This is a genomic window from Synechococcus sp. CS-1329, assembly GCF_025128055.1.
Lineage (GTDB): Bacteria > Cyanobacteriota > Cyanobacteriia > PCC-6307 > Cyanobiaceae > Regnicoccus_A.
Map to the genome: position 1 here is coordinate 1 of NZ_JAHLYS010000021.1, position 53,157 is coordinate 53,157.

Consider the following 53,157-nt stretch of genomic DNA (forward strand, 5'->3'; position numbering starts at 1 on the left):
GCCTTGCATTCCCAGCCGCGGCGTGCAGCGGCGGCAGAAACAGCCCTGGTTCACGCGGGTGGAACTGCCGCCACTGCCAAACCCAACAGCGCAGCTGGCGGTCGCATGACTGTCTCAATTGAGAAGTGTCGGGCAGTCAGCTGGTTCACACCCTCAAGAATCTGCTCCGCGATCCGGTGCTCCTCCAGCAGATGGCGAAAGTTGAGAATCGTCGTCTCATCAGGGATCCGGCCGTCCATCGTCTCGATCCCTGCGAAGCGGCGGAAGCAGGGCGTATCGATCAGCATCTCCTCCATCAGTGGATCTGAAAGCGTGAACCACTGCTGCAGCAGGTGGATCCGGAGCATCACCTCCAAAGGAATCGGCGGACGACCTCCTTTGCTGGAGGGCTTGTGATACACGGGCTTGATCAGGGCCAGAAACGCTTCCCAGGGAACCGTGATCTCCATCTCATCCAGGAAGCGCTGGCGACGCGTCCTCTTTCTGGCGTAGATCTGCTCGTAGTCCGTGAAGCCCAGCTGGAGAGGGTCGGCCATCCGTTCCAGTCTCAGTCTTGGATCTGGATTGATTTTAGCGGGTTTTTCAGGGGTTCCCCAGGAGCGGGATGGCATCACCATCACCATCACCAGGGCAACAGCTCACCGTTGGCATGCCAGAAGCTGCCTGAGGTTTCCAGGCTGAGGGCGTCGATGCGCTCCAGCAGGCCCCGCACCGACTGCTCCGGCGTGATGCCGTTGGCGGTGAAGCCCGTCATGCGGGTGCTCACCAGGCCGGGATGAAGGATGGCCACGGCGATGCCCCGCGGCTTGAGGTCCAGGGCCAGCGACTTGCCCGCCATGCACAGCGCCACCTTCGACATCCGGTAGCCATAGGAGCCGCCGGAGCTGTTATCGGCAATCGAGCCCATGCGGCTGCTCATCAGGCTCACCTTGGAGCCGGGATGCAGATGATTCAGCAGGGCGCGGGTGAGCTGCAGCGGGGCCACGGCATTGACCTCGAACTGGCGCAGCAGGCTCTGGCCGTCGAGCGTCTCGAGGCTCGTGGATTCATAGACACCGGCGTTATGGATCAGGCCGTCGATCGCCAGATCCCCCAGCCGCTCCACCAGGGAGGCGATCGCAGCGGCGGAGGTGATGTCCACCCCGGCTTCGATGCGCACCCCCAGCGCCTCCAGCTCCGCTGAGGCTGTGCGGCAGACCGCGACCACCTCATCGCCGCGGCCCTTCAGCTGCCGGCAATACTCGCCGCCGATGCCACGGTTGGCTCCGGTGATCAGGTGGGTGGCCATGGTGCAAACGCGCAGTGGGGTCTGGTGGCTGGATCGTATGGGGTGGGCCCGCCATGGCGATGGCCTCAGGCCATCAGCAACTGGTAGGCGGCATGGATGCGGCGGAAGTCGTCCACGGCTCCGCCCTGATCGGGATGGTGGGTTTTCACCAGGCGGCGGTGCGCCCGCTTGATCGCCTCGCGGGAGGCCCCCCACTCCAGCCCCAGCAGCGCCAGGGCGGCGGCCCGTTCGGGGTCGGGGCTGTCCTCGGCCGGCGGCGGCGGAGCAGTGGCCTGCTCAAGGGTGGCGATGCGCTCCAGCAGATCGTCGACCACCCGCAGGGGCGACGCTGAGAGCCATTCGGGCGCGCGCACGCCGTGGATGGCGAAGGCCAGCCGCACCGCCAGGCGGGGTTTGGTCTGGGGGCCGCGCAGGGCCTGGCGCAGGGAACGGCCCAGGCCGGGCTGGCGGCGATCCAGCTCCTCCTCCAGCTGGGCACGCGGATCGCTCCACTGGCTGCGCAGGTGCTCCTGCAGGCCGCGCAGGCCGTTGAACACCAGCCTGTCCCCCAGCCGCGCCGAGGCCCCCACCCGCAGCTCCCGCCAGCGGGGATGACGGGCGAGCGCCTCGCCCCAGAGCCGCACCTGCTCGGCGCTGAGCGTGCCCCTGACAGCAGGCTCGGGGGTCTGCCGGCGGAAGAGCTGCTGACGCAACAGGATCACCTCCCGCCGCAGGGCTTCGTTCTCGGCGAGCAGGGCATCGATGTTGGCGGTGACCTGGGTGCCCCGGGCGGGGCCGCGGGCCCAGCTGCGCGGATCAAACCCCATGCTCAGGACGACAGATCAGGCCCAGATCTAAAACACCTGATGGCGGCGCACCTGGACCCGAGGCTCCAGCTTGAGATCTTTGTTGTGCAGATCCATGCCCCGCACGGCCGCCACTTCACCCTGGATGCCCTGGGCCGCCAGCTGTTCCACCAACTGTTTGATCAATTCATCTTCCACCCTGTTCTGATCAAAACCGCTGGGGGTGAGATCCGCCAGGAAGCGACCGATGCGCGAGGCCACCACCGAAGAAGAGTTCGCGACCTTGATCACAATCATCACCGGAGCAGCATCGATCGAGCAGAATTGTATCGCAAATGGCGCGGAGCTGCGCTCAAAGAATGCCGTCAATCCTATTCAATCGCTGAAGATTGTTGATCTTCATTGAAACGAATTGGCATGGGCAGTATCAACCGTAGGTGGAGATGGTGGAGAGGCGCTGGAAGGAGGGGTCAGCCATGCCATCCACCCGAAATGACGACCAGGTGACGCTGGGGGCTGGATCTTCGGCCTGGCGAGGGAACTCGATGCGGCGACGCTGATAGGTCAGCCCGACGCAACTGAGATCGTCGTCATCGGCCATCAGCGACCAGAGCAGACGCAGATCACCCCGGTCATAGGACCAGGGCTGGTTCACCGACATTGGCTCCGCCAGGACACCGGCCCCGAAGCGAACCGCACAGGACCGCTCAGAAGCCAGGTAACGACCGTCTTCGGTGGGATAGAACCAGCAGGTTTCGTTGCTCAGCTGCTGGAGAGGCACCGCATCAAGCCAGCGGAAGCCAAGGGGTGTATCGCTGCTGGGATCAGCGTCGCTGAAATCGAGCAGGTGGACGTGCAACCACAGGCGAGCGGCATCAAACCGGGGAATCACGGCATCGCAGAGCAACCGTTCCCGAGTGGGACCGCTGTTGGGTTCATGGGTGAATGGATCAAGGCCATCGGCTGTGGCCTGTCCATGACGCACCAGATCGTCGAGGCTGCCAGCCCATTGCTGGGGGCAGCGCAGGATGCAGAGAGCGCGAGCATCACTCAGGCAGCTCTGATGATCGGCGATCACCTGATCCCAGCCTCTGGGCTCCTCCCCGTCGGGGGGAGGAGCGAGGCTGAAGGTGAACGCCAGCTTGGAGGTCATGGCCGGAGTTGAAGCCGTCATGACGGTGACATTGTCGCTGGTGGAAACGGGGATCAGCCCAGGCCCACCTGGCCGAGGATGCCCTGGCCGGTGAGGAGCTCGGTGGCGAGACCGATCACGAAACCGAGCATGGCCAGGCGGCCATTCCAGGTTTCAGCGAAGGCAACGAAACCGAAGCGGGTGGTGGTGGAGTCAGCCATGGGTGGAGAGCGAGGTGCTTTGCGAAGCGTAACACGAACCTTTGAGCATTGTTAAGAGGACGCGGGGGATTGGCCCTGCCGTGCTCAGGCCTCGGCACTGCTGCCCGTATCCCGGCTCACGTCCACGCCGAAGGGGGCAAACAGAAAGACCATCTCGCCCAGGCGCTCCTGGTGCCCGTCGAGGGCGAACACCCCACCGGAGACGAAATCCGCCGAGCGCTGGGCCTCCTCCGGTGGCATCGAGCCGAAGTTGAGCACCACGGTCTTGCGCTCGCGCACCGCCTGGACCGCCTGCAGCACGTCCTCGAAGCGGCGCGGTTCCATCAGAACGACTTCAGAAGGCAAGTCGGAAAACCGGTCCATGCCATCAAGGTGCCATGGGCGGCCCAGCGGCGCCAACCGCCTCAGCCTGGGCCAGCAGGTCATCGCAGCGCAGTTCCCCTCGCCGGCGCAGGGCAAAAAGGGTGCCGGCCTGTCCCCGGCAGACCCGCAGCTCCTGATCCAGAACGGTGATATCCAGCCAGGCCGGGTAGCTCTGGTTCACCTGCCGCATCAGGCGCGGCTGAACCGATCCCAGGGCAGGGCCGATCCAGCCACCACGCTCGAAGCTCACCGACACCCGCTGGGGACCTTCCACTGCGATCCGTGCCAGCACGGCGATGCCCCCCAGGCCCGAGAAGGCGCCGCTGGGTCGCAGCAGGTTCATGGCCCGGCCACGGGAAGGGGCCAGCACCTGAAGGTTCTCGAGCCACGGGGCCACCCGCAGGTAGGGAGCCCGGCTGCTGCTCCAGCGCAGTTCCCACACCCCCTCCAGGAGCTCCGGACGGGCCTGGAGATCAGCGGGAGCCTCCCGCTCGAGTGATTCGATCAGGGAGCGGATCCGCTGGTCGCCGAGCGCGGCGGGGTGGCGCAACCCTTCGAGCAGCTGGTCGCGAGCAGTCATGGCAGCAGCAAAGGAGTGAATTGAACTCTGGGGCCGGGGACGTGTGTAGAGTGAAGGTTGATTTTTCGATCACTGGTGAGAGCAACACTTCCAGCCGTCGACGGATCCGTTCAAGTTATTTAAAGTTACATGACAATCTACGTAGGCAACCTCTCGTTCGATGCCGAGCAAGAGGATCTCCGTGACCTTTTCAGTCAGTACGGAGAAGTACGCCAGTGCAGCCTGCCCCTTGATCGGGAAACTGGACGCAAGCGCGGTTTCGCTTTTGTGGAACTCGCCAATGATGCCGAGGAGCAGAAGGCCATCGACGATCTTCAGAACGTCGAATGGATGAACCGCATGATCCGTGTCAACAAAGCTGAGCCCCGTGGCGGCGGCGGTGGTGGCGGCGGCAACCGCGGCGGTGGCGGCGGTGGCGGCGGCTACGGCGGCGGTGGCGGTGGTGGTGGCGGCTACGGCGGCGGTGGCGGCGGTGGCCGCAGCCGTTACTGAGCTCCAAGCCAACTTCAGGCTTCAGATCAGGTTTGCCTGAGTGAAGCCCTGAGATCAACCCCGCTTCGGCGGGGTTTTTTGTTGCTGGGCGCCCGAGCCCTCAGGCCGGGCGCCCAGCGGCTTCAGCCGAGCGGAGAAAGAATCACTCCTCTCCTTCGTCCTCAGCACCCACAGGCACGAGGCGAATCTGCTTGCGGCCGATTTTCAGCTCGAACTCATCGCCGGGCTTGAGGTCAAGCAGAGCTGTGTAGGCCTTGCCCACCAGCAGATTGCCGTTGCCTTGAACCGTGGCGATGTAGCTGAGCTTGCGGCCACCTTTGCCGGCGGCCTGACCGCCACCTGTGGAGCCGAGGTTGACACCCTTGGCTTCCAGGAGAGCTTCATAGAACGCTGTGAAATTCAATCGCTCACTGCCGTCCTTCTTGGTGCTGACATAGCCAGCTGAGCGCACCAGCTCTGATTTGCTTACCTCGCCCAGCTCCTTGACCTTCGCGAGCAGATCCGCACCCGTCAACATGGAATTTTTTGAGAACATCAAGGCCAACATACTGAATGACGTGGGTTCGTCGAGGTTGACCGACAAACCAACCCAGCCTGGCCAGTTCAGATCCAGCGAAGATCTCCTCCGTCGCCCATTCCCTGTCAGGACATCCTGATGGCGGTCAGGTCAGTCGTAGCCCCGAAGTTTCAGGACCCTCTCTGCACTGACGAGACCCATGCGATCGCTTCAGTGAGAATGGCTGCGGCGCGGACGCTGGCAGCAGATGCCAACGGCTCCCCCCAGCAGAATCATCAGGATCAGGGGTGCTTCACGCCAGATTTGATAGGTCGTGGGGCGCTTCAGCCGCTCCAGTTCGAACACCCCAAGCTGCGGGCGCCCAGGAGGCAGGGCAGATCGAACCACACCCTGGCTGTCGATCACCAGGCTGGGTCCTGTATTGGCGCTGCTCACCAACCAGCGCCCCACTTCAATCGCCCGCAGCTGGGCCAGGGCCGTGAATTGATGCTGTAGCAGAGCTGGATAGGGATCGAGATTGGCGCTGGCCAACAACCAGCTCGCTCCCGCCGCACTGGCCTGGCGCAGGCCCTCACCACTGGCCAGTTCGTAGCAGATCGCCACCGCCGGATCCGGACCGTTGCGTCGCAGCAGCCGCGAAGGTGAACCCGGCTCCACGCCGCCCACGGCCGAGAGTCCGCCCCAGCGCCAGAGACGTGCCAGGGGCACCCATTCGCCCAGGGGCACCAACCGGGCTTTATCCACCCAACCGGTGGCCTCGTTCGCACCGGACTCGAAGCGCAGCACACTGCTGCGCAACTCCTCCCCCTCCAGGCGGAAGCCGCCACTGAGCACCTCCGCTTCGGCCTCGGGCATGGCCTGCCCCAGCACCAGCGTTCCCTCCGGCTGCAGCAGGGGCACCCCCAGGGCAGCCGCCTGCTGGCGGGCCCGGGCGATCTGTCGCAGCAGGTCCCGTTGACGCCCGGGCTCGAACTTCTCGCGGGTGGGCACTGCCGGTTGCAGCACCAGCACCCGCAGGGCCTCGCCGCGCTCGGCTCGCTCCGGCCGCAGCTGGCTCCAGCCCAGGCCATGGCTGAACAGCAGCAGCGCCACCAGGCCCAGTCCCCATCCACGCCGACTGGCCGCCGGGGCCACCAGGGTGCGCCAGAAGCCCCAGCCGATCAGCAGTTGAACGGCCGCCACCAGACCGGATCCACCCACCGCCGCCAGCCCGGCCAGGGGACGGTCGGCGGGCAGGGGGGACGTACCCAGGCCAATCCAGAACAGGGGACCGGCCGCCAACAGCCCCTCCGCCAGGCCCCAGAGCCCCGAAGCCAGCAGTGCCGTGGCCAGGCGGCGGGGGTCGAGGCGGCACACCAGCCAGCCCCAGCCGGCCACCAGCAGCCCCGCCACCACCCCACAGGCCAGCCAGATCGCCAGGCAGATCGGCAGGCTCAGGGGGCCCGGGACGCCGATCCAGTCGAGGGGGTGCAGCCAGAGCAGCCAGCGATGGCTCACCAGCACCGCAGCGCCTCCCCACAGGCCGGCGGCAAGAGGGGAGGCGCCCCAGAGGGGGATCAGGGCCAGCCAAAGCAGGGGAGGTAGTCCCAACGGCGCCAGGGAAAGACCCGCCAGGGCACCCGCCAGGGCGGTGATCACCCTGAAGCGCCGGTCATCTCCCATGGCCTGCGCCGGCATGCAACGACATCATCTGATGGTCAGCGCTTGCCGCCATGGACCGGGACAATCTGCTCCAGCAACTGATCCTGCGTGGGCTGGGCACCAGTTCCCTGGTGGCCGACCGCCTGCGCAACGTCACCCAGGCCTGGGTCAGGAGTGGCCGCCTGGATCCCGGCGAAGCTTCGGTGCTCGTCGACGACGTGATGCGCTCGCTGCGCGGGGAGAACCCCGAGCTGGAAAAGCAGGCCGAGCGCACCATGGAGCGCAACATCGACCATTTCCTCCAGGACTTCGGCCTGGCCCGCCAGCGCGAGGTGGATGAGCTGCGAGGCCGCATCGACCGGCTGGAGCAGCTCCTGCGCAGCCGGCGTGAGGCGGCTGAGGTGCCCGACTGAAACGGCCTCCGGCGCTGGCAGAATCTGCTCCAGCTCGTTCCGGCCCGGCCGCCCTCCTCCAACCCATGCGTGACATCCTGATCAGCACCGGCGTCTGCGTCGCCTGCCTGCTGCTGGCCCTGGCCAGTCAACTGATCTCCCCCAGCACGGTGGAGGCCAGCAGCGACGGAGCCCTCAGCACCGCAGCCCTGACCACGAGCGCAGCCAGTGCCGGCAGCCAGCAGGCCCCCGACGCCCCCAGCGGCCGCATTGAGCTGGACCCTGACGATCCCAACCCTTCGCTGTTCACCATGGCCTCCGAGAGTTCCAACGATTCCTCCGCTCTCAGCGACGCCGCTGTGGCCCAGGGCAGTGCCGCCGGGCTCGGCGGCGAACTGGTGGCCGCCAAGGAAGTGGTCACCCCCAGTGGCCTGCGCATCACTGATCTGGTGGTGGGCGAGGGCGTCGAAGCCATCAGCGGCCAGGCGGTCCAGGTCAACTACCGCGGCACCCTCGCCAACGGCAAGGAGTTCGACAGCAGCTACGGCCGTGGCCCCTTCTCCTTCCCCCTCGGCGGCGGTCGGGTGATCAAGGGCTGGGATGAGGGCGTGGCCGGCATGAAAGTGGGCGGCAAGCGCAAGCTGGTGATTCCCCCGGATCTGGCCTACGGCGAGCGGGGTGCCGGCGGCGTCATTCCCCCCAACGCCACCCTCACCTTCGAGGTGGAGCTGCTGGGCGTCGGCGGCTGAGCTCGGGCGCCGCTCGTTAGGATGCAACCACCGGTGGATCGCCGGTCAAGCTGTTCATGGTCACATCGGTCACAGACCCGGGTCACAGAGCCGTCGCACTTCTTGCGACGTGCCGCCGGGACTCAGCCTCAGGCCCGGGCCATGCCGCTTGAACCGGAGTCCCCCATGGGCTCCGCCCGTTGTCCCCTTCGTTGAACTTTCATGGCTCACACGCTGCCCGCTCTCCCTTACGACATCAAGGCGCTCGAGCCCCATATCTCCCAGAACACCCTCGAGTTTCACCACGGCAAGCACCACGCCGCCTACGTCGCCAACCTCAACAAGCTCCTGGACGGCACCGACCTTGACGGCAAGAGCCTCGAGGACGTGATCACCAGCGTGGCCGGTGATGCCTCCAAGGCCGGGGTGTTCAACAACGCCGCCCAGGTGTGGAACCACAGCTTCTACTGGCAGTGCATGAAGCCCGGTGGCGGTGGCCAGCCCAGCGGTGCCCTCGCCGACAAGATCAACGCCGATTTCGGCAGCTTCGAGGCCTTCACGGAGCAGTTCAAGGCGGCTGGCGCCACCCAGTTCGGCAGCGGCTGGGCCTGGTTGATCCTTGATGGCGGCACCCTCAAGATCACCAAGACCGCCAATGCGGATCTGCCCCTGGCCCACGGTCAGAAGGCTCTGCTCACCATGGATGTCTGGGAGCACGCCTACTACCTGGATTATCAGAACAAGCGCCCCGATTACATGACCACCTTCCTCGACAAGCTGGTCAACTGGGATTTTGTGGCCGCCAACCTGGCCGCCGCCTGATTCTTCAGGGACGCGCCGCGTCCAGCACCGCGTCGGGGGCGATCCACATCGCATCGCCGTAGGAGAAGAAGCGATAGCCCTGCTGCTTCGCTTCTTCGTAAACCTCCAGCAGCCGCGGACGACCAATCAGGGCACTCACCAGCAGCAGCAGCGAACTGCGCGGCAGGTGGAAATTGGTGAGCAGTCCCTGCACCAGCTGAAAGCGGAACCCCGGCTGGATCACCAGATTCACCGGCCCGCGGAAGGGCAGCAGGCGGCCGCCATTCAGCGCCGCCACCCCTTCAAGACTGCGCACACTCGTGGTGCCCACGGCGACCACCCGCCCGCCGCGCAGCTGACAGGCGGCCACCGCCTCCACCAGCTCCTGGCTGATCTCCACCCATTCGCTGTGCAGATCCAGGCTGGAGAGATCCTCCTCCTCCAGGGGCCGAAAGGTGCCGATGCCCACGTGCAACGTGGCGGTGGCGATGGCCACGCCGCGGGCGCGGATCGCCTCCAGCAGTTCATCACTCAGGTGCAGGCCCGCCGTGGGGGCGGCCACCGCTCCGGGCCGGGTGGCATAGAGGGTCTGGTAGCGGCTCTCCTGGTCAGGATCCGGGTGCTGGATGTAGGGCGGCAACGGCATCTCGCCGTAGCGCTGCAACAGGGCTTCGATCGAGGCGGCATCGACGCAGCCAGCGGGGAAGCGGATCACCCGCCCGCCGCTGGATTCATCGAGGGCCACCACCTCCAGGGGCAGGGACGGCTGACCGGCGGCTTCGAGCTGAAGCACCTCGCCGGGTCGCACCCGCTTGGCCGGCCGCACCAGGCAGATCCAGCAGCACTCGCTGGACGCCACGGCGGCTTCGCTGGGAACGGCGCTGTCATAGGGCTGCAGCACCAGCACTTCCACGGCACCGCCGCTGGCGCGGCGGGCCTGCAGCCGCGCCTTGAGCACCCGGGTGTCGTTGACCACCAGCAGATCACCCGGCTGCAGTTCCGCCGCCAGATCCCAGACAGTGAGGTGCCTGAGCTGCTCCTGACCGCTGCGGCCCAGGGCCAGCAGCCGAGCGCTGTGGCGCGGCTCGGCGGGGGTCTGGGCGATGAACGACGGCGGCAGGTCGTAGTCGTAGCTGGAGAGCCGCAGATCAGCAGAGGGGTCGCTCAGGGCTGCAGGGCCCGCTGGGGCCAGAGAAACAACAACAACACGCTCAGACGATCAGAGGGCGAGGCTTTCAGGCGCCGTTTCGATCAGCTGGGCCAGATCCTTGAGGAAGGCCGCGGCGTGGGTGCCGTAGATGACCCGATGGTCGGCCGTGAGGTTCACCTGCATCTGGCGTCTGACGGCAATCGAGCCGTCCTTGCCGGCCACCACGGCGGGGCGGGAGGCCGCCACCGCCAGAATCGCTCCGGTGCCTGGCGGCAGGATCGCATCGAAGCGATCGACGCCGAACATGCCCAGGTTGGAGAGGGTGAAGGTGCCGGTGTTGTACTCCTCAGGCTTGAGCTGCTTGGAGCGCGAACGGGCCACCAGATCAGCCCAGGAGCGCGAGAGGCTGTAGAGGTCGGTGCGGTCGGCCGAGGCCAGCACCGGGGTGATCAGCCCGCCGTCCTCCATGGCCACCGCCACCGCCACATTGATGGCGGGGGGATACACCATGCCGGCCTCGCTGTAGGCGGCATTGACCTGGGGATGGCGGGCAAGCACCACCCCCACCGCCTTGGCCAGCAGGACCGTCATGGTGACGCCCTTGCTCTTCACCGACTTGGCGAGGGCATCGAGCCGGTCGGTGGTGATCGTGTAGCCCACGTGGAAAGAGGGCACCGCCAGACTGGCGAGCATGTTGCGGTTCACCGCCGCCTGCAGGGTGTTGAAGGCCACGGTGTCGCCGGGCTGCCCGAAGGCCTGGCCCACCGGTGCCGGTGCCGCTGAACCGTTACTCGAGGCGGCTGCCGGGGCAGCCGCGACCGCCGCTGCTGTGCCCTCCGCCACGCGGGGCACAGCAGCGGCCTGGCCGGCGGCCCGCTCCACGTCTTCGGCCTGGATACGGCCATGGGGGCCACTGCCCCGCAGGCTCTCAAGGGCCACACCGAGCTGACCAGCCAGCTTGCGCGCCCGTGGTGTAGCCACCAGCCGCCCACCGGCGGCCACCGCCACAGGGGCCGCCACCGGAGCAGCGGGAGCAATTGGCGCCGCAGCTGCAGCGGGGGCCGGCGCTGGAGCCTCAGCGGCCACCGGCGCCGCCGGAGCCGGCGTGGCCGCGGCAGGAGCGGAGGGCGCAGAAGCCTGAACCGCCGCGATCTCCGCTTCGGTTTCAACGATCAGACCGATGGTTTCACCCACCGGGGCCGTGCCGCCGGAGGGCAGCAACACCGAAGCCAGGAAGCCCTCCTGGAAGGCCTCCACGTCCATGTCAGCCTTGTCCGACTCCACCACCAGCACCGATTCGCCCCTCTCGACGCGATCGCCGGGCTTCTTCAGCCACTCCACGATCTTGCCCTCCGTCATCGTGGAGCTCAGGGCGGGCATGAAGATTTCGTGGGTCGCCAAAGTCCTGATCCCAATGCAGGCTGCGTCGGGATTTTACGTGCGACCCCTCCCCGTGCGCTGCCGGAGGTTCAGCCCCCCTCGATCGCCTCCACCACGCCATCGCGCACCAGCACAGCCACCTGCAGTTTTTCCACCAGGTTGTCGCCCACCTTGATCTTGCAGGTGCCCTCGATCTGGCCCTGGTCAACGATCTGATCGAATTCCAGGTCGCGCACCTGGCGCTGCTGCTCGATCAAGGTGCGTTTCTGCTCCTCGAATTCGGCCCGCTTGGCCGCCACCTGCTGCTGCACCGAGGCCACCTGCTCCTGCACGCGGGGGTCGAGCGGGTTGAGGCTCTGGCGGCGGATCTCATCCACCAGCTGCTGACCCTCCTGCTCCAGCTGGGAGAGCTGCTGGTCGCTGTTGCTCACAGCGGCACTCAGCTCGCGCTCGGCGTCCTCCTTCCAGCGGGGAGTGACCACGGCCCGCACGGTGATGGTGCGCTTGATCGTGAGGGTGTGGCCGTCAGTCATGGGAGAGGGATCGCAACGACCAGGCTCTCAGCCCGGCGGCCTGTGGTCAACCGAGGGCGGCGGCGGCCCTCAGCCTCCATAGATCGCCTCGATCGCTGCCCCATCGCGCTCGGTGATGCGATCACGGCGTTGCTTGAGGGTCTGAGTGAGCAAGCCGTTGTCGATCGAGAAGGGCTCCACCAGGGCCACTCCAGCCAGGCGTTCGTCGGGCCGCGAGCCCTGGCGCGCCGCCAGCAGACGGTTGAATTCGCCACTCAGCGCCTTGAGCAGAGCGCGGTCGGCTGTGGCCTCAGCACCGGTCCCGGGGACGGGCAGTTGCCGCGACCTGGCGAAGGCGGCCAGGGGATCCACGCGGGGCACCACCAGGGCAGCGAGCTGGCGACGGTCCTGGCCCACCAGCATCACCTGCTCCACCAGCGGATGGGCCACCAGGGCCTCCTCCAGGGGACCCGGCTCGATGTTCTCGCCACTGCTGAGCACGATCGTGTCCTTGGCCCGGCCGGTGAGCACCAGGGTTCCATCATTCAGCAGCTGGCCCAGATCGCCGGTGTCGAACCAGCCGGCGCCATCCAGCACCGCGGCGGTGGCCTCGGGCTTGCCGAAATAGCCAGCCATCACCTGGGGGCCGCGGGCGAGCACCCGCCCCCGCTGCCGCCAGGCCAGCGGCGCTCCGCTCTCGGGATCGACAATGCGCAGCTCCGTTTCCGGCAGGGGCTGGCCCGCACTGCCCCGGCGGTTGCGCCAGGGGCGACGGCAGGCCAGCACAGGGCTGGTTTCGGTGAGGCCGTAGCCCACCAGCAGCTCGATGCCGATCGCCTCGAAGAAGCCATCCACATGCAGAGCCAGAGCGCCACCGCCGCTGATGGCCGTGCGCAGGGCACCGCCCGAGAGCTGCTGGCGCACCTTGGGCCAGAGCAGGGCAGAGGCCAGGCCATGGCCCGGCCAGCTCAGCAGCCAGCCCAGGCCCGCAGCCAGGCGCCCCAGCGGCGGTTCGGGCTCCAGGGTGAGGTCGAGGGCGCGCCGGCGCGACTGGCCGTGCCAGCGACTCAGCCGCAGGGCCTGACGGATCAGCCCCTGGCGGGAGGGGGGCATGGCCTCGAGGGCATCCTCGAACCCGGCCAGGAGGGCCTCCCACAGCCTCGGCACGCTGATCATGTACTGGGGTTTCACCCGCTGGAGATCGGGGCGCAGGTGTTTGAGGGTGGTGTAGCTCTGGCGGCAACCACAGGAGAGCAGAAAGTATTCGGCGGTGCGCTCGTAGGCATGCCAGATCGGCAGCACGCTGAGGACGCGATCGGCCGGCCGCGGCGCCACTGCCACCCCCAGGGTGCGCAGCTGGTGCAGCAGGTTCGCCTGGCTGAGCGGGACCCCCTTGGGGCGGCCGGTGGTGCCTGAGGTGTAGAGGAGGGTGGCCAGGCGCTCGGCCCCCTGAGTCGGCGCGGGGGGCGCCTCGGCATCCTGGCTCCGGCCCAGCGCCTCGAAGGCCTCCCAGCCCAGTTGCCGCGGTCCGGGCCGCGAGGGGGCGCTGGCGTTGGCGGCTGCGGCGTCCTCTTCCAGCAGCACCACGAAGCGCAGCCGCTCAAGGGCAGCGGGCTGCAGAGCCAGGCGCTCCAGCAGGGCCGCTGATTCCAGCACCAAGCCGACGGCACAGCAGTCGTCAAGGATGTAGCGCAGTTCCTCGAGGGGAGCGCTGCTGCCCCGGACCGCATCCGCTGCGCCGCAGCGCATGATTCCCTGATCGGCCACCAGCCAGCGGGGGCAGTTCTCCGAGAACAGGGCCACCACCTCCCCCTGCCTCAGGCCCAGCAGCGCGAAGGCCGCAGCGGCCCGCTGAATGCGGGCGTTGAGCTCGCGGTAGGAAATCTCCTCCGGCGGTTGGGCATGGGGCGCATCGAGGGCGATCGCCTCTCCATGGCGCTGGGCCAGGACCGGCCAGAGGCCGTCCAGCCCCTGCAGTTCACGCCAGTTGTCGTGCTGGGCGAGGGCCTGTTGATCGAGGCGGTCCCCCGACCAGAGGATCGAAGCGTTGCCATCCATGGTCGCGTCGCGAGCGGGGCTCAGGCTTATCACCGCCAGGGCCATTCCGTGGGTTTCGGTGGCCGAAGCTCCAGGCCGAACCGCCGCGCCAGGGCCTGACGCAGCAGGGGTTGAACCGTGGCGATCGTCAGCCCCGGGCACCAGTCGCTCAGGCGCGTCACCCCATGGCCCTTCAATCCACAGGGAACGATGGCGCCGAAGCCCCCCAGCGGGCAGCTCACATTGAGGGCCAGGCCGTGCTGGCTGATCCAGCGGCGCGCACCCACACCGATCGCCGCCACCTTGCGCCCCTCCAGCCAGACCCCGGTGAGGCCCTCCTGCAGCTCTCCCCTCAACCCGAGAGACGTGAGCACCTCGAGCACCGCCGCCTCCAGTGCACGCAGATAGAGGTGGAGATCGCCGCCGTGACGCTGCAGGGCCAGCACCGGGTAGGCCACCAGCTGGCCGGGCAGGTGGTGGGTCACTTCGCCGCCGCGGTCGATGCGGAACAGGGGGGCGGGGGGATCGGCTGGATCGAAGCGCAGGAAGCGCTCGCTGGCGCCGCGGCCCAGGGTGTAACAGGGGGGGTGCTGCAGCAGCAGCAGGGCCTCGGGGCCAGCGGGGTTGCTCAGGAGCCGCTCCTGCCACTGCCGCTGCCAGCGCCAGGCCTGCTCAAACGGCACCGGCAGAGCTGGTTCAACAAGGATTGCGTCGAGGGCCGGAGTCATGCGCGAATCGCTTCCTACAGTTGGTTCAGAACGACCAGCGAGGGGACTGCTCAATGAAGCTGTTGATTCACGGCCGCAATCTCGATGTCACGCCAGCCATCCGTGATTACACGGAAGCGAAGCTGGGTCGTGCCATCAATCATTACGAAGGCCTGGTCAAAGAAGCTGATGTTCATCTCTCTGTGGCGCGCAACCCCAGGGTGGCGCAACAGACTGCCGAGGTCACGGTTTACGCCAATGGGGTGGTGATCCGTGCCCAGGAACGCAGTGAGAACCTCTACGCCAGCATCGACATGGTGGCAGGCAAGCTGAGCCGTCAGCTGCGCCGTTACAAGGATCGCCTCAGTGATCACCACGCAGCCGGTTCCCCGGTCAACGGGGCTGACGATACCGAACAGCCCAGCCTGGAGGGAATGCTTCCCGATGATCTGATCGGCAACCGGGAGCCGGTCCTGCCGGCTCCAGCGGTGCGGCGCAAGTACTTCTCGATGCCGTCGATGAGCCTGGATCAGGCCCTGCACCAATTGGAGCTGATCGACCACGATTTCTATGTGTTCCGCGAGGAATCCAGCGGTGGGCTCCAGGTGGTCTATCGCCGCAACCATGGTGGTTTCGGTGTGATCCAGTCGAAGGAGTCGTGAGCCATCCTCAATCATCCCAACCCCCGTGACGCGTGACTCCAGGCTCAGGGGGCCCCTGCCCGATCTGGCCCCACTGATCGAGCATGCCCTTCTCGATCCCCACCGGGGTCTGGAGAGCGTGCAGCAGGCCTGCGATCAGGCTCGCCACTACGGCTTTGCGGCGGTGTGCGTCTCCTCGCGCTGGGTGGCCGTCGCCCGGGAGCGGCTGGGGGGAGCCGGCAGCGTCAAGTTGGTGGCGGTGGTGGCCTTCCCCTTTGGGGCGGTGCCGGCGTCGATCAAACGGGCGGAAGCGGAGGCGGCCGCCAGCGCCGGCGCCGACGAACTCGACGTGGTGCCCGACTTCGGTGCCCTCGCCGATGGTGACGGCGGCTCGATCTACCAGGAGCTGGGCTCGATCGTGGAGCTCGGCCTGCCGGTGAAGGTGATCCAGGAGGTGGGGCGGCTGGATCCAGCCGCCCTGGAGCTGCTGGTGGAGGCCTCGATCGATGCGGGGGCCGCCTTCCTCAAGACCGGCAGTGGCTTCGGCCCAGCCGTGACCCCGGAGCAGGTGAGCCACCTGCGCGAGCTGGCCCGCGGACGGGCGGGGATCAAGGCCTCCGGCGGCATCGCCGGGCTGGAGCAGGCCTTTGATCTGGTGGCCGCCGGTGCCACACGGCTGGGCACCAGCCGCGGCATCGCCCTGATCGAGGCCCTGCGCGCCCCGGCCTGATGCCTGAGGAATCACTGGAGGGTCTCTCGCTCAAATGCGGCCCCCTGGGGGAGCACGACCGGCTGCTCACCCTGCTCAGCAACGACGGCGGCCTCATCCGCCTGGCGGTGCCCGGCGCCCGGCGGCCCCGCAGCAGCCTGGCGGCGGCGGTGCCGCTGTCCCTGTTGCAGCTTCAGGTGGGCGGTGGCCGCGGCCTGCGGCGGGTGCGCCAGCTGCGGGTGATCCACAACTTCAGCCAGCTGGGTCAGCGCCTGGAGACCCTCGCCGCCGCCCAGTCGCTGGCGGAGCTCTGCCTGCAGCTGGTGGCCGACGGGGACGGGGTGGCCGGAGCCCTCGACGACCTCAGCCTGCAGCTGCGCCGCCTGGAGCTGGTGGTGTCCGAGCGCCAGGACTCCCTCGAGGCCCTGGCGCTCGCCGTGCAGGGGCACGTGCACCTGCTGGCGCTGGGGGGCTACGGGCTGCCGCTGCAGCACTGCGCCCGCAGCGGCGAGCCCCTGGCGCCCCCCCTGGGCAACCGCGACTGGCGCTGCAGCCTGCTGCCCAGTGAAGGGCTGGTGATCGGCGCGGTGGCCGGAGCCATGCTGGTGCTGAACGCATCGGAGCTGGCCCTGCTGCAACGGCTGCCGCGTCCCGCTCTGCCCCGCTGCCGCGACGGCACCTTGATGGGACCGTCCTGGGTCTGGCTGCGGCTGCTGCAGCTGGTGCAGGTGTGGTGCCAGGAGCACCTGGGCCGGCGGGGCAAGGCTCTGGGCCTGCTGCAGGGCTGCTTCAGTGCCGAGGCTCAGGGGCGCGGTGACGCTGCGCCATCATTGCCGCCGAACGACTGACACCTGGAGCGGATTGTCCCGGCCGACCGCCACCCCCCCTCAGGAGCCCTCCGAGGACATCAGCCCGCCCCCTGGAGAGGGCAGCAGCACCCGCACTGATGGGCTGCAGGCCGTGCTGGCCCTCCCGGATTTCCGCAAGCTCTGGCTGGGGCAGATCTTCTCCCAGCTGGCGGACAAGTTCTACATCGTGCTGATGGTGTTCCTGATCGCCCAGTACTGGGTGACGGACACCCCCCAGAACAACATGGTGCTGGCCGAGGCGGCGGCCAGCCTGCGGCTGGATTTCGAAACCCGCGCTCAGATGATCACCCTGCTGGCGACGGGGATCTATGTGGCCAACACCGTGCCGGCGATGCTGCTGGGCACGGTGGCCGGTGTCTGGGCTGACCGCTGGCCCAAGCGCCAGGTGATGGTGGCCTCGAACGCTCTGCGGGCCGGCCTTGCCCTGCTGGCCCCCCTGGCGCTGCTGCCTGGCCCCCAGTGGCTGGGGCTGACCTGGGGCTACTGGGGTCTGGTGGCCATGACCTTTCTGGAGTCGGTGCTCACCCAGTTCTTCGCGCCGGCGGAGCAGGCCGCCATCCCACTGCTGGTGCCGAGGCCGCGCATGCTGGCGGCCATGTCGCTGTATCAGGCCACCAGCATGGGGGCCACGATCGTGGGCTTCGCCCTCGGTGATCCGGCGCTGCGGCTGCTGCGCTCCAGCCTCAAGGCCATCGGCATCGGTGGCGGGGAATTCGTGCTGCTGCCGCTCTGCTACGGCCTGGCGGCCGTGTTCATCAGCACCATCCAGATGGAGGAGCCGCAGAAGGTGGAGCGGGGCACCAGCGTCTGGAGTGAGATCGCCGAGGGCATCGAGGTGCTGCGCGAGCGGGCCAGCGTCAGGCGGGCCCTGCTGCAACTGGTGCTGCTGTACAGCATCCTGGCGGCCCTCTATGTGCTGGCCATCAGCCTGGCCTCAGCCATCGAAGGGCTGGGCCCCACCCGCTTCGGCACCCTGCTGGCCATGAGCGGCGTGGGCATGGCCTGCGGTGCCCTCGGCGTCGCCCAGCTGGGCCAGGGCCTCAACCGCCGGCGGATGGCCTCCACCGGCCTGGCGATGATCGCCTTCAGCCTGGTGCTGCTGGGCCAGGGACGGGGCAGCCTGCTGCTCACCCTCGGCCTCTGCGGCCTGCTGGGCATCGGCGCGGCACTGGTGGCGATTCCGTCGCAGACCACCATCCAGGAGGACACTCCGGAGGAGATGCGCGGCAAGGTCTTCGGCCTGCAGAACAACCTGATCAACGTGGCCCTCAGCCTGCCCCTGGTGCTGGCCGGTGCGGTGGTGAGCCGCTACGGGCTGATGCCGGTGCTGTGGGGACTGGCGGCGGTCACACTGATCGCGGCGTTGATCGAGAAGCCCTGGCAGCGCTGCTAGCGTTCCCCCCAGGACGAGGCCTGAAGCGTTGGCCCACATCGCCTGGCTGGGCAAGAAGTCACCCTTCTGCGGCAACGTCACCTACAGCCTTTCCACCACCGAGCGACTCCGGCAACACGGCCATCAGGTCAGCTTCATCCATTTCGACACCCCGGCGGCCGGCCTGGGGCGCTCCTGGGATCCGAACCAACCGGTGGAGACCGATCAGCTCCACCGCCGGCTGGCCAACGATCCAACGGCGGGCGGGGTCGATGAGGTGGCCCTGTCGTACCTGGTGAAGTCGCAGGTGTACACGATCCCCTCACCGGGGGCCCAGCGGGAGCTGCGCGAATCCCTGGAGCGCCTGCGCCCCGACCTGGTGCACGCCAGCCTCACCCTCTCTCCCCTGGACTTCCGCCTGCCGGACCTCTGCCAGCACCTGGGAGTGCCGCTGGTGGCCACCTTCCATCCCGCCTTCGATGCCGGCCTGCGCAACATCACCGCCGGCACCCAGCAGCTCACCTACCAGCTCTACGCTCCGGCCCTGGCCCGTTTTGATCGGGTGATCGTCTTCTCCGAGCTGCAGGCCGAGGTGCTGGCACGGCTGGGAGTACGCGAGCAGCGGCTGGCGGTGATCCCCAACGGGGTGGATCCAGCGCTCTGGTGTCCGCCCGATCCGGCCTCACCTTCACCGGAACTGGCCAGCCTCCGCAGCCGCCTGGGCCCGCGCCGCCTCTTCCTCTACATGGGACGGCTGGCCACCGAGAAGAACGTGGAAGCGCTGCTGCGGGCCTGGCGGCTGGTGCGGCCGGCGGGCTGTCTGCTGGTGATCGTCGGCGACGGCCCCCTGCGCCAGGCCCTGCAGGGCAACAGCGACGAGCAGGACGTGCTCTGGTGGGGCTACGAAGCGAACCTGCAGCAGCGGGTGGCCCTGCTGCAGGCAGCCGATGTCTTCCTTCTGCCCTCCCTGGTGGAGGGTCTCTCCCTGGCGCTGCTGGAGGCGATGGCCAGCGGCACCGCCTGCGTGGCCACCGATGCCGGCGCCGACGGCGAAGTGCTCGACGGAGGGGCCGGCATCGTCATCAGCACCCAGGGGGTGACCACCCAGCTGCGCACGCTGCTGCCGGTGCTGCGCGACCAGCCGGTGCTCACCGCCGAGCTGGGTCGCCGGGCCCGGGAACGGGTTCTCGAGCGTTACACCCTGACTCGCAACATCAACCAGCTGGAGCGGCTCTATGCCGAACTGGTGCCCCAGGGCAGCCTGGCCGCCTGAGGTTCAGCCTCGTTGGCCTCAGCCTGAGCCGATCGCGGCCTCCAGGCGCTCGCGCAACTCAGCGGTGAGCCGATCCACGGCCCCACGGCGGTCGCGGCGGTAGGTGGCACTGCTGTCGCCCACGTCGATGGGCTCCGCCACCACCAGGCGCACCCTCCAGGGACCGAGGGCGGGCGGACGCTCCTGCTCGCGGCCGCGGATCCAGGCAATCGCCCGCCAGAGGATCATCAACACCTCGCCATAGCGGTCGATGCTGGGCTTCTCGGCCACGTAGGAGCCACTCACCGTGGCGAAGTGCTCCACCAGGCGCATGTGGCCCATGCGGATGTCCGCTTCCCGCGCCGACCAGTCGGCCAGGCTGCGCTCCACCTCGGAGAGTTCCTCCAGGTCGTCGCGGTAGATGCAGGCCCAGGCCGCCTGCTCGATGCGCCGGCAGCGCTCGGCGACGCTGCCCCGGGGGGAGAGATCGAAGTGGGCCTCGGCCACGGCCAGGCCCTGCTCCTGCAGCCGGCTCAGCCGCTCCAGGAAGTCGGAAGCCGGGGCGCGATCCCCGGATTGATAAAAGCTCTCCAGCAGGGAGAGCAGCTGCTCCGAGAGGGCGATCAACCGCTGATAGCGGTGCTCCAGGACCTGGTCGGACTCGGTGGACAGCAGCGGGGGGGCTGGGGGGGCGCCGAGCAGGTCCTCCAGGCGTGCCAACAGGCGATCAATCACTCGCCAGTCGTCGCTGGTGGTGAGGTACTGAAGGCCGATCGGCACGATCAGGACCCGCTCCTGGCGCCCCTCCGCCGCCAGATCCTCACAGCACCAGAAGGCCATCTGGGCCAGGCCGGGTTCGAGCGGACTGAGCAGCTCGCCGTGGTTGTTGGTGGCTCCCTCGGGCGCGATCGCCAGGGGGAAGGGGCCGTGGGCGAAGAGATCACGGGCCGTTTTGAGGGCCAGGCGATCCAGCTTGCCCCGCTGGATCGGAATGCCGCCCAGCTTCGAGAGGATCCAGCCGGCGGCCTCCCCCGCCCAGAGCGGGATGCCGCGGTCGTAGAGAAACTGGCTGTGGACCGGGCCCCTCAGCCTCAGCCCGTGGGCACGGGCGGCCCGGGGTACCTCACGCCAGAGCAGCTGGGCCATCACCAGCGGATCGGTGGTACTGGGGTGACGAAAGGCGATCAGCAGGCGGCAGCGGCCGGCCTGGGCCTCGGCAAACAGCTGCGCAAGCCGTTCACCACCGCTGGTTTCGAGCTGGACCAGGTCCCGGGAACGCAGGATCCATGGCAGAGCGGCCCGACAGAGCCAGAGCACCCAGCGCTTGTAGTCCGGCGGGATGAAGCGAAGGGCCGGTTGGGCGGCCTGGATCCCTGCGCGGGGCATGGTCGGTCAGAGGGCGGTCAAGGGGGGGCTCAGCTGGGCGGCGATCGACTGCGCAGGGTTAACGAGCGGCGTAGCGATCGGAGACCACAGCCCAATCGACCACGGACCACCAGGCATCGAGGTAGTCAGCGCGGCGGTTCTGGTACTGGAGGTAGTAGGCGTGCTCCCAGACGTCGTTGGCCAGCAACGGCGTGCCCGCCACCGGAGCCAGGTCCATCAGCGGATTGTCCTGGTTGGGGGTGGAGATCAGCTGGAGCTGACCGGCGGAATCGCTGATCAGCCACACCCAGCCGGAGCCGAAGCGAGCCAGGCCGGTGGCCCGGAAAGCGGCGCGGAACTGCTCGATCGAGCCGAAGTCACGCACCAGGGCCTCCTGCAGGGCCGCGCTGGGCTCACCACCCTGCCCGGGGCGGGTGAGGGAGGTCCAGAAAAACGAATGGTTCCAGTGGCCTCCGGCGTTGTTGCGCACCGCCGCCGGCGCCCCGGCCGCCCGCGCCAGCAGCGCTTCAAGGCTGAGGCCCTCGAGGGCCGGATCCCTGGCCACAGCGGCATTGAGGTTGTCCACGTAGGCCTGGTGATGGCGATCGTGGTGGATCGTCATCGTGGTGGCATCGATCGCCGGCTCCAGGGCCTCGGCGGGGTAGGGCAGGGCCGGGAGCGTGAAGGCTGGCGCCGCCGCCCAGGCCCCCGGCCCCGGCCAGAGCAGCAGCACCAGCAGCAGTGGCAGGGCCAGCAGGGCAGCAGGAATCCGTCGCATTGGCTCAGCCCAGCTGTTCAGAGCTCAAGTATGGACAGCTCGGCGCAGCAGGCGGCAAAGGCGGCGGCCGGGTCGGCGGCCGCAGTGATCGGCCGGCCGATCACCAGGCGGCTGGCTCCGGCGCTGAGGGCGGCCGCAGGACCCATCACCCGCCGCTGATCACCCACCGGCGCCCCGGCAGGGCGCACGCCCGGGGTCACCAGAACGAAGGGCTCGGGGTGGACCCGACGCAGCTCCGCCGCCTCCTGGGGGGCGCAGACCGCCCCGCCGATGCCGGCGGCCACCGCCAGGGCCGCCAGGCGGGGCACGTAGAGCGCGGTGGATTCCTCCACCGCCAGCTCCGCCCTGAAGCGCGCCTCCTCCCAGCTGGTGAGCACGGTGACCGCCAGCAGGGTGGGGGCATCGAGAGGCTCCTGGGCCGCGCCCTCGAGGGCACCGGCCTGGGCGGCCGCCAGGCCGTCATGGCCCGCGCAGGCATGGACCGTGATCAGCTCGGCCCCGAGGCGGGCGGCACTGCGACAGGCGCCGGCCATGGTGGCGGGGATGTCGTGGAATTTGAGATCGAGGAACACCCGCAGGCCCTGGTCGCGCAGCTGGCGCACCACGTCCGGGCCGGCGGAGCAGAACAGCTCCAGCCCCACCTTCACCCAGCGCAGATCGGGGATCGAGGCCACCAGGGCCAGGGCCGAGGGGGCATCAGGTCGATCGAGAGCCACGATGATCCTCTCGGCGGCAGCTCCGCTGGCCGGCGGCATTGGTGTGCTGAGGCTCATGGCACCAGCCGCACAAAGGTTTTCTTGCCCAGTTGCAGCACCTTGCCCTCCAGCTCGGAGGCCGCGCTGAATTCAAGGGTCAAGTCGGTGAGCTTCTCGCCATCAAGGCGCACCCCGCCGCCCTGGATCTGGCGCCGCGCCTCGCTGCTGCTGGCGCAGAGGCCCAGGGAGCTGAGCAGATGGAAGGCCTTGGCGGGGAATGGGATGGCGGCAAGGGAGGCCTCTGGGACCGATGGGGCCTTCATCTCCCCAGCCACCAGATTGGCGGCATCGGCCTGGGCGGCGCTGGCGGCCTCAAGGCCATGGCGCGACGCCGTGATTGCCAGGGCCAGGGCCTTCTGCCGCTCCCGCGGGTTGCTGCGGCCGTGGGCCGGATCCAGGTCAGTGAGCAGGGTCAGGTAGTCATCCGCCACGGCATCGGGCACCTTCTCCAGCTTGGAGTACATCGCCAGCGCCCCCTCGTTGAGGCCCACCGTGTTGCCCAGGCTCTTGCTCATCTTCTGCACCCCGTCGAGCCCCGGCAGGATCGGCAGCAGCAGACCGAACTGGGGCCGCTGGCCGAAATGGCGCTGCAGATCACGGCCCATGGCCACGTTGAATTTCTGGTCGGTGCCCCCCAGCTCCAGGTCGGAGGCCACGGCCACCGAGTCGTAGCCCTGGAGCAACGGATAGAGGAACTCGTGCAGGGAGATGGGGGTGCCTGAGCCGTAGCGGTTGGCGAACTCCTCCTTGGCCAGCATCTGGCCCACGGTGGAGGTGGCCAGCAGCTCGATCACCTGGGGCAGGTCGAGGCCAGCCAGCCACTCGCTGTTGCGGCGCACTTCCAGGCGGCCCGGAGTGGTGAAGTCGAGCAGGGCCCGCTCGGGGGGCTGGCCCAGACCCAGCTGCGCCAGGTAGGTGTCGGCATTGGCGTCCACCTCGGCCGCACTCAGCTGCACCCGGGTGGCGCTCTTGCCGCTGGGATCGCCGATGCGCGCGGTGAAGTCGCCGATGATCAGCACAGCGGTGTGGCCGGCGTCCTGGAAGGCCCGCAGCTTGCGGAATAGGATTGAGTGACCCAGGTGGATGTCACTGCCGGTGGGATCGATGCCGAGCTTGATGCGCAGGGGCCGCTCGGCGCCGGCGGCCTGCTGCAGGCGCGCGGCCAGGGATTGATCCGGATCCGCCGACTCTCCAGCGGGAAAGAGATCAGCCAGTCCCCGCTCCAGCCAAGGCGGCAATGCCTGACCCATCGGTGCACCCTTCAGTGGGGCGGATCGTAGGCAGCCGAGCGGCGCGCACTGGCACTGGCACCGGCACTGGAGTCAATGCTCTGGCGCTGAGATCCTGGTTCAGGCGCCGCTGGCTTCCAGTTCGCGCTTCATCCGCTCCAGGGTCTGGTTCATCTGGGAGAACATCTGCTCGGGCGTCATCCCGAACTGCCCCAGCTGGGTGCGCAGCTGCTCCACGGTGAGCTTCGCCTGGAAGTCTTCGGAGAGCTCAAAACGCTTCATGAACACCTGATAGCGGCCCATCAGGTCCTCCATCTGGTCGATGAACAGCTTTTTACCTTCCCGGTCGAACTTGCCGTAATCGCCCCCCAGCTGGGTCATCTGCTGGTAATCGGTGAACAGCCGTTTGGCTTCGTCCTGAACGATTTCGGATTCGAAGAAGGCCATGGGGCGTGCCAGGCATGAGGCGATGACGACGATTCTGGGGGCCGCCGCCGCCTTGGGCGAGTACGGATTGGCGTAACAGCCCCACCACAGCCGCTAACTTCGCCCCAGTTGCGCGGAGCCGGGCCACCGCCATGGCCAAGGGGCACTGGTTGGATCCCCTCGCCCGCAGCCTGCTGGAGGCCACGGGTCAGATCCCCCGTGCGCCCCAACCTGCCAAACCCGAACCGTCGCAGGTTGAACCATCCGAGGCCGAAGCTCCACCGGCGCCTGACGGAAGCGACGAGAGCGTTGAGCGTGAGCTGCTGGCCCTCAAACTCGCCCAGAATCCAGGCCTGCGGTTGACGAGCGCCCAGCAGGTGCTCCAGGCCGCGGCCCTGGGCTGGCGCCTGGATGTGAACCGCGCCACCGCCGCTGACTGGCTGCGCCTGCCGGGCTGCACCCCCACCCAGGTGGATCTGCTGCTGCGCCTGCAGAGCGGTGGCGTGCAGCTGAGCGGACCGGAGGATCTCCAGAAGCTGCTGGGCCTCGAGGCGGGGCTGATCCGCAGCTGGACGCCGCTGCTGGAGTTTCGTTGGTATGGCGACGCGCCGACGGCGGCGGCGACCCTGGATCTGAACCGCTGCAGGGCCGAGCAGCTCGGGGCCCAGCTGGCCCTGGAGGAGTCGCGCTGCCGGCGCCTGCTGCAGGAGCGCAGCCGCGCCCCCTTCCGCGACCTGGCGGATCTGCAGCAACGCCTGCAACTGCCGGCGGAGCTGGTGGAGGGCCTGATCGGGCGGGTGAGCTTCGGCCAGGGACCCATCGGTCCGGAGTTGCCGAGGCCGCCCCGGCCACCGGCCTCCCGTTGACCATGGCCAGCGGGCGCCAGCAGGAGCTGTTCGAAGGCGGCCCCCTGGCCAGCGGTGGTGGCCTTGGGCCAACGGCGCCGCCGCTGCTGCGCGGGCAGCTGCTGGAGTGGCAACAGCGCCTGGCTGACTTTCAGTCTCCCCTCTTCGACGGCAGCGCCAGCGAACACCAGCAGGGCACGCTCTTCGGCGCCGAGGCCAGCGGCAGGAGCCATGGGGAGGCCCAGGAGCGGGCCGCCCGTTTCGATCCCCTGGCCTTTGAAGCCCAGAACCTGCAGTTCTGGCGCTGGCCCGATCCGCCCCAGCTGGGTCCAGCCCTCTACCTGGTGATGGACCGGCCGCCGCGGCTGGCCGCGCCGCTGCTGCTCTACGTGGGCGAGACCGGCCAGGCCGACCGGCGCTGGAAAGGTGAGCACGACTGCAAGGGCTACCTGGCGGCCTACGGCGAGGCCCTGGGCCAGGTGGGCCTGGAGTGCCGCTGCAGCATCCGCTTCTGCTGCGATGTGCCGGCCGCTGTGCGGCCCAGGCGGGCTCTGGAGCAGGCCCTGATCCGCCGCTGGCAGCCCCCGTTCAACAAGGAGACCCGCCAGCGCTGGAACACCCCGTTCACCAGTGATCCCGTCTGAGCGCCGTGGCTACGATCGCGGCCCGATGACAGGCCCCCATGCAGTTCAGCTGTCCGTCCACCCCGCTGGCCGAATGGAGCGGTGACACCCTCGGTGTCGGCCTGTTCCAGGGTGAGACGGGCGAGCGCCTGGAGGCCCTCGAAGCCCGCTTCGGGCCCGGTCTGCAGGCCCTGCTGGAGCGCCAGAGCTTCAAGGGCAAACCCGGTGACTGCCTCAGCCTCACCCAGCTGCAGCCCGCTCCGCTGCGGCTGGTGCTGGTGGGGCTTGGGGAACCGGGCCGCTTCGATCTCGAGGCTCTGCGCAGTGGTGCCGCCGCCATCGCCAAGGCCGCGGGCCCCGGCAAGGAGCTGGGCCTGGCCCTGCCCAGTGAGGGCCTGGAGCCCCGCTCAGCGGCGCGGGCCATGGCCGAGGCCGTGCGCCTCAGCCTCTACACCGATCAGCGCTTCCGCAGTGAGGCCGACGCCAAGCCCATTCCCGAGCTGGTGAGCCTGCTGGGCCTGGCCGAGGGGGCCGCCGGCGGCCTCGAGAGCGTGGCCGCCACCTGTGCCGGCGTGGAGCTGGCACGGCAGCTGGTGGCGGCTCCACCGAATGTGGTCACCCCCCAGGCGCTCGCCGACACCGCTGCGGCCATCGCCAGTGAGTTCGGTCTGGAGCTCAAGGTGCTGGAGCGCGCCGACTGCGAGGCCCTCGGCATGGGCGCCTACCTCGGCGTGGCCCAGGGCTCCAGCCTGCCCCCCAAATTCATTCATCTCACCTATCGCCCCTTGGGCGGCTCCAGCCGGCGGCTGGTGCTGATCGGCAAGGGACTCACCTTCGACTCCGGCGGCTACAACCTCAAGACCGGCGGCTCGCAGATCGAGATGATGAAGTACGACATGGGCGGCAGCGCCGCGGTGCTGGGGGCGGCGCGGGCGATCGCCGAGCTGCGGCCCGCGGGCGTGGAAGTGCACGTGATCGTGGCCGCCTGCGAAAACATGATCAGCGGCGAGGCGATCCACCCGGGCGACATCCTCACCGCCTCCAACGGCAAGACGATCGAGGTGAACAACACCGACGCCGAAGGCCGCCTCACCCTGGCCGATGCCCTGGTGTATGCCGCCGGGCTGGAACCCGATGCCGTGGTGGATCTGGCCACGCTCACCGGAGCCTGCGTGATCGCCCTGGGCGATGAAATCGCCGGCCTCTGGTCCCCCAGCGACACCCTGGCCGCAGCTCTGCTGGAGGCAGGTCGCAGCGGTGGGGAAGCCTTCTGGCGGATGCCGATGCAGGCCTCCTACAAAAAAGGACTGAAGAGTCCGGTGGCCGACATGAAGAACACCGGCCCCCGCCCGGGCGGGGCCATCACCGCCGCGCTCTTCCTCCAGGATTTCGTCCCTGCCGGCCTGGCCTGGGCCCACCTGGACATCGCCGGCACGGTCTGGAGTGACAAGGGGCGGGGCCTGGATCCCGCCGGTGCCACGGGCTTCGGCGTCCGCACCCTGGTGGAGTGGGTGAGCGGCGGGGGTGCCGCTTAGGGTTGGCACCGCTGACGCCGGACCCCGACGCCATGGCTGCCCAGAAGATTCGCTGGTACATCCGCGCTCAGCTGGGGGTCCTGCTGCTGCCGCTGGGTCTCTGCCTGGTGGGCGAGGCCATCACCCGCCGCACTCTGCAGCTGGCGGCACTCAACCAGCAATCGGCGGCATCGGGCCCCTGGTTCTGGTACGGAACCCTTGGCCTGATCTGCGTGACCGCCGGCGTGGGCCTGATGGTGGAAAGCGGATTGCTGCGCGGCTATCCCCGCAGCCCACGCCAGGGGGCCGGCAACTCCCACTGAGCTGGTTCCCCACTGGGCTGACTCAGGCGGCCACAGGGCTGGCCGAAGATCCCATCAACGACTGGGGTTCCAGGCCCTTCGGAGCCTTGGCTCTGGGCTTCTCCAGCAGGCTGCCGGGCTCCTCCAGCTCATGGATCTGCCAGCGGGCCCGCTCACCGAAGGAGGCCAGCAGCCGGTCCAGATCATCCACCGCCTGCTTGGGGCTGGCATAGGGCCCGATGTGGCGAGTCACCAGACCGTCCCGGATCGTCAGCAAATACATACAACCCACTCAAACTGGACTCCGTGTTGATTTACCGTAGGCTACGCGGCCAGTTCTGGGAAGGGTGTGACCTCCCCTCTTGCCAGCAGAGCGGCTGTGGTCTCAGGATTTAGGCCGCCACGGCAGGGAACCCCGGGCCCTTGATCCCCAGACCTGATCCAGGCGTCGGTCGCGGCCGCAGGACCAGCGGTAATAGGTGTACTGAACCTTGTTGCGCTCCGCGTAGTTCTGGTGGTAAGGCTCGGCGGGCCAGAAGCGTTCCAGCTCGCGCATCTGCACCTTGATGGCCCCGGGCTTCACCCCCAGCTCCCTGATCGCCGAGGCCAGGCTGGCTTTGGCCTGATCCCGCTGGGAGGCTCCACGGCTGAAGATCGCCGGACGGTAGCTGGGGCCTCGATCGCAGAACTGGCCGCCGCCATCGAGGGGGTCCACATTGCGCCAGTAGGCCCGCAACAGCGTGGGCAGGCTGATCCGAGCTGTGTCGTAGCGGACCAGCACACTCTCGATGTGGCCGGTGCCGCCAGCCGTCACCTGGCGGTAGGTGGGGTTCTTGAGGCTGCCGCCACTGAAGCCACTGACCGCCTCCACCACCCCGGGCAGGGTTTCGAGGTCGTGCTCCAGGCACCAGAAGCAGCCGCCAGCCAGCACCACCTCCTCGACGGCTGCCAGTGCCGGTGCGGCGGGGTGCAGCAACAGCAGCGTCAGCAGCAGGGGTGCCAGCAGCCGCGAGAGGGGCTGCAGAGGGTGGTCCCCCTGGATTCGCCTGGGCGATGGCGTCACGTCTGGGATTCCGTCAGCTGATCGAGGATCTCACAGGCCGCTCGACGGGTCACACCGGGCTCCCCGAGCAGGGCACGCAGCCGGCGGTAGCCCGCCAGCATCTGGGTGCGCTCGGGGCTTGGATCCAACAGGGGCAGCGCCGCCGCCACGATCGCCTCCGGGGTCAGGTCGTCCTGGAGCAATTCCGGCACCAACCTCTCCCCCAGCACCAGGTTCACCGGTGAGATGTGGGGCACATTGAAGCCCAGCAAGCGCTGGGCCACGAAAGCGGTGACCCGGCTGAGGCGGTAGCCCACCACCTGGGGGACACCACGCAGGGCCAGCTCCAGGTTGGCCGTGCCCGACTTGGTCAGGGCCAGGTCGGCGGCGGCGCAGAGCACCGGCTTGAGGGCATCGGCGCGATCAGCCGGGATCACCGTGGCCTCCACGCCGGCTCCCCGCAGCTGCTCGGCCAGGGGCTCCTCGAAGCTGGCCAGCCCGGCGGGCAGCATCACCCGCAATCCAGGCCGCTGACGCTGCAGTTCAGCCGCCGCTGCGCTCAGGGAAGGCATCAGGTAGCGCATCTCCTGGGGCCGGGAGGCCGGCAACAGCAGCAGCAGCTGTTGGCCGGGAGCCAGACCCAGCTCCTGGCGGGCCTGCTCCCGACTGGGCGGGGAGCCGAGGGTGTCGAGCAGGGGGTGACCGACCCAGGTGACCCGGGCACCGCGGGAGGCATAAAACCTGGCTTCCTCAGGGAAAATGGCCAGGATGCGATCGGTGAAGCCGATCAGGCGGGTGGTTCCCCCCTCCCCCAGGCGGAAGGCCCATTCCTGGGGGGCGATGTAGTAGGTGATCGGCACCGCTGGAAAGCGATGGCGGATGCGGCGGCCCAGGCTCACGTTCGCCCCCATGTAGTCGATCAGCACCACCCCATCGGGAGGAGCACTGGCGAGCCAGCGGCCCACCCGCCGCTGCAGGCGCAGGGTGGGCAGCACCAGCGGCAGCGCCTCCCAGAGGCCGATCGCGCCCATCGGAGCCGTGTTGGCCAGCAGATGGGAGCCCGCCTGACGCATGCGCTCACCGCCGAGGGCATCGATCTGGAGGGGCAGATCCCGCCGCTGGGCTTCGGCGTGGAGGGCCTTGATCAGCAGGCCGCCCTGAAGATCCCCGGACACCTCACCGGTGCTGATCAGCAGCCGCACCATCAGCGCTGGTGGGGCAGAGGGCCGCGGCGCCCCGGGGCGATCGAGGCCTCGAGAAAGCTGCAGAGTTCTTCTGAGGCCGGCAGCAGGGTTTCAGCGCGGATGTGCACCAGGGCCTCCGCCAGCACTTCCTGGCTGCGATAGAGCCGGTTCCACACCGCCAGCAGTTGCTTGAGCTCGGCGCCTCCCTCCCGGTCCACCAGGCCATTGCGCTTGAGGCCGATGCGGTTGAGACCGCGCAGGCGGCCGGGATGCCCCTCCACGATCGCGAAGGGGGGCACATCCCTGTCGATACGGCTCATGCCCCCCACCATCGCCAGCTTGCCGATATGCACGAACTGGTGGATGCCGAGCACCCCACCGATCACCGCGCGATCGCCGATCACCACATGGCCGGCGATCGCCACGCTGTTGGCCACCACGATCCGGTCGCCCAGCAGGCAGTTGTGGCCCACATGGCTGTAGGCCATCAGCAGATTGCCGTTGCCCAGCCGCGTCTGCTCACCATCGGCGGTGGCCCGATTGATCGTGACGCACTCGCGGATGGTGTTGTCATCGCCCATCACCACCTCGGTGGGGGCGCCTCCGTATTTGAGATCCTGGGGCTCAAGGCCGATGCAGGCGCCGGGAAAGATGCGGTTGCCGGAGCCCATCGTCACCCGGCCATCGATCACCACGTGGGGGCCCACCTGACAGCGGGCGCCGAGCTGGACATCAGGGCCGATCACCGAGAAGGGACCAATCTGAACACCCTGACCAAGCTGGGCGCGGCTGTCGACCACCGCGGTGGGATGAATCGTGGTTTCCAGGGCTGTGCTGGTCATGGCCTCAGTCAACCAGGGAGAACATCAGTTCCCCAGAGCACACCAGGTTTCCATCCACGCTGACTTCCGCTCTCACTTTGCCGAATCGCTTGCGTTTGAGACTGAGCAGTTCACAGCTGATGAGCAACTGATCACCGGGCACCACCGGCCGGCGGAAGCGGACCCCATCAATGCCGGCGAACACGAACAGCCCCTTGGGCAACTCCGGCATCTGGGTGACGATCAGACCACCCACCTGAGCCATCGCTTCCACGATCAGCACCCCGGGCATCAGCGGGCGACCAGGGAAATGGCCCTGGAACTGGGGCTCGTTGATGGTGACGTTCTTGAGGGCGACCGCCCGCTTGCCCGGTTCGTACTCAATCACCCGATCCACAAGCGCGAAGGGGTAACGGTGGGGCAGCAGGTTGAGGATCTGCTCAGAGGTGAGCAGGGGGACGCCAGCGGGAGGAACGGACAAAGGGCTTCAGGTCGAGCGGGATGGAGCGGCCAGGGCCGCCGCCAGGGCAGTGTGCAGCCCGTGGGATCCACGGAAGGCGAAGACCTGGGCCTGGGGCAAGCCCGCCAGCGCCAGGTCCCCCAGCAGGTCCAAGAGCTTATGGCGCACCGGTTCCTGGGGGAAACGCAGGGGCGGGTTCAGCCAGTGATCCCCATCACAGACCAGGGCGCTCTCCAGATCACCGCCCTGGATCAGGCCGGCGGCTCGGAGCTGATCGATCTGCTCACGGAAGCCGAAGGTGCGGGCCGGGGCGAGCTGCTCCACGAAGGCGGCTGGGGTGAGCTCCAGCGAGTAAAGCTGGCGACCGATGGCGGCCTGGCTGAATTCGATCGCGGCGCCGATCCGGGGCCTGTCGCTGGGCAGGGCCGTGGCGAAGCTCTGGCCCTGCTGCAGGGTGATCGGGGCCTCCAGCGGGCGAAGGGGCGCCCGGGGCCCCAGGGGCTGCAGACCCGCTTCAGCGATCGCCTCCACCCAGGGCAGAGCGGAGCCATCCAGCAGGGGGATCTCCTCCCCCTCCACCAGCAGCTCCACATGGGAGAGGCCGGTGCCCGCCAGGGCTGCCAGCAGGTGCTCCACCGTGGCCAGCCGACGCTGGTCGAGGCGCAGGGCCGTGCACAGCTGGGTGTCACTCACCTGCGATGGGTGCAGGGCCACCGGCTCCAGGGCGGGGGCATCCAGCCAACCCACCCGATAGCCAGCCGTCTCGGTGGGCTGAAGGCGCACGCGGCAGGGGCTGCCGCTGTGCAGACCAAGGCCCCTGCGCTCCACCGCTGCCGCCAGGGTCCAGGCCTGGCTGTAGTCCTCAGGCCAGTCGGTCACTAGAACTTCCAGCCCACGCCGAGGTTGAAGCGCCAATCACCGCTGAAGTCCTCGCTGGCCACCTCCAGGCGCAGGGGACCCACCGGTGTGGTCACGATCACGCCGGTGCCCACCGAGAAACCGCTGCCGGGCTTGTTGAGCAGCGAGCCCGGATTGCCGGGCACGCCCGACTGGCTGCCGAAGGTGGTGCCGCCATCGAGGAACAGTGCACCGCTGACGATGCTGAACAGGGGGAAGCGGTATTCGATCGTGGCCTCGCCGAAGCTGCGCCCGACGCCCAGGTCACAGTCGGCGTAGCCACGCACGGAGTTGGAGCCCCCCATGCAGAAGGCTTCGTAGGGGGGCAGATCGCCGATGTTGGTGCCGGCCGAGACCTGGAAGGCCAGGGCCTGCTTGCAATCGGGCGTTTCGCCGGGCTTGGGCCGACAACCCTTGTAGAACTTCAGCCAGTTGACCGGAATGAAGTAGCTGTAGCTGGCCCGCAGACGGTTGAATGTGGGTGAATCCGGGCTCACCGAGACGTACTGCTCGGTGCCGACGCTGAGGAAGGAACCGGAGGTGGGATTGCGGGGGTCGTTGAGGGTGTTGCGGGTGGCGGCCACCCGTACCGCCAGCAACTGGTTGCTGCGGGCGCAGTTGAAGGCGATGCAGATCACATCGTTGACGGGAGCATCCCGGCCGTCGAAATTATTGGTGCTCAGACCGAAGCGGCGGTTGGCACCGCTGAAGTTCATCGGGGTGACTTCCTGGGCACTGGCCCCGATCACCACACTCCAGAGAGCCCGCTTGAAGGGGTCACCGCCGTTGAGGGGGCGCACGAACTGAATGTTGCCGCCGGCGCGCTGAATGGCGACGGAGTTGCCTTCGTAGTCAAACCAGCTGTTGTTCGGAGATTGCGATTCAGCAGCCGACACCGAGCGAAAAGTTTTGCCCTCGGGGTTGTTTCTGTTGTTGATGTTGAAGGCAACATCAGTGCCCGGCGCTTTGTAGAAGTCGGAAACCGTGTTGATGTTGCCGTTGTTCTGACTCTGGAAAACCTGGGGAACATCGCGGCTGAGGAACACCCGGGCGCGGAAGGCCGTGCGGTAGGCATCTCCCTTGATCCAGGGGTCGGTGAAGGAGATGTCGGCCAGGCCACCGAACTGGCCATAGGTGAAGTTGACCCCCAGATCCCAGGCCCGGCCCAGCAGGTTGCTGTCCTGGAGCTGAATCTGACCGAACACCCCCTGGCTTTGGCTGTAGCCGAGGCCACCGGAGAGGGACCCGGACGACTGCTCGACGATGCCCAGCACGATCACCACTTCACCGGGCTTGGCCGGCACCGGCCGCAGGGTCACCTTGATGTCACCGAACAGGCCGGTGCCATAGAGGCGCTTGATGTCCTCCTCGAGGTTGCGGCGGTTGAAGGTCTCCCCCGGCTTGATCGAGATCTCACGGCTGACCACCCAGGGCTTGGTTTTGCCCCGGATCGGCTCCCCCTGATCATTGGTGGCCGAACCTTCCTTGTTGAGGAACTGAACCTCCACCCCCTCGACGGTGCCCTCGCGCACCGTCAGCAGCACCGTGCCCTCGGGACTCACCCGGTTGGGACCGGTGACCCGCGCCAGGGAATAACCCTGATCGGTGTACCACTTCTGCAGCTCCTGCATGCGGGACTGCAGGGTGTTGAGGTTCAAGGTGCGGCCGAAGTCCGCGGCGAAGGTGTCCGCCAGCACGGTGGGCGGCAGCTTGACCTTGGCAGCATCGAACTCCACCTTCTGCAGCACCGGGTTGGCCGTGGCGATCACCACCACCTGCACCCCCAGGGGGCCATCCACCGGCTGGATGCGCACATCCGAGAACCAGCCGCTGGCGTAGATGGCGGAGAGATCGGTCTGCAGTTCGCTGCGCGTCACCCGGCTCCCGGGCCGCACCACCATGGCGTCGTAGACCGCCAGCTCCAGGCGCTCGCGCTCGGGGTGGCCTTCAAGGCCCTGAACCACCACTTCGCTGACGAGGACCCGTGGTTCATCGGGCTTGGCCGGCGTGATGCTCTCCGGGCCGGTCTGGCTGGGGGACTCGCCAGCGGGTGGGGTGAGCGGCGTCTCCAGCGGTACGGGGAAGGGGGTTCCGGCGTCAGGAGCGACCGGTTCCGCCTGGGGCGCTGTGGTGCCGGGGAGCACCTCACCCGCTTCGCCGCTGGGCACGGGTTCGGGAGCGGGAGCCGGAGTGGGCTCGGCAGCCTGAGCCACTTCGGCAGCCGGCTGACTCTGGGCCGCGCTCCGCAGGGGAGTCAGCAGGGGCAGCAGGGCCAGCAGGGGCATCCCCAGCCAGAGGGTGAGTGCCATGGGTCGAGACCCGGGACCGGAGAAGGCAGTACTGGTGTGGGCGTTTGGGGTGACACCCATGGTTCTCCGAGTCACAGCGGCATCGCCGCAAATTGCCGTGACCTTACTGGTACAGGCTGGGCCCGTCGATCACCCCTTGGACCCGTTTGAGGACCTCCCCATAGGCCTCGATCACTCCGCCGAGGTCCTGGCGGAACCGGTCCTTGTCGAGAATCCGCTCTTTGGCATCGGCCACATCGAGGTCCCAGAGGCGGCAGGTGTCCGGGCTGATCTCATCGGCCACCACCAGCTGGCCGTCGGCCGTGAACCCCAGCTCGAGCTTGAAGTCGACCAGCTGCAGACCGAGGCCCGTGAACAGCTCCAGCAACAGGCTGTTGACGCGGCGGGCCAGGGATTCCAGCTCCAGGCGCTGCTCCCTGGTCACCAGGGCCAGCCGCTCCAGCCGGGCCTCGCTCAAGAAGGGATCGGCGTAGGCATCGTCTTTGTAATAGAGGTCGAGCAGCGGCGGATCCAGAGGTGTTCCTGGCGCGATCGGCATCTGCTTGCACAGCGACCCGGCCGCCACATTGCGGATCACCACCTCCAGGGGGATCACCTGCACCGGCCGCACCAGCATCCAGCGCTGGTCCTTCACCCCCAGGTAGTGGGTGGGCACCCCCGAGCGCTGCAGGTGCTCGAACAGCAGGGCGGAGATCCGGCAGTTGAGGGCGCCCTTCCCCTCCAGTTCGGCCTTTTTGAGGGCGTTGAAGGCGGTGGCGTCATCCTTGAACTCCACCGCCAGCAGGTCGCTCCGATCGGTCTGGAAGACCCGTTTGGCCTTGCCTTCGTAGAGAAGCGGGCCCAGCTGATAGGTGGTCATGGGGTGATGGGCTCGGCGGACTCGGGGGCGGGAAGGGCAACTGGCTGCGGGGCGGACAGGGCCGCCGAGGGCGCATGACCGCCGGGCTCCCGTGGAGAGCGCAGACGCTGCTCCAACACCGCGTTGCGCTCCCTGTCCGAGGGATCATCGCGCCGCAGCAACCATTCGGCGTAGGTGTCGTCGATGCGGCGGCTGAGGCGCAAGCGCCGCTGCCGTGCCGGTTCCGGATCGCCCCCCTCGAGCCGCTGCAGATCCTGCTGGTCATCCAGCAGCTGGGCTGCCAGCCCCCAGGCTCCACCGGCGGCGGCCTGGTCGAGGGCCATCTCCATCAGCGCGTTGCGCTGGGGCAGGGGAAGGTTGTCGAGCAGCGCCACCGCCTGCCTCAGCCGCTCCGCCGCCACCGCCCCCGGCAGGCGCCCGGCCAGCAGCACCTCCCCCGCCTCCTGCCGGCGACCCATCGCCGCCAGATGGGAAGCGAGCACGTCAAGCGCTGAGCGGGTGTCGAGGGTGCCGTCATCGCGCAGCCGCACCGGCAGGGCCATGGTCTCGAGGCTGCTGCGCTCCCCGGCGGCCAGCCGCCGCAGAGCTTCGGCGGCGCGGCGGTGGTTGAGGCCTGCACTGGCCGCCCGCCACTGCAGGGTGAGCCACTGCTGACGCTCCAGCCCTGGGCCCGGCCCGTAGCGATCGAGCACCGACAGGGCCGCCTCCGGCGCCAGGCAGCTGATCAGCGCGTTGGCATTGGCGAGCACCACCGGCAGGGGCTGGGGAGCAGGGTTCAGGGCCACGAGCCGGTCCTTGAGCTGGCGAAGCCGCACGGGCAGATCGAAGCGGGCGGCGTCCTGGCAGGCCTGCTCCAGCAGCGGCAGCTGATCCGACGCCAGGGCGGCGGCGAACACCGGCTCGTCCATGGGCAGTGCCGGCATGGACCGTGTCGGCATGGGGAGCGCCACCTGGGGGATCGGGATCGGCGCCCCAGTGGGCTGGCTCTGGGCGCGGCTGCCCCCGCCAGCGTTGAGGCCCAGCAGCAGCAGCGTCAGCAGACCAGCCGCCCTCCCAGAGCGACGGGTCAGGCCACGGCGAACCTGCGCTGCGACGGGAACCACCGGCATGTAGAGAAGGAATGACACGGCTGGCGGTCCACCAGGGGTCAACCTAAGGGAACCGACTGGCCACATCCGCCGCTCCGGCCCCATGACAGCTTCGGTCCGCACCACAGACCCCGCCTCCACCGAGGCCAGCGTGCGCCACCTGCTGGTGGTGGGCTCGGGTGGCCGTGAAAATGCTCTGGGCTGGGCTCTGGCCCGTTGCCCGGGAGTGGAGCGGGTCTGGGTGGCCCCAGGCAATGGCGGCACGGCCCAGCTGGAGGGCTGCGAACCCCTGGCCATCGGCGAATCCGACCAGGAGGGCCTGCTGCGGGCGGCTCTGGAGCTGGGGGTGACGCTGGTGGTGGTGGGGCCGGAAGGCCCCCTCGCCAACGGCCTGGCCGATCGCCTGCGGGCGGGGGGGCTGGCGGTGTTCGGTCCGGGGGCCGACGGGGCCCAGCTGGAAGCCAGCAAGCAGTGGGCCAAGGCGCTGATGCAGGAGGCGGGGGTGCCCAGCGCCGGCCACTGGCCCGCCTCCAGCCGCAGCGAAGCCCTGGCGGTGCTGGAGGCGGTGGGACGCCCCCTGGTGGTGAAAGCCGATGGCCTCGCGGCCGGCAAGGGGGTCACGGTGGCGGAGAGCCTCGAAGAGAGCCGCGCCGCCATCGAGGAGATCTTCGCCGGACGCTTCGGTGAGGCCGGCGACAGCCTGGTGCTGGAGGAACGGCTGAGCGGGCCTGAGGTGTCGGTGTTCGCCCTCACCGATGGCCAGGCGATGGTGCTGCTGCCACCCGCCCAGGATCACAAGCGCATCGGTGAGGGCGACACCGGCCCCAACACCGGCGGCATGGGGGCCTACGCCCCCGCCCCCCTGCTGGATGCCGCCGCCCTCGAGCGGGTGCGCCGGGAGGTGCTGGAGCCCACCCTGCAGGCCCTGCGCCAGCGGGGCATCGACTATCGGGGCGTGATCTACGCGGGGCTGATGCTCAGCGAAGGCGGCCTCAAGGTGATCGAGTTCAACTGCCGCTTCGGTGATCCCGAATGTCAGACCCTGATGCCCCTGCTGGGCGGGGAATTGGCGGCGGTGCTGCTGGCCTGCGCCCGGGGGAACCTGAACCAGGCGCCGCCCCTGACCATCTCCGCAGGCTGCAGTGCCTGTGTGGTGGCCGCCGCCGAGGGCTATCCCGGTGACGTGCGGCGGGGGGATGTGATTCACAGCCAGTCGCTGAGCACGCCCCAGCGGCAGCTCTTCCATGCCGGCAGCCGCCTGGAGGAGTCGGGCGCCTGCGTGACCGCCGGGGGGCGGGTGCTGGCGGTGGTGGCCCAGGCGGAGGATTTCGATGCGGCCTTCGCCAGTGCCTATGCCGGCCTGGATCAGGTCCATTACGAAGGCATCACCTTTCGCCGCGATATCGGCCATCAGGTCAGGCGCCCCTAGGGTGCCTAAGCCGCTTCGCTTCCAGGCGTGAACGACGCCTTGCCGCCCCCCAGTCCCAGTCCCAGTCCCAGTCCCGACAGCGTCGGCGCAACGGGCCTGCCCATGGGCTGGTGGAATCAACTCAGCCACTGGTGGGCGGAGTTCAGCCTCCAGACCAAGCTGCTGGCGGTGGCCACCTTGGTGGTGAGCCTGATGATGACCGGCATCACCTTTTTCGCGCTCAATGGCATCCAGATGGATGCGCGCATGAGCGACACCCGCTTCGCCCGGGACCTGGGCCTTCTGCTCTCGGCGAATGTGACGCCGCTGGTGGCGGAAGGAAACGACCGGGAGCTGGCGATGGTGGCGGAGCGTTTCTGGCGTTCCAGCCGCAGCCTCCGTTACATCTTCTTTGCCGATCCCGAAGGGATGATCTACCTCGGCATCCCGATCAGTGCCACCAACGGCGGCAGCGAACTGCTGCTCAGCCGCAAGCTTGAACTGCCCCCCGAGCTGCAGCGGCGGCCACAGAATCCCCTGATCCGCCAGCACCTCAGCCCCGATGGCCAGGTGACCGACGTGTTCGTGCCGATGGTGAGCGAGGGGCGCTACCTGGGCGTGCTGGCCCTCGGCATCAACCCCAACGAAGCCGTGCTGGCCAGCGCAGCCCTCACCCGGGAGGTGACCGTGGCGGTGTTCATCTCGATCTGGGTGCTGGTGATCCTGGGGGCGGTGTTCAATGCCCTGACCATCACCCGTCCGGTCAAGGAATTGCTGCGCGGTGTGCGCGCGATTGCCGGTGGCGACTTCGAAGCCCGCATCTCCCTGCCGGTGGGCGGCGAGCTGGGGGAGCTGCTCAATGGCTTCAATGACATGGCCACCAGGCTGGAGGTCTACGACGCCGCCAACATTGAGGAACTCACCGCCGCCCAGGTGAAACAGGAGAGCCTGATCGCCACCATGGCCGATGGCGCGGCCCTGCTCGATGGCGAAGGCCGGATCGTGCTGGTCAACCCCACGGCCCGGCGGCTGTTCCGCTGGGAAGGCCGCAACCTCGAAGGCAATGAGCTGGGCAGCGAGCTGCCCGATGTGCTGGCGATGGAACTGCAGGGGCCACTGGATTCCCTGGTGTGCGGCGAGAAGGACAGCACCGATGTGCGCTGCAGTTTCGGTGAGCCGCCCCGCACGCTGCGAATCGTGCTGCAGACGGTCAAAGATGCCGCGGGGGAAAGCCTCAAGGGCATCGCCATGACGGTGCAGGACCTGACGCGGGAAGTGGAGCTCAACGCCGCCCAGAGCCGTTTCATCAGCAACGTGTCCCATGAACTGCGCACGCCGCTGTTCAACATCAAGAGCTACGTGGAAACGCTGCACGATCTGCGCGATCAGCTCAGCGAGGAAGAGACCCAGGAGTTCCTGGCGATCGCCAACGCTGAAACCGACCGCCTCACCCGGCTGGTGAACGACGTGCTCGATCTCTCGCGACTGGAATCCGACCGCAGCTGGACGCTGGAGCCGATGGAAGTGCGCCCGGCCATGGAGCAGACCCTGCGCAACTACCGTCTCAACGCCGAAGAGAAGGGGGTCCAGCTGGGACTGGAGGTGGATGCCCACCTGCCCAGGGTGCGAGGCAACTGGGACCTGGTCCTGCAGGTGCTCGACAACCTGGTGGGCAACGGGCTCAAGTTCACCCCAGCCGGCGGCCAGCTGTTGCTGCGGGCCTACCCCTGGCCCGATTCCTGCCATCTCGAGCCCGCCAACCAGCCCACCGGTGACGTCCCGAGCTGCGAGCTCAGCTCACCGCTGCCACGGCTGCGGGTGGAGATTGCCGACTCGGGCGCGGGCATCTCCAGGGAGGATCAGCTGCGCATCTTCGAGCGCTTCTACCGGGTGGAGAACGCCGTTCACACCGAAGCCGGCACCGGGCTGGGCCTCTCGATCGTGCGCGGCATCCTCGAGAAGCACGGCACGGCGATCCAGATGGCCAGCGAGCCTGGGGTGGGCACCACCTTCTGGTTCGACCTGCCGCTGGAGCAGGCGGACAGCGATGAGCTGATGGTGGAAGGAGAGCGTCGCTCCCAGCAGACCCGGCTGATGGAGGCCGATCTGGCCGGCGTCTAGCTGGCCCTAGATCGGATCTTCGCCGTCGATGCCGAGGGCAATCCGTGAGAGCTCCGCCCGCTCATCGGAGGTGACCCGATGGGGAACGCCACTGATGATGCGCTCGAAATTGGAGAAGGAATCTCTGATTTCAGGGCCACTGCCGGTGATCACGAATTCGCGGATGCCCTTATCGTGCCAGGAGCCCCGCATTTTGAAGACGTTGATGGCGCGGGCCATCTCACCACGGATCTCCACGTACTGCAGCAGAAGAATCGTGTCGGTGATCGTGGAGATATGGGAATCAGTAATGGAATGACTGCCCATGAACTCCTCCGATGTATTGGTGAAGAAACCGGCAATCTCCTCCTGCTTGGCATAGCCAGTGACGCCGATCACAAACTGGCGGAAGGCATTGTGGCTGACGCCCCTGGAGAGCGCCGAGAGGGAATCAATGGCCATGCGCGCTGGCTTGAATTCAGCGATCTCGGTCTTGATGATCTGCAGGTGATCCTCCAGGCCAGTGGATTCCGGATAGGCGCAGATGATCTTGAGCAGGCCATCCTGTTCCATCTGCTCAAAATCAATGCCCCAGCTGGTGGCATTGCGCAGCAGCTGCGAGCGCGACTCCTCATAGGCAAAAAGAATGGCCCGCTCGTTGTTGTTGTAAGCATCTTCAACGAACTTGCTCACCAGCAGCGTTTTACCCGTGCCGGTGGCACCGGTGGCAAGGATGATCGAATCCTTGAAGAAACCGCCTCCACACATCTCATCAAGCCGCGGCACTCCCGAGCTGAGCCTCACGTTGGAGGAGCGCTGGGTGAGCTGCATGGCCCCGAGGGGGAAGATGGCGACACCCTGGGCTCCCATGGTGAATGGGAATTCCCCCTTCATGTGGGTGGTGCCGCGCAACTTGAGAATTTCCACGGTGCGTCTGCGCCGCTCACCTTCCAGCACATTGCGCAGAATAATAACATTATCAGAAACGAATTCTTCAACGCCATAGCGGGCAATCGGACCATATTCATCGATCCGCTCGGTGGTCATCACAGTGGTGACACCGATTTCCTTCAGCCTGGCAATCAGGCGAAAGATCTCACGACGCACCACTGAAACGGCATCATATTGCTGAAAGACAGCCGTAATTGAATCAATGGCAACCCGCTTGGCTTTATATTTGCGAATGGCGTAGTTGATCCTCTCGATCAATCCAGATAGATCAAAGTTGCCAGCCACGTCCTGACCATCCGGATCAGGAGAGGCATCCAGAATAAAGAGCTTGTCCTGAGCCACCAGATCCTGCAGATTCCAGCCGAAGCTGGCGGCATTGCGAATGATATCGAGGGGAGATTCCTCGAAAGTCACAAAGATTCCAGGCTCGTCAAAGTGAGAGATGCCGTTGTGGAGGAAATGAAGGGAAAAGACGGTCTTACCCGTGCCCGAGGTCCCACTGATCAGCGTGGAACGGCCGATCGGCAGCCCCCCCTGACAGATGTCATCCAGGCCTTCCACCCCTGTGGGCAGCTTCTGAAGCTTCATGCTGGGCTGGCTGACGGCATTGAAATCCTGCATGGGCCTTGGACCTAGACAACGAATCTAGGTCCCAGGCTGGCCCAGGGCGAAAAAGGCGAGGATGATCTAAAGAATTCAGATCTCCTCAGGCTCGTCCATCATCTCGTCAGCGATCTGGCGATCAGTGAGCTCGTCGTAGAGCAGGTCAAGACCGATCAACACCCGCTCGCGATCGGAGAGATCACCGATGATCCGCCGCACCGGTGGCGGCAGAATTTTCGCCAGGGTGGGGGTTGCCAGAATTTTATCTTCCTCCGCCAGTTGAGGGTTCTTGAGAACGTCAATCACCTTGAGCGCGTACACTCCCTTGAACTCCTGCTCAAGAATCAGGCGCAAGGTCTTGAGTGCCCGCATCGAGTTTGGAGTGTTGCCGGCAACGTAGAGCTTGAGAATGTAGGTTTTCTGTGGACTCATGATTGCACCTGGGATGCGGTGATGGCCTTGACAGCCAATCCATCACTGGATCTGGCTTTGGATGGGGCGCTGGATGTGGGTGTCGCCGGAGCTACGGACGTGGAAGCAGAGGTGATGATGGCCTCGGGTGGAAGTGAGCGGCGGTACATTTCACAGAGATGGGCCATGACGTCCATCAGGGCGAGGCGATAATCCTTGAGAAAGTCTTGTTTGTGGCCTTCCAGCTGCAGTTTTTTCCAGAATTCGTCGATCATATCCACGTGGATTTCCACTGTTTTCGTGATCGGCAGATCACTGAAGAAAGCGGTATTCACAAAGCTTTCAAGGGCCTGATTAGCCGCTGCTGGATCACGAAAATAGCTGATCAGCAGATCCCGATAGGTTCGCTGCAGGGAGCGCAGCAACACCTTTCGCTCAGCCGCAGGAAGGTTGCGCAAAAAGCGGGATGAATCACGTTTGTAGAACACCCCCAAGTAGCCGAGCCGCTCGCGCAGGCGATGGGGCAGCCTCCAGTTGGATTGGTCACTCTCGCCAGCGTGAGACTCACTGTCTCCATGCTCGCCCCCCGACTCTGGGGAACTTCGGCGCCGCAGGCAACGGGAAATGGCGGCATCGAGGCTGTAGCTGAGCTGCTCCATCTGATCAGGAGGCAGATGCACTTCGTCCTGGAAGTACTCCATCGGTCCGCTGAGCTGGCCCAGCACCACCGCCGGCAGGATCCGGCCCTGGGCCCGCAGGCGCTGGAACGCTTCGATCGAGAGCACCCCGGGCTCCAGCAGAACCGCGTCGAACTGTTCCCAGCAGCGCTCCAGCTCGGAGGCGGGGTCCTGGCGCAGGCCCAGCTCCATCAACTCGTAGCGGCCCTGGGGCAACCAGGTGCTGCAGGCCAGGCGCAGCTGCTCATCGCGGATCAGCGAGGCCACCGTGAGCGCCGGCTGGGTCATGGGGAAAGGAGCAGTGGCATCGCCACAGCGACCTTAGTGTTGACGAGGCGGCAGGCAAAGAGAGATAGTCGTCTCTTGTCAACCCAATGGTTGTGCGAAAGGCCTGAACAGTGGGGCGTGGATGGTGGCGCAAGCCGGCTTCCCCTGCTCCGCTGGCCTGTCCACGCCCCCTGAGCCCATGAGTCAAGCCACCGAGAGCCCCGCTCCCGAAAGTCCAGTCACCGCCACGGAACGCACCCCAGCCGGCGCTGATCTCTACGCCATCGCCGAGGCCTCCGGCCAACAGTTCTGGTTCCAGCCGAACCGTTACTACGACCTCGACCGCATCCACGCCGAGGTGGATGAGACGGTGACCCTCGAGAACGTGCTGCTGGTGCGTGATGGCCAGGGCACCAACCTCGGTCACCCCTTCGTCAGCGGTGCCACCATTGAGCTCAAGGTGCTGGCCCATCGCCGCGGTCCCAAGATCCTGGTGTACAAGATGCGTCCGAAAAAGAAAACCCGTCGCAAGAACGGCCACCGCCAGGAGCTCACCCGGGTGATGGTTCAGTCGATCAGCGTCAACGGCAAGGCGATCGCCTGAGCGCCAGCCAGCGTTTCAGCCCCCCCTCTGAATTCCCACCACCACCCCACCCCCCCATGGCCCACAAGAAAGGCACAGGCTCCACACGCAACGGACGCGACTCCAATTCCAAGCGTCTTGGCGTCAAGCGCTACGGCGGTGAAACCGTCACGGCCGGCTCCATCCTCGTGCGCCAGCGCGGCACCTCGGTGATGCCTGGCGTCAACGTCGGTCGCGGCTCCGACGACACCCTCTTCGCCCTCGTGCCGGGTGTGGTGAGCTTCGAGTCGATCAAGCGCGGTCTGCGGGCCCGCAAGCGCATCCACGTGGCTGAAGCCGTCTGAGCACAAGCTCAGCGATGCTCCCAGGGGGTGGTGACCCTCCCCCTGGTCTGCTCAATCCATCCACTCAATCCATCAACCGGTACGCCCGGGTGGTGATCAGCAGCGGGTGGAAGACCTCCAGAAATCGGCTCTGCAGGGTGCGGAAGAAGCGCTCCACCAGGGCCGGGTCGTCGAAGTGGAAGGGATATTCCCCGGCAAAGCCCTGGAAGAAATACCAGTTGAGCAGCGCTGTGGCCCCATGGCCCATGCGGGCGGCGAACAGCTCCAGCTGGCCGGCCGGATCGCTGAGATGTTCCAGCACATCGAGGCAGACCACTGTGTCGAAATGCCTGGGCAGGACTGGGTCACTGAGGTCACGGCACACCGTCAGCCGATCACTGAGCCCGAAGCGGGCGGCCCGCTCCGCCACGAAGGCGCGGTTGTGGGGGTTGAGGTCCACGAACCAGACCCGCTCCACCGCCGGCATCGACGCCGCCGCCAGGGCATGGGTGCCGATGCCGCCACCGAAATCGAGCACGTTGCCGCGGGCGAAGCGAGCCTGCAGACGCAGGGTGTCGGCGATGTAGTCCGCACTGCCCAGGTGCCAGGCAGCCAGCTCCAGCAGGTGTCCGGTGCCCACCGTCTGCTCATAGAAGGCCTCCACGCGCTGGGGATCGAAGCCCACCGCACCGGGATGCAGTGAGGCCAGGTCCGCGCAGCTCAGGGGCAGGCGCTGCTCCAGCTGCTCGGCGCTGAGATCCAGATAGGAGGCCAGCTGCTGGCGCAGGTCAAAACCATCGCCGAGAAAGTTCTCCACCTCCAGGGTCGCCACTGGGCTGGGCTGGGCCACTGGGCAGGGCAGGGGGCTCACACCGTCAGGCAAACCGGTTCGTTACTGGGACTGATGTCAGGCTACGGCGGGCCCAGGTCCTCCAGTTCCACTCCGGCACCGGGCACCTCCAGCCAGCGGCGCAGCCAGGCCACCAGCAGATAGAAGGGCAGGGTGTCGAGCAGGGCCGCCACCAGCTTGAACAGGTAGCCGCTGGCAATGAAGCTCCCCAGCTGGGGCAGCACCGCCTGCTCGGCCCGCAGGGGCAGCACATGGGCGGCGTAGTGACTGATCAACACCACCGCCGTGGTGTCCACCAGCTGGCTGATCAAGGTGGAGCCGTTGTTGCGCAACCACAGGGCCCGGCCGCCGCTGAGACGCTTCCAGAAATGAAACAGCCGCACATCGATGAACTGGGCGGCCAGGTAGGCCACCATCGAAGCCCCCACCGCCCCGAAGGCCAGGGTTCGCAGTTCATAGAACAGCGGCAGCCGCTCCCCCGCCAACACCTGCGGCAGCCCGGCGCTGCCGCCATGGCCATCGAGGCCAGGCAGGACTCCCCCCAGCCAGAGGATCAGCACGATCCAGCCGTTGAGCAGCAACCCCACCCACACCAGCTGGCTGGCCTGGCGCTCCCCCCAGATTTCGCTGATCAGGTCGGTGCAGAGGAAGGTGATCGGGTAGGGCAGGGCCCCCACCGCCACCACCACCGGCCAGCCCGCGATCGAGCCGAGCGTGAGGAAGCGGGTGAGGCCGAGAATGTTGAGCATGCCCATCGTGCCCAGGAACAGGCCGGCCAGCACGAGAAAAGCCAGGTCACGGCGCTGCTGCAGGGTCACGGGCGACGGAGGGAAACGGGCGCTTGCCCCCAGCCTGCCGGCCTGGGCCCCGGATGCAACAGTGCCACCCATGACCACCTCCGGCAGCCTCCCCAGCGCCCCCCAGCCCCAGGCGCCCTGCGGGTTCCTGATTCTCGACAAGCCGGCCGGTCTCACCTCCCACGACTGTGTGGCGCGGGTGCGCCGCCGCTACAGGCTCAAGCGCGTGGGCCATGGCGGCACCCTCGATCCGGCCGTGACCGGTGTGCTGCCCCTGGCACTGGGGTCGGCCACCCGGCTGCTGCCCTACCTCGATGGGGCCAAGGCCTACCGGGGAGTGATCCAGCTGGGCCTTTCAACCGACAGCGACGACCTCTGCGGCAGCGTTCTGCAGCGACGACCGCTGCCGCCCCTCAGCCGGGAGCTGCTGGAGGCGGCCCTGGCCCCCTTCCGCGGTCCGATCCTGCAGCGACCGCCGCAGGTGTCGGCCGTGCACGTGCAGGGGGAGCGGGCCTACGCCAGGGCCCGCCGCGGCGAACACTCGGAGCTGCAGGAGCGGGCCGTCACAATCGAGCGGCTGGAGCTGCTGGGCTGGGACCCCAGCACGGGACAGCTGGAGCTGGAGCTGCGCTGCAGCGCCGGCACCTACGTCCGCTCTCTGGCCAGAGATCTGGGTGAGGCCCTGGGCTGCGGCGGGGCCCTGGCCGAGCTGCGCCGCACCGAAGCCCTGGGTTTCCCCCTCAGCGCCGCAGTGCGCTTCGAGGAGCTGGAAGCCGAGCCGCCGCCGTCGCCCCTGGCTCCTCTGCTGGCCCTGGGCCACTACCCCAGCATCAGCCTGGAGCCCGCCGATCTGGTGAGCTGGCGCTGCGGCCGGCGCCTGGCCGGCCCCGAGCACCTGGGGGAGGACCAGGTGGTGGTGGTGCTGGACCCGGATGGCAACCTGGCAGGGATGGCCAGGGCCACTCCAGACGGCTGGCTTCAGCCCCGGCTGGTGCTGGAGGCCACGGGCTGATCCCACCCTTCCTCGATGCATCCGTCATGGCCGGCCACAGCAAGTGGGCCCAGATCAAACGCCAGAAAGCCGTGGTCGATGCCCGGCGGGGGGTGGCCTTCACCCGCCTGGGGCGGGAGGTGACGGTGGCGGCCCGCAACGGCCCTGATCCCGCCGGCAACTTCCAGTTGCGCACCGCCATCGACAAGGCCAAGGCCGCCGGCATGCCCAGTGCCAACATCGAGCGGGCCATCGCCAAGGGCTCCGGCCAGGGCGGCGGCGAGGCCGATCAGTTCGAGGCGGTCCGCTACGAGGGCTATGGCCCCGGCGGGGTCGCGGTGCTGGTGGAGTGCTTCACCGACAACCGCAATCGCACCGTGGCCGACCTACGGCTGGCCTTCAGCAAGCAGGGGGGAAACCTGGGGGAGAGCGGCTGCGTCGGGTATCTCTTCGAGCAGCAGGGGGTCGTGCGGCTGGAGCCGCCGCTGCCCGGTGAAGAGGCCCTGCTGGAGAGTCTGCTGAGCCTGGAGGAGCAGGGTGGCCCGCCGGTGCTGGGCTACAGCCTGGAGGGGGAGAACGCCGAGGTGCACTGCGCCTACTCCCGGCTGGAGTCCCTGCAGCACCACCTGAAGCAGCAGGGCTGGCCCGTGCACGACTGGGAGTTGCGCTGGATGTCGTCCACCCCCTGCCGGCTGGAGTGCGAGGAACAGCTGCGCCGTTGCCTGCGCATGCTCGATGCCCTCGAGGAGCTCGATGACGTGCGCAGCCTCACCTCCAACCTGGAGGCGGACGCCGACCTGATGGATGCGGTGATGGGCTGAGCCTCAGCCCCCCAGGGCTGCGCGATCCACGAGCAGACGCAGGCCCGGATGGCCCTGCAGCCAGCTGGCCGGCAGTGAAGGCGCCGGCGGCTCGCTCAGCAGTCGCGCCAGGATGCCGGCCTTGGTGGTACCACTCACCACCAGCAGGATGCGCTCGGCCCCGAGGATCTGCTCCAGGCCCAGGGTGATGGCCCCGGCTGGCACCAGGCCTGGATCCTCGCCGAAGGCCGCCGCGTTCTGGCGGCGGGTGGCGGCGCTCAGGTGGAGGCTGCGGCTGGGGGCCTCGGCACCGCAGGGGGGCTCGTTGAAGCCCACATGGCCGTTGCTGCCCAGCCCCAGCAGTTGCAGGCCGATGCCTCCGGCTGCCGCCACGGCTCCGGCATAGCGGCGGGCCTCAGCGGCCGGATCCGCCGCCAGGCCATCGGGAAGCTGCAGCCGTTCGGGCTCCAGGTTCAGGGGAGTGACCAGACGGCAGGCCATCTCGGCGGCAAATGAGCCAGGATCCGCCGGCCCCAGCCCGACGTATTCGTCGAGGTTGAAGCTGCGCCAGCGCTGGCGCACGGCTTGGAGTTGATCGGGAGGCAGGGCCAGCAGCCGGGCCACCAGGGCGCCATAGACGGGCTCCATGGTGCGACCGGTGGCCAGACCCAGGGGACGCCTCAAGCCGTTGTTGAGCTCCTGATGCAGCAGTTCAGCCACCCGCCCGGAGAGGGCCGAAGGTTGCTCGAAGCACTCGAAACGACCCGCCAACCAGGCGGGAGGAACAGACAATGGCACCGGAGGCGGGCGTAGTGATCAGCTGACCCGCCACTGGAGCGACGGACCGATGCTCAGGAGCCTCGCCCAGCAGCCACTCCCGACGCCAGGGGGCCTGTTCCAGCGCGAAGCGGCTGAACCCGAACACCCCGGTAGTAGTGCTGAAGGATCTGCTCGAATCGACGGCCCTGCTGGGCCAGGGCGTAGGCCCCCCACTGGCTCATGCCCACCCCGTGGCCGAAGCCGCGGCCCACGGCGATGATCACCGGCGACGGCGGCACCAGGGGCCGGGGTGGCGGTGGTGCCAGCACCGAGCCCATGCCCACGGGCAGCTGGGTGCCGCCAGTAAGGGCCGCTCCCGTGAAGGTGAATGGAGCGGCCTCGAAGCGCACCAGGGTGCTGCGCAACCCCAGCCGACTGCGCAGCTGGGCACCCGTGATCACCAGGGCCCCGCTCGGACCGATCACCCGCGCCTGGCGCACCCGGCCGCTGCCGGTGGTGGAGAGCACGTCAATGCGGCTGACACCGCCGATCTCGCCAAAGGCTCCGGTCAGCATCTGGGGGGAGAGGGTCTTCTCCCAGCGGGCCACGGGGCTGGAGTCGTCGTAGTCGTGGACACTGACCAGATAGGGCAGCTGGCGCGACCAGAGGTCACCGCTGTTCTCGGTGTTGCCGCCACTGCTGCTGTGGAAGACGGCATTGATCAGGCTGTTGCCGTGCATCAGCACCAGGCCCTGGGTGCTGCGCACCGCCTCGCGGGTGGAGGCGGTCTCCGCCTCCAGGCCTTTGTAGGCCTGGCTGGTGACCGTGGAGTGCAGATCGAAGGGCGCTGAGGGTCTGCGGTGGCGCAGGGCATAGGTGCGTGCTGCCACCGCCTGGGCCCGCAGGGCCTCCAGGGGCCAGCTGGCGGGCATCTCACTGCCCACCACGCTGGGTAGATAGGTTTCCAGGGCAATGACGTTGATGGCCCGCAGCTTCGAGGCCTCAACCCTCACCTGCAGCCGGCCCCTGTAGCGGCGGCTCTCGATCTGAAGGCTGGCAAGGCCACCCGAAGCGGGCAGGGGCTCCAGCCACAGCTCACTGACGCTGAGGGTGCCGGAGTTGCCCTTGGTCACCGCCGAGGGCTGGGCCTGGATCCGGCCACCGACCTGACGCAGGGACAGGGTGGCGCCGGCAGGCATTCGCAGCAGCTCTCCACCCCTGGCGTCGCGCAGGCTCAGGCCGCTGCTGCCCGCCACCCGGATCGCCGGCAGGTCCAGCAGCAGCACCCGCAGCTGGGGATTGGTGGAACGGCTGGCCAGCAGGGGATCAAGTCCACCTGCGGCCGCCACATCCTCCGCCTCGCTCTGGGCCACGGCCGGGGCAGCCGCCAGCACCCCTGAGCTCAGCAGCAGCGCCTGGGGCAGCAGGGCCGCAGCCAGGAACAGGGCGCGGATCCGACCGGTCTTGGAAACAGCCATCAACGACAGCAGCCATGCAACGTGCGCGCCATTGTGACCAGCTCAGCGAAGCGATGCCAGAGCCCCCCTGGACAGAGCCTGACGTGGCAGCATGCGCCAAAGGATCAGCCGGAGTGCAAGTCACCTTCCTGGGCACCAGTTCAGGTGTGCCCACCCGTTCCCGCAATGTCTCAGCGGTGGCCCTGCGCCTGCCCCAGCGGGCCGAGCTCTGGCTGTTCGACTGCGGCGAGGGAACCCAGCACCAGTTCCTGCGCAGTGAACTGAGGGTGTCGCAGTTGCGCCGCATCTTCATCACCCACATGCATGGCGACCATGTCTTCGGGTTGCCGGGGCTGCTGGCCAGCCTCGGCCTGGCCGGGGCCTGCAGCGGCGTCGATCTCTACGGCCCCGATCCCCTGCGCGACTACCTCGAGGGCGTGCTGCGCACCTCCTCGACGCGGATCGGCTACCCCCTGCGCACCCACCGGGTGCACAGGGCCGCCCATGCCGGCACGGTGCTCCTCGACGACGACGACCTGCTGGTGCGCTGCACCCCGCTCACCCACCGCATCCCGGCCTACGCCTACCGGGTGGAGCAGAAACCCCGGGCGGGCCGCTTCGACATCGAGAAGGCTCGCGAGCTGGGCATCCCAGCGGGGCCGATCTACGCCGAGCTCAAGGCCGGTCGGGAGGTGTGCCTCGACGACGGCCGGATCATCCGCGGCGCAAGCCTCTGTGGCCCCGACCGCCCGGGCGCCAGCGTGGTCTATTGCACCGACACGGTGTTCAGTGAAGCGGCGGTGGAGCTGGCCCGTGGAGCCGATCTGCTCATCCACGAATCCACCTTCGCCCACAGCGAGTCGGAGATGGCCTTCCAGCGCCAGCACTCCACCAGCACCATGGCCGCTCAGACCGCGGCGCTGGCGGGGGTGAAGCAACTGGTGCTCACCCACCTCAGTCCGCGCTACGTGGCCGGCAACACCGTCACCCCCGACGACCTGGTGAACGAGGCCCGGGCGATCTTCCCGAACACCCTCGTGGCCAAGGACTTTCTCAGCCTCGAGGTGAGCAGCGCCGGCGCCGAGCAGGCCACCTGAGCGGCCACCGGACAACGGTGATCGCTGCAACAGTTCTTGATTCCCGGCCGGGCGGCCCTTCGCCCGTGATACAAGGTCTCAGGTGCGGTGCCTACCGCCTTTTCGCCGGCTCCCTACATGGCCTCTTTCCTTCCCACTGCCCTTCGGGCGGTTACGCGGAACCTTCGGGCGGTTGCCCGGACCCTGCTGGTTCTGCCTTTGGCGCTTCTGCTCAGTCTTGGCTTCGGCGTGACAGCGGCCCAGGCCGCCCAATGGGACACCGCCACCCTCACGGTGCCCGGTGACCCCGACGGCAACCTGGTGACCTTCACTGAAGCGGAGATCAAGGGCGGTCGCAAGCTCTTCAACGACAGCTGCGGCACCTGCCACGCCGGCGGCATCACCAAGACCAACTTCAACGTGGGCCTCGACCCCGAGACCCTGGCCCTGGCCACCCCCTCGCGCGACTCGGTCGATGCCCTGGTGGATTTCATCAAGGACCCCACGTCCTATGACGGGGAGTACAGCATCTCCGACGTGCACCCGAGCATGCGCAGCAGCGATGTGTTCGTGAAAATGCGCGACCTCGACGACGACGACCTGCGGGTGATCGCCGGCTACATCCTGGTGGCTCCGAAGGTGAGCGGTGCCCAGTGGGGCGGCGGCAAGATCTACTTCTGAATCCGGTTCTGAATCCGGCTGACTGAAGCCGGTTCCCCAACCCCATGCCGTGGTCCTCTGGAGCACGGCTTTTTGCTGGGCCAGACCCAGCGCACGGCTCAGCCCAGCGCTGAGGGATCAGATGGGCTCACGTTGGCGGCCTCCATCGACCCCGGCTGCTTGCTGTACCACCACTCCTGCAGGGCCGGAGAGAGGCGCTGGGGAAAGAGCGTGAGCACGGTGCAACTGGGCCTGGCGCCGGGCTGGAGCAGTTCCACGGCGTAGGAGGGGCAACGCCTGGAGGCCAGGTCGGCCACGAAGCGCCGGCCGATGCGACGCCAGCTGGGCTCCTTGCTGCGCCAGGCCAGGCGACAGCAGGGCCAGGGCAGCTCATCGCGATCAAACAGGCGACAGCAGGGACCCAGCACCCGGAAGCTGTACTGACCGCCCGGGCTGCAGTGCTCGCTGCCGGGCTCCATCAGGGTATCCACCAACGCGGGCATGAAAAAGCCACCCCGAAGGGTGGCAGAGATGGGATCTGGATTCAAGCCAAAACTGGCCTGGGGCTCAATAGAGCTCTTCTTCGGCGTGGGTCTTGATAGAGCAGTCGGAGGTGGGGTAAGCCACGCAGGTCAGCACGAAACCAGCTTCGATCTGGTCGTCGTCGAGGAAGCTCTGGTCCGACTGGTCGACGGTGCCGGTGGTGAGCTTGCCGGCGCAGGTGGAGCAGGCGCCAGCGCGGCAGGAGTAAGGCAGGTCGATACCCTGCTCCTCGGCGGCATCGAGGATGTACTGATCGTCGGGAACCTCGATGGTCTTGTTGAGTCCCTCGCTCTCGTTGATGAGGGTGACCTTGTAGGAAGCCATGGAAAGGATTGGGGCTCACAGACTCCTGAGTGTTCAGGGCCTGTAGGACAGCACCGTCCTACATCGGACCGGGGCGCTGCCGGCGATCCTGGCGGCGCAGCCCCGGAAGCCCAATCAAAGGGTGAGCACGCATAAGCGTGATTTATGCGACATCGCCAGGGATCACAGCCCGGCACCACTGAATCTGCAGCAGCCCCCAGACGCCCTGGGAGGCCACCAGCTCGGCGCTCCAGCCCTCCACGGCGAGCAACCGGGAGAGGTCGCCGGCCTGGTCCACCAGCAGGCCGCTGAGCAGCCCCAGGCCGCCTGGAGCCAGCAGGGTGCGGAACTGCCCGGCCAGCTCGGCGATCACCGGCGCCAGGATGTTGCAGAGCAGCAGGTCGGCCGGACCGGCCTCCCCCAGCAGGCCCGCCAGCTCCTGGGCCGATCCCTCCACCACCTGCAACGGTCCGCCGAGCCGCACGGGACAGCCGTTGAGCTCAGCGTTGCTGGCCGTGGCCCTCACCGCCAGGGGGTCGGTGTCGGCCGCGGCCACGCAGCGGGCCCCCAGGCGCAGGGCACCGAGGCCGAGGATGCCGCTGCCGCAGCCCAGATCGGCCACCCGCTGATCAATCGGCGCCAGCCGCTCCATCGCTTCAAGGCAGAGGCGGGTGGTGGGATGGCTGCCGGTGCCAAAGGCGCTGCCGGGATCGATGCGGATCAGCTCACGGCCGGCGTGCTCCGCCGGCGGCTCCAGCCAGGCGGGCAGGATCAGCAGGCGCTCGCCCACCGGGTCGGGCTGCCAGTGGCGCTTCCAGCTGAGGCTCCAGTCCTCCTCGTCCTGCAACGCCCAGCTCAGGGGCGGCAGGGCGATGGAGAAGGGTTCCGTGAGGCGCTCCAGCTCCTCGGCCAGCCGCTGCCGCTCCGGCGGCGGCCAGTCGACCTCCGGCAGCCAGGCCACCAGTCGGTGGTCCCTGGGCTGATCGGGACTGAACTGGATCGCCACCCGGCGGATGCCGAGGGAGGGCAGCTTCCAGAGCAGCGATTCCTCCAGCTCGGGAGGAGCCTCCATCTCCAGACGCCACCAGCGGGGAGCCGGGGACATGGCAGCAGAGATCAGAGCGTGACCGGATGGGCTTCCTGAATCCCGTTGATCTCATGGATCGAGATCAGCAGGCTGGGGGGGATCGGATCATCGAGGCTGAGCACCATCACCGCATCGCCACGGACGATGCGACGGCCCACCTGCATCGAGGCGATGTTGACGTTGTGCTCACCCAGCAGAGAGCCGATGTTGCCGATGATTCCGGGCATGTCGCGGTGCCGGGTGATCAGCATGTGACGGTTGGGCATCACGTTGACCGGGAATTCATCGATGGTGGTGATGCGCAGATCACCGTCGGCAAACACAGCCCCCGTGACGCTGTGGCTGCCATGGCCACCCCGGCAGGTGAGCTGCAGGGAGCCGCCGGCGAAGTCGCGGCTGGCGTCGTCCTTGACCTCCAGCACGTGGATGCCGCGGCTGCGGGCCT

The 53,157-nt window shown here is 67.8% G+C and carries 62 protein-coding genes (1 of these 62 only partly in view); 22 read left to right on the forward strand and 40 right to left on the reverse strand.

The window, feature by feature from the left end; genetic code table 11:
* Positions 1-50 precede the first annotated feature (50 nt).
* The 4 genes from KQ304_RS03650 to KQ304_RS03665 all read right to left on the reverse strand — a co-directional run bounded on the left by KQ304_RS03650 (position 51) and on the right by KQ304_RS03665 (position 2,370).
* Positions 51-623: a transposase gene (locus tag KQ304_RS03650; protein WP_399228308.1), complete on the reverse strand. Its 573-nt coding sequence runs from the start codon at positions 621-623 to the stop codon at positions 51-53.
* Positions 623-1,288, reverse strand: a complete 666-nt coding sequence (locus tag KQ304_RS03655) for an SDR family oxidoreductase (RefSeq protein WP_259735764.1) — start codon at positions 1,286-1,288, stop codon at positions 623-625. The genes KQ304_RS03650 and KQ304_RS03655 overlap by 1 nt, the downstream gene beginning before the upstream one ends.
* Before the next feature lie 65 nt (positions 1,289-1,353).
* Complete coding sequence (locus KQ304_RS03660) at positions 1,354-2,094, reverse strand: J domain-containing protein (RefSeq protein WP_259735765.1); 741 nt, start codon at positions 2,092-2,094, stop codon at positions 1,354-1,356.
* Between the two features lie 27 nt (positions 2,095-2,121).
* A complete protein-coding gene (locus KQ304_RS03665) occupies positions 2,122-2,370 on the reverse strand; it encodes a hypothetical protein (RefSeq protein WP_259735766.1) in 249 nt (82 codons plus the stop codon).
* On the opposite strand from KQ304_RS03665, the gene KQ304_RS03670 reads away from it, so the two are divergent.
* A complete protein-coding gene (locus KQ304_RS03670; protein WP_259735830.1) occupies positions 2,321-2,479 on the forward strand; it encodes a hypothetical protein in 159 nt (52 codons plus the stop codon). The genes KQ304_RS03665 and KQ304_RS03670 overlap by 50 nt on opposite strands.
* 21 nt (positions 2,480-2,500) lie before the next feature.
* On the opposite strand, the gene KQ304_RS03675 is transcribed toward KQ304_RS03670, so the two are convergent.
* The 4 genes from KQ304_RS03675 to KQ304_RS03690 all read right to left on the reverse strand — a co-directional run bounded on the left by KQ304_RS03675 (position 2,501) and on the right by KQ304_RS03690 (position 4,369).
* The gene (locus KQ304_RS03675; protein WP_259735767.1) at positions 2,501-3,226 is read right to left on the reverse strand and encodes a hypothetical protein; all 726 of its coding nucleotides are present in this window, start codon (positions 3,224-3,226) and stop codon (positions 2,501-2,503) included.
* Between the two features lie 53 nt (positions 3,227-3,279).
* Positions 3,280-3,426, reverse strand: a complete 147-nt coding sequence (locus KQ304_RS03680; RefSeq protein WP_259735768.1) for a chlorophyll a/b-binding protein — start codon at positions 3,424-3,426, stop codon at positions 3,280-3,282.
* A gap of 84 nt (positions 3,427-3,510) precedes the next feature.
* The gene (locus KQ304_RS03685) at positions 3,511-3,750 is read right to left on the reverse strand and encodes a cell division protein SepF (protein WP_399228313.1); all 240 of its coding nucleotides are present in this window, start codon (positions 3,748-3,750) and stop codon (positions 3,511-3,513) included.
* 43 nt (positions 3,751-3,793) lie between these two features.
* Positions 3,794-4,369: a PAP/fibrillin family protein gene (locus KQ304_RS03690; RefSeq protein ID WP_259735769.1), complete on the reverse strand. Its 576-nt coding sequence runs from the start codon at positions 4,367-4,369 to the stop codon at positions 3,794-3,796.
* Between the two features lie 129 nt (positions 4,370-4,498).
* Here KQ304_RS03690 and KQ304_RS03695 point away from each other — a divergent pair, with 129 nt between their 5' ends.
* Entirely contained in the window at positions 4,499-4,861 is a 363-nt protein-coding gene (locus tag KQ304_RS03695) for an RNA-binding protein (protein ID WP_259735770.1), read from the forward strand.
* A gap of 142 nt (positions 4,862-5,003) precedes the next feature.
* Here KQ304_RS03695 and KQ304_RS03700 read toward each other — a convergent pair whose 3' ends face one another.
* The gene (locus KQ304_RS03700; RefSeq protein WP_037979861.1) at positions 5,004-5,378 is read right to left on the reverse strand and encodes an AbrB family transcriptional regulator; all 375 of its coding nucleotides are present in this window, start codon (positions 5,376-5,378) and stop codon (positions 5,004-5,006) included.
* 210 nt (positions 5,379-5,588) lie between these two features.
* Positions 5,589-7,055, reverse strand: coding sequence for an apolipoprotein N-acyltransferase (locus KQ304_RS03705; protein WP_259735771.1), 1,467 nt, complete (start codon positions 7,053-7,055; stop codon positions 5,589-5,591).
* Between the two features lie 35 nt (positions 7,056-7,090).
* Here KQ304_RS03705 and KQ304_RS03710 point away from each other — a divergent pair, with 35 nt between their 5' ends.
* The 3 genes from KQ304_RS03710 to KQ304_RS03720 all read left to right on the forward strand — a co-directional run bounded on the left by KQ304_RS03710 (position 7,091) and on the right by KQ304_RS03720 (position 8,961).
* Positions 7,091-7,432, forward strand: coding sequence for a phasin family protein (locus KQ304_RS03710; protein ID WP_259735772.1), 342 nt, complete (start codon positions 7,091-7,093; stop codon positions 7,430-7,432).
* Positions 7,433-7,497: 65 nt separating this feature from the next.
* Positions 7,498-8,160, forward strand: a complete 663-nt coding sequence (locus KQ304_RS03715; protein WP_259735773.1) for an FKBP-type peptidyl-prolyl cis-trans isomerase — start codon at positions 7,498-7,500, stop codon at positions 8,158-8,160.
* 201 nt (positions 8,161-8,361) lie between these two features.
* Complete coding sequence (locus KQ304_RS03720) at positions 8,362-8,961, forward strand: superoxide dismutase (protein ID WP_259735774.1); 600 nt, start codon at positions 8,362-8,364, stop codon at positions 8,959-8,961.
* 4 nt (positions 8,962-8,965) lie between these two features.
* On the opposite strand, the gene queA is transcribed toward KQ304_RS03720, so the two are convergent.
* The 5 genes from queA to lipB form a co-directional block, all read right to left on the reverse strand.
* Positions 8,966-10,108: a tRNA preQ1(34) S-adenosylmethionine ribosyltransferase-isomerase QueA gene (gene queA / locus KQ304_RS03725; protein ID WP_259735826.1), complete on the reverse strand. Its 1,143-nt coding sequence runs from the start codon at positions 10,106-10,108 to the stop codon at positions 8,966-8,968.
* Positions 10,109-10,159: 51 nt separating this feature from the next.
* Positions 10,160-11,491: a dihydrolipoamide acetyltransferase family protein gene (locus KQ304_RS03730; protein WP_259735775.1), complete on the reverse strand. Its 1,332-nt coding sequence runs from the start codon at positions 11,489-11,491 to the stop codon at positions 10,160-10,162.
* A 68-nt stretch (positions 11,492-11,559) separates the two neighbouring features.
* Positions 11,560-12,003, reverse strand: coding sequence for a YlqD family protein (locus KQ304_RS03735; protein WP_255111061.1), 444 nt, complete (start codon positions 12,001-12,003; stop codon positions 11,560-11,562).
* Between the two features lie 69 nt (positions 12,004-12,072).
* On the reverse strand, positions 12,073-14,040 hold the full coding sequence (locus KQ304_RS03740; protein ID WP_259735776.1) for an AMP-binding protein: 1,968 nt from the start codon (positions 14,038-14,040) through the stop codon (positions 12,073-12,075).
* A gap of 29 nt (positions 14,041-14,069) precedes the next feature.
* A complete protein-coding gene (lipB, locus tag KQ304_RS03745; RefSeq protein ID WP_259735777.1) occupies positions 14,070-14,747 on the reverse strand; it encodes a lipoyl(octanoyl) transferase LipB in 678 nt (225 codons plus the stop codon).
* Between the two features lie 53 nt (positions 14,748-14,800).
* Between lipB and hpf the strand changes: the two genes are divergently transcribed.
* Genes hpf through KQ304_RS03770 form a run of 5 tightly spaced genes read left to right on the forward strand, consistent with a single transcriptional unit; the run spans position 14,801 to position 19,590 of the window.
* Positions 14,801-15,388 (forward strand): ribosome hibernation-promoting factor, HPF/YfiA family, encoded by a 588-nt coding sequence (hpf, locus tag KQ304_RS03750; RefSeq protein WP_259735778.1) that lies wholly within the window; start codon positions 14,801-14,803, stop codon positions 15,386-15,388.
* 25 nt (positions 15,389-15,413) lie between these two features.
* Entirely contained in the window at positions 15,414-16,097 is a 684-nt protein-coding gene (deoC, locus tag KQ304_RS03755; RefSeq protein ID WP_259735779.1) for a deoxyribose-phosphate aldolase, read from the forward strand.
* On the forward strand, positions 16,097-16,924 hold the full coding sequence (gene recO / locus KQ304_RS03760; protein ID WP_259735780.1) for a DNA repair protein RecO: 828 nt from the start codon (positions 16,097-16,099) through the stop codon (positions 16,922-16,924). Before deoC ends, recO begins: the two co-directional genes overlap by 1 nt.
* Before the next feature lie 13 nt (positions 16,925-16,937).
* Positions 16,938-18,338 carry an MFS transporter gene (locus KQ304_RS03765; RefSeq protein WP_399228321.1) on the forward strand — a complete coding sequence of 467 codons (1,401 nt, stop codon included), beginning with the start codon at positions 16,938-16,940 and terminating at the stop codon, positions 18,336-18,338.
* A 28-nt stretch (positions 18,339-18,366) separates the two neighbouring features.
* Positions 18,367-19,590, forward strand: coding sequence for a glycosyltransferase family 4 protein (locus KQ304_RS03770; RefSeq protein ID WP_259735781.1), 1,224 nt, complete (start codon positions 18,367-18,369; stop codon positions 19,588-19,590).
* 18 nt (positions 19,591-19,608) lie between these two features.
* On the opposite strand, the gene KQ304_RS03775 is transcribed toward KQ304_RS03770, so the two are convergent.
* From KQ304_RS03775 to KQ304_RS03795, 5 genes are all read right to left on the reverse strand, one after another.
* On the reverse strand, positions 19,609-20,955 hold the full coding sequence (locus KQ304_RS03775) for a 1-acyl-sn-glycerol-3-phosphate acyltransferase (protein WP_259735782.1): 1,347 nt from the start codon (positions 20,953-20,955) through the stop codon (positions 19,609-19,611).
* A gap of 58 nt (positions 20,956-21,013) precedes the next feature.
* On the reverse strand, positions 21,014-21,712 hold the full coding sequence (locus KQ304_RS03780) for a superoxide dismutase (protein ID WP_259735783.1): 699 nt from the start codon (positions 21,710-21,712) through the stop codon (positions 21,014-21,016).
* 17 nt (positions 21,713-21,729) lie between these two features.
* Positions 21,730-22,485 carry an orotidine-5'-phosphate decarboxylase gene (pyrF, locus tag KQ304_RS03785; RefSeq protein WP_259735784.1) on the reverse strand — a complete coding sequence of 252 codons (756 nt, stop codon included), beginning with the start codon at positions 22,483-22,485 and terminating at the stop codon, positions 21,730-21,732.
* Positions 22,482-23,717: a tyrosine--tRNA ligase gene (tyrS, locus tag KQ304_RS03790; protein ID WP_259735785.1), complete on the reverse strand. Its 1,236-nt coding sequence runs from the start codon at positions 23,715-23,717 to the stop codon at positions 22,482-22,484. The genes pyrF and tyrS overlap by 4 nt, the downstream gene beginning before the upstream one ends.
* Before the next feature lie 99 nt (positions 23,718-23,816).
* Positions 23,817-24,143, reverse strand: a complete 327-nt coding sequence (locus KQ304_RS03795; protein ID WP_259735786.1) for a DUF1825 family protein — start codon at positions 24,141-24,143, stop codon at positions 23,817-23,819.
* Between the two features lie 131 nt (positions 24,144-24,274).
* Here KQ304_RS03795 and KQ304_RS03800 point away from each other — a divergent pair, with 131 nt between their 5' ends.
* Genes KQ304_RS03800 through KQ304_RS03815 form a run of 4 tightly spaced genes read left to right on the forward strand, consistent with a single transcriptional unit; the run spans position 24,275 to position 27,427 of the window.
* The gene (locus KQ304_RS03800) at positions 24,275-24,988 is read left to right on the forward strand and encodes a hypothetical protein (RefSeq protein ID WP_259735787.1); all 714 of its coding nucleotides are present in this window, start codon (positions 24,275-24,277) and stop codon (positions 24,986-24,988) included.
* 2 nt (positions 24,989-24,990) lie between these two features.
* Positions 24,991-25,611 (forward strand): GIY-YIG nuclease family protein, encoded by a 621-nt coding sequence (locus KQ304_RS03805; RefSeq protein ID WP_259735788.1) that lies wholly within the window; start codon positions 24,991-24,993, stop codon positions 25,609-25,611.
* 38 nt (positions 25,612-25,649) lie between these two features.
* A complete protein-coding gene (locus KQ304_RS03810) occupies positions 25,650-27,125 on the forward strand; it encodes a leucyl aminopeptidase (protein WP_259735789.1) in 1,476 nt (491 codons plus the stop codon).
* Between the two features lie 32 nt (positions 27,126-27,157).
* Entirely contained in the window at positions 27,158-27,427 is a 270-nt protein-coding gene (locus tag KQ304_RS03815) for a hypothetical protein (protein WP_259735790.1), read from the forward strand.
* A gap of 22 nt (positions 27,428-27,449) precedes the next feature.
* Here the strand turns inward: KQ304_RS03815 and KQ304_RS03820 are convergent, their stop codons facing one another.
* The 9 genes from KQ304_RS03820 to KQ304_RS03860 form a co-directional block, all read right to left on the reverse strand.
* Entirely contained in the window at positions 27,450-27,689 is a 240-nt protein-coding gene (locus tag KQ304_RS03820) for a hypothetical protein (RefSeq protein ID WP_259735791.1), read from the reverse strand.
* A 102-nt stretch (positions 27,690-27,791) separates the two neighbouring features.
* Positions 27,792-28,469 (reverse strand): peptide-methionine (S)-S-oxide reductase MsrA, encoded by a 678-nt coding sequence (gene msrA, locus KQ304_RS03825; protein ID WP_259735792.1) that lies wholly within the window; start codon positions 28,467-28,469, stop codon positions 27,792-27,794.
* Entirely contained in the window at positions 28,466-29,653 is a 1,188-nt protein-coding gene (lpxB, locus tag KQ304_RS03830; RefSeq protein WP_259735793.1) for a lipid-A-disaccharide synthase, read from the reverse strand. The genes msrA and lpxB overlap by 4 nt, the downstream gene beginning before the upstream one ends.
* Entirely contained in the window at positions 29,653-30,474 is an 822-nt protein-coding gene (gene lpxA, locus KQ304_RS03835) for an acyl-ACP--UDP-N-acetylglucosamine O-acyltransferase (RefSeq protein ID WP_259735794.1), read from the reverse strand. The genes lpxB and lpxA overlap by 1 nt, the downstream gene beginning before the upstream one ends.
* A gap of 4 nt (positions 30,475-30,478) precedes the next feature.
* On the reverse strand, positions 30,479-30,907 hold the full coding sequence (gene fabZ, locus KQ304_RS03840; RefSeq protein ID WP_259735828.1) for a 3-hydroxyacyl-ACP dehydratase FabZ: 429 nt from the start codon (positions 30,905-30,907) through the stop codon (positions 30,479-30,481).
* 33 nt (positions 30,908-30,940) lie between these two features.
* On the reverse strand, positions 30,941-31,792 hold the full coding sequence (lpxC, locus tag KQ304_RS03845; RefSeq protein WP_259735795.1) for a UDP-3-O-acyl-N-acetylglucosamine deacetylase: 852 nt from the start codon (positions 31,790-31,792) through the stop codon (positions 30,941-30,943).
* On the reverse strand, positions 31,792-34,119 hold the full coding sequence (locus tag KQ304_RS03850; protein ID WP_259735796.1) for a BamA/TamA family outer membrane protein: 2,328 nt from the start codon (positions 34,117-34,119) through the stop codon (positions 31,792-31,794). The genes lpxC and KQ304_RS03850 overlap by 1 nt, the downstream gene beginning before the upstream one ends.
* Positions 34,120-34,222: 103 nt before the next feature.
* The gene (gene purC, locus KQ304_RS03855; RefSeq protein WP_259735797.1) at positions 34,223-34,978 is read right to left on the reverse strand and encodes a phosphoribosylaminoimidazolesuccinocarboxamide synthase; all 756 of its coding nucleotides are present in this window, start codon (positions 34,976-34,978) and stop codon (positions 34,223-34,225) included.
* The gene (locus tag KQ304_RS03860; RefSeq protein WP_259735798.1) at positions 34,975-36,105 is read right to left on the reverse strand and encodes a hypothetical protein; all 1,131 of its coding nucleotides are present in this window, start codon (positions 36,103-36,105) and stop codon (positions 34,975-34,977) included. The genes purC and KQ304_RS03860 overlap by 4 nt, the downstream gene beginning before the upstream one ends.
* A gap of 64 nt (positions 36,106-36,169) precedes the next feature.
* On the opposite strand from KQ304_RS03860, the gene purD reads away from it, so the two are divergent.
* Complete coding sequence (gene purD / locus KQ304_RS03865; protein WP_259735799.1) at positions 36,170-37,495, forward strand: phosphoribosylamine--glycine ligase; 1,326 nt, start codon at positions 36,170-36,172, stop codon at positions 37,493-37,495.
* Between the two features lie 102 nt (positions 37,496-37,597).
* Positions 37,598-39,595, forward strand: coding sequence for a cell wall metabolism sensor histidine kinase WalK (locus KQ304_RS03870; protein ID WP_259735829.1), 1,998 nt, complete (start codon positions 37,598-37,600; stop codon positions 39,593-39,595).
* A 6-nt stretch (positions 39,596-39,601) separates the two neighbouring features.
* On the opposite strand, the gene kaiC is transcribed toward KQ304_RS03870, so the two are convergent.
* From kaiC to KQ304_RS03885, 3 genes are all read right to left on the reverse strand, one after another.
* Entirely contained in the window at positions 39,602-41,113 is a 1,512-nt protein-coding gene (gene kaiC, locus KQ304_RS03875; protein WP_259735800.1) for a circadian clock protein KaiC, read from the reverse strand.
* A gap of 108 nt (positions 41,114-41,221) precedes the next feature.
* Positions 41,222-41,560 (reverse strand): circadian clock protein KaiB, encoded by a 339-nt coding sequence (gene kaiB, locus KQ304_RS03880; protein WP_259735801.1) that lies wholly within the window; start codon positions 41,558-41,560, stop codon positions 41,222-41,224.
* Positions 41,557-42,504: a circadian clock protein KaiA gene (locus KQ304_RS03885; RefSeq protein WP_259735802.1), complete on the reverse strand. Its 948-nt coding sequence runs from the start codon at positions 42,502-42,504 to the stop codon at positions 41,557-41,559. Before KQ304_RS03885 ends, kaiB begins: the two co-directional genes overlap by 4 nt.
* Before the next feature lie 178 nt (positions 42,505-42,682).
* Here KQ304_RS03885 and rplU point away from each other — a divergent pair, with 178 nt between their 5' ends.
* On the forward strand, positions 42,683-43,087 hold the full coding sequence (gene rplU / locus KQ304_RS03890) for a 50S ribosomal protein L21 (RefSeq protein ID WP_259735803.1): 405 nt from the start codon (positions 42,683-42,685) through the stop codon (positions 43,085-43,087).
* Between the two features lie 56 nt (positions 43,088-43,143).
* Entirely contained in the window at positions 43,144-43,410 is a 267-nt protein-coding gene (gene rpmA / locus KQ304_RS03895; RefSeq protein ID WP_259735804.1) for a 50S ribosomal protein L27, read from the forward strand.
* Positions 43,411-43,474: 64 nt separating this feature from the next.
* On the opposite strand, the gene KQ304_RS03900 is transcribed toward rpmA, so the two are convergent.
* Both KQ304_RS03900 and KQ304_RS03905 read right to left on the reverse strand, forming a co-directional pair.
* Positions 43,475-44,251: a class I SAM-dependent methyltransferase gene (locus tag KQ304_RS03900; RefSeq protein ID WP_399228349.1), complete on the reverse strand. Its 777-nt coding sequence runs from the start codon at positions 44,249-44,251 to the stop codon at positions 43,475-43,477.
* A 50-nt stretch (positions 44,252-44,301) separates the two neighbouring features.
* A complete protein-coding gene (locus tag KQ304_RS03905; protein ID WP_259735806.1) occupies positions 44,302-45,057 on the reverse strand; it encodes a queuosine precursor transporter in 756 nt (251 codons plus the stop codon).
* Positions 45,058-45,127: 70 nt separating this feature from the next.
* Between KQ304_RS03905 and truB the strand changes: the two genes are divergently transcribed.
* Together truB and KQ304_RS03915 are read left to right on the forward strand one after the other, a co-directional pair.
* The gene (gene truB / locus KQ304_RS03910; RefSeq protein WP_259735807.1) at positions 45,128-46,048 is read left to right on the forward strand and encodes a tRNA pseudouridine(55) synthase TruB; all 921 of its coding nucleotides are present in this window, start codon (positions 45,128-45,130) and stop codon (positions 46,046-46,048) included.
* Between the two features lie 26 nt (positions 46,049-46,074).
* On the forward strand, positions 46,075-46,848 hold the full coding sequence (locus tag KQ304_RS03915; protein WP_259735808.1) for a YebC/PmpR family DNA-binding transcriptional regulator: 774 nt from the start codon (positions 46,075-46,077) through the stop codon (positions 46,846-46,848).
* A 3-nt stretch (positions 46,849-46,851) separates the two neighbouring features.
* On the opposite strand, the gene KQ304_RS03920 is transcribed toward KQ304_RS03915, so the two are convergent.
* Together KQ304_RS03920 and KQ304_RS03925 are read right to left on the reverse strand one after the other, a co-directional pair.
* Positions 46,852-47,619, reverse strand: coding sequence for a glucosamine-6-phosphate deaminase (locus KQ304_RS03920; protein WP_259735809.1), 768 nt, complete (start codon positions 47,617-47,619; stop codon positions 46,852-46,854).
* A 59-nt stretch (positions 47,620-47,678) separates the two neighbouring features.
* Positions 47,679-49,064, reverse strand: a complete 1,386-nt coding sequence (locus KQ304_RS03925; RefSeq protein WP_259735810.1) for a SpoIID/LytB domain-containing protein — start codon at positions 49,062-49,064, stop codon at positions 47,679-47,681.
* A gap of 113 nt (positions 49,065-49,177) precedes the next feature.
* On the opposite strand from KQ304_RS03925, the gene KQ304_RS03930 reads away from it, so the two are divergent.
* Positions 49,178-50,140, forward strand: coding sequence for a ribonuclease Z (locus KQ304_RS03930; protein ID WP_259735811.1), 963 nt, complete (start codon positions 49,178-49,180; stop codon positions 50,138-50,140).
* A 117-nt stretch (positions 50,141-50,257) separates the two neighbouring features.
* Positions 50,258-50,800, forward strand: coding sequence for a photosystem II cytochrome c-550 (gene psbV, locus KQ304_RS03935; protein ID WP_259735812.1), 543 nt, complete (start codon positions 50,258-50,260; stop codon positions 50,798-50,800).
* A gap of 98 nt (positions 50,801-50,898) precedes the next feature.
* Here the strand turns inward: psbV and KQ304_RS03940 are convergent, their stop codons facing one another.
* The 4 genes from KQ304_RS03940 to serA form a co-directional block, all read right to left on the reverse strand.
* Complete coding sequence (locus KQ304_RS03940; protein ID WP_259735813.1) at positions 50,899-51,282, reverse strand: hypothetical protein; 384 nt, start codon at positions 51,280-51,282, stop codon at positions 50,899-50,901.
* 64 nt (positions 51,283-51,346) lie between these two features.
* Complete coding sequence (locus KQ304_RS03945; protein ID WP_259735814.1) at positions 51,347-51,646, reverse strand: ferredoxin; 300 nt, start codon at positions 51,644-51,646, stop codon at positions 51,347-51,349.
* Positions 51,647-51,788: 142 nt separating this feature from the next.
* Positions 51,789-52,730, reverse strand: coding sequence for a 50S ribosomal protein L11 methyltransferase (gene prmA, locus KQ304_RS03950; RefSeq protein ID WP_259735815.1), 942 nt, complete (start codon positions 52,728-52,730; stop codon positions 51,789-51,791).
* An 11-nt stretch (positions 52,731-52,741) separates the two neighbouring features.
* Positions 52,742-53,157, reverse strand: partial view of a phosphoglycerate dehydrogenase gene (gene serA / locus KQ304_RS03955; RefSeq protein ID WP_259735816.1) — the end only. It continues 1,171 nt past the right edge of the window; only the last 416 of its 1,587 coding nucleotides appear in the window; its start codon lies off the right edge, out of view; the stop codon is at positions 52,742-52,744.

Coding starts and splice junctions, on each gene's coding strand:
- KQ304_RS03670 (WP_259735830.1), top strand. CDS start 2,321: ATGCGCGAGGCCACCACCGAAGAAGAGTTCGCGACCTTGATCACAATC.
- lpxA (WP_259735794.1), bottom strand. CDS start 30,474: ATGACCAGCACAGCCCTGGAAACCACGATTCATCCCACCGCGGTGGTC.
- KQ304_RS03660 (WP_259735765.1), bottom strand. CDS start 2,094: ATGGGGTTTGATCCGCGCAGCTGGGCCCGCGGCCCCGCCCGGGGCACC.
- KQ304_RS03870 (WP_259735829.1), top strand. CDS start 37,598: ATGGGCTGGTGGAATCAACTCAGCCACTGGTGGGCGGAGTTCAGCCTC.
- KQ304_RS03720 (WP_259735774.1), top strand. CDS start 8,362: ATGGCTCACACGCTGCCCGCTCTCCCTTACGACATCAAGGCGCTCGAG.
- KQ304_RS03815 (WP_259735790.1), top strand. CDS start 27,158: ATGGCTGCCCAGAAGATTCGCTGGTACATCCGCGCTCAGCTGGGGGTC.
- KQ304_RS03695 (WP_259735770.1), top strand. CDS start 4,499: ATGACAATCTACGTAGGCAACCTCTCGTTCGATGCCGAGCAAGAGGAT.
- KQ304_RS03805 (WP_259735788.1), top strand. CDS start 24,991: ATGGCCAGCGGGCGCCAGCAGGAGCTGTTCGAAGGCGGCCCCCTGGCC.
- KQ304_RS03820 (WP_259735791.1), bottom strand. CDS start 27,689: ATGTATTTGCTGACGATCCGGGACGGTCTGGTGACTCGCCACATCGGG.
- kaiC (WP_259735800.1), bottom strand. CDS start 41,113: ATGAAGCTTCAGAAGCTGCCCACAGGGGTGGAAGGCCTGGATGACATC.
- tyrS (WP_259735785.1), bottom strand. CDS start 23,717: ATGGGTCAGGCATTGCCGCCTTGGCTGGAGCGGGGACTGGCTGATCTC.
- KQ304_RS03680 (WP_259735768.1), bottom strand. CDS start 3,426: ATGGCTGACTCCACCACCACCCGCTTCGGTTTCGTTGCCTTCGCTGAA.
- rpmA (WP_259735804.1), top strand. CDS start 43,144: ATGGCCCACAAGAAAGGCACAGGCTCCACACGCAACGGACGCGACTCC.
- KQ304_RS03710 (WP_259735772.1), top strand. CDS start 7,091: ATGGACCGGGACAATCTGCTCCAGCAACTGATCCTGCGTGGGCTGGGC.
- KQ304_RS03780 (WP_259735783.1), bottom strand. CDS start 21,712: ATGCGACGGATTCCTGCTGCCCTGCTGGCCCTGCCACTGCTGCTGGTG.
- truB (WP_259735807.1), top strand. CDS start 45,128: ATGACCACCTCCGGCAGCCTCCCCAGCGCCCCCCAGCCCCAGGCGCCC.
- pyrF (WP_259735784.1), bottom strand. CDS start 22,485: ATGAGCCTCAGCACACCAATGCCGCCGGCCAGCGGAGCTGCCGCCGAG.
- KQ304_RS03775 (WP_259735782.1), bottom strand. CDS start 20,955: ATGCCCCGCGCAGGGATCCAGGCCGCCCAACCGGCCCTTCGCTTCATC.
- KQ304_RS03735 (WP_255111061.1), bottom strand. CDS start 12,003: ATGACTGACGGCCACACCCTCACGATCAAGCGCACCATCACCGTGCGG.
- KQ304_RS03850 (WP_259735796.1), bottom strand. CDS start 34,119: ATGGCACTCACCCTCTGGCTGGGGATGCCCCTGCTGGCCCTGCTGCCC.
- KQ304_RS03885 (WP_259735802.1), bottom strand. CDS start 42,504: ATGACCCAGCCGGCGCTCACGGTGGCCTCGCTGATCCGCGATGAGCAG.
- KQ304_RS03650 (WP_399228308.1), bottom strand. CDS start 623: ATGGTGATGGTGATGCCATCCCGCTCCTGGGGAACCCCTGAAAAACCC.
- hpf (WP_259735778.1), top strand. CDS start 14,801: ATGAAGCTGTTGATTCACGGCCGCAATCTCGATGTCACGCCAGCCATC.
- KQ304_RS03810 (WP_259735789.1), top strand. CDS start 25,650: ATGCAGTTCAGCTGTCCGTCCACCCCGCTGGCCGAATGGAGCGGTGAC.
- KQ304_RS03715 (WP_259735773.1), top strand. CDS start 7,498: ATGCGTGACATCCTGATCAGCACCGGCGTCTGCGTCGCCTGCCTGCTG.
- KQ304_RS03685 (WP_399228313.1), bottom strand. CDS start 3,750: ATGGAACCGCGCCGCTTCGAGGACGTGCTGCAGGCGGTCCAGGCGGTG.
- KQ304_RS03795 (WP_259735786.1), bottom strand. CDS start 24,143: ATGGCCTTCTTCGAATCCGAAATCGTTCAGGACGAAGCCAAACGGCTG.
- KQ304_RS03665 (WP_259735766.1), bottom strand. CDS start 2,370: ATGATTGTGATCAAGGTCGCGAACTCTTCTTCGGTGGTGGCCTCGCGC.
- KQ304_RS03675 (WP_259735767.1), bottom strand. CDS start 3,226: ATGACCTCCAAGCTGGCGTTCACCTTCAGCCTCGCTCCTCCCCCCGAC.
- lipB (WP_259735777.1), bottom strand. CDS start 14,747: ATGACTCCGGCCCTCGACGCAATCCTTGTTGAACCAGCTCTGCCGGTG.
- purD (WP_259735799.1), top strand. CDS start 36,170: ATGACAGCTTCGGTCCGCACCACAGACCCCGCCTCCACCGAGGCCAGC.
- KQ304_RS03655 (WP_259735764.1), bottom strand. CDS start 1,288: ATGGCCACCCACCTGATCACCGGAGCCAACCGTGGCATCGGCGGCGAG.
- recO (WP_259735780.1), top strand. CDS start 16,097: ATGCCTGAGGAATCACTGGAGGGTCTCTCGCTCAAATGCGGCCCCCTG.
- lpxB (WP_259735793.1), bottom strand. CDS start 29,653: ATGGTGCGGCTGCTGATCAGCACCGGTGAGGTGTCCGGGGATCTTCAG.
- kaiB (WP_259735801.1), bottom strand. CDS start 41,560: ATGAGTCCACAGAAAACCTACATTCTCAAGCTCTACGTTGCCGGCAAC.
- KQ304_RS03700 (WP_037979861.1), bottom strand. CDS start 5,378: ATGTTGACGGGTGCGGATCTGCTCGCGAAGGTCAAGGAGCTGGGCGAG.
- KQ304_RS03740 (WP_259735776.1), bottom strand. CDS start 14,040: ATGGATGGCAACGCTTCGATCCTCTGGTCGGGGGACCGCCTCGATCAA.
- purC (WP_259735797.1), bottom strand. CDS start 34,978: ATGACCACCTATCAGCTGGGCCCGCTTCTCTACGAAGGCAAGGCCAAA.
- KQ304_RS03915 (WP_259735808.1), top strand. CDS start 46,075: ATGGCCGGCCACAGCAAGTGGGCCCAGATCAAACGCCAGAAAGCCGTG.
- KQ304_RS03940 (WP_259735813.1), bottom strand. CDS start 51,282: ATGCCCGCGTTGGTGGATACCCTGATGGAGCCCGGCAGCGAGCACTGC.
- KQ304_RS03925 (WP_259735810.1), bottom strand. CDS start 49,064: ATGGCTGTTTCCAAGACCGGTCGGATCCGCGCCCTGTTCCTGGCTGCG.
- psbV (WP_259735812.1), top strand. CDS start 50,258: ATGGCCTCTTTCCTTCCCACTGCCCTTCGGGCGGTTACGCGGAACCTT.
- KQ304_RS03800 (WP_259735787.1), top strand. CDS start 24,275: ATGGCCAAGGGGCACTGGTTGGATCCCCTCGCCCGCAGCCTGCTGGAG.
- KQ304_RS03945 (WP_259735814.1), bottom strand. CDS start 51,646: ATGGCTTCCTACAAGGTCACCCTCATCAACGAGAGCGAGGGACTCAAC.
- rplU (WP_259735803.1), top strand. CDS start 42,683: ATGAGTCAAGCCACCGAGAGCCCCGCTCCCGAAAGTCCAGTCACCGCC.
- KQ304_RS03690 (WP_259735769.1), bottom strand. CDS start 4,369: ATGACTGCTCGCGACCAGCTGCTCGAAGGGTTGCGCCACCCCGCCGCG.
- prmA (WP_259735815.1), bottom strand. CDS start 52,730: ATGTCCCCGGCTCCCCGCTGGTGGCGTCTGGAGATGGAGGCTCCTCCC.
- KQ304_RS03705 (WP_259735771.1), bottom strand. CDS start 7,055: ATGCCGGCGCAGGCCATGGGAGATGACCGGCGCTTCAGGGTGATCACC.